Raw genomic sequence first — 54,679 nt, forward strand, 5'->3', positions numbered from 1 at the left:
ATCACCTCGCGCAGCGTGGCCTCGAAATCCGGCGCCTTCTCGTTGAGGACATGCGCCGCGCCAAGCTCTTTAAGCATGGCGATCTGCTCGTCGCGGCGCACGGTGACAACAGGCCGGAACCCTTCCTCGCTGGCAAGGCCGATGATCAGCTTGCAGAGCTGGCTGGCGCCGGCGGTCATGACGAAGGCCTTCTCGCCTTCCTGTTTGACGATGTCGAACATGGCGATCGCGGTCAGCGGATTGACGATCATCGCGGCGCCGTCCTCGTCGCGCACCGTATCGAGCAGCGGAATGCAGGCCGCCGCCTCGGCGAGCGCATATTCGGCCCACGAGCCCCAATTGCTGAGACCGGTGGCGAAAGCGACACGCTTGCCGACGAGGCTTTTGGGATAGGGCTCCTCGCCGCCCGCGACGACCGTGCCGACGCCCTCGAAGCCGGCCGGCTGACCCTTGGCGCGCGGCTGGCCATACTGGCCCTTGATGAAGGCGACATCCGATGGATTGATCGAAGCCAGGCTGACCTTGATCAGCACCTGGCTCGGTCCGGGCGCAGGCACGGCGATGCTGCCCGGCTCGAGATAGGGCTCCATCGCATCGAGCGCACTGCCGCTCGGCGTCCTGGTATAGCCGTCACCGACCAAGAGCAGCGCCTTCATTTCGGAGGGGATGGTCATCACTGACACTCCTTGGTTGCCGCAGGCAAACCCATATGTGGCCAGCCGAACTGCCGCTCAGAGCTTCTCCTGCGTGTATTTCTTCAGCTCCGTACGCGCCACCTGGCGGCGATGGACTGCGTCAGGCCCGTCGGCGAGGCGCAGCGTCCTCAGATGCGTCCACGAGCGCGCCAGTGGCGTATCCTGGCTGATGCCCTGGGCGCCGAACATCTGCACCGCCTCGTCGGTGACCTTGAGCGCCACGCGTGGCGCGACGACCTTGATCTGGCTGATCCAGGGAGCGGCGGCCCGCGCGTCGCCCTGGTCGATCATCCATGCCGCCTTGAGGCAGAGCAGGCGGGCCATCTCGATCTCCATGCGGCATTCGGCGATGATGTCGAAATTGGCGCCAAGCTTCGCCAGCTTCTGGCCGAAGGCCTCGCGGCGCACGGAACGCTGGCACAGCATCTCCAGCGCCATCTCGGCCTGGCCGATGGCGCGCATGCAGTGATGGATGCGGCCGGGGCCGAGCCGGCCTTGCGCGATCTCGAAGCCCCTGCCCTCGCCCAGGATCAGGTTCGAGGCCGGTACCCGGACATTGTCGAAGCGAAGATGCATATGGCCATGCGGCGCGTCATCGTCGCCATAGACCTGCATGGCGCGGACCTTGGTCACGCCTTTCGTGACCGAGGGTACCAGGACCATCGAGTGGCGGCGGTGCTGCGGCTCGTTATCGCCGCCGGTCCGCACCATGACGATGTAGATGGCGCAGCGCGGATCGCCGGCGCCCGACGCCCACCATTTCTCGCCGTTGAGCACGTAGTCGCCGCCCTGCCGCTCGCAGCGCATGGAAATGTTGGTGGCGTCGGAGGAGGCGACATCCGGCTCCGTCATCAGATAGGCCGAGCGGATTTTTCCGTCCAGCAACGGCTCGAGCCATTCCCGTTTGTGCTCGGCCGAGCCGTAGCGTTCCAGAACCTCCATATTGCCGGTGTCCGGTGCCGAGCAGTTGAATGTTTCGGCGCCGAGATGCGCCTTGCCCATCTCCTCGGCCAGATAGGCGTATTCGACAGTGGACAGGCCGTAGCCACGTTCCGAGCCGGTCGACCAGAAGTTCCACAGGCCGCGCTCCCGTGCGGTCTTCTTCAGCCCTTCGAGGATCTCGCTCTGGCGTTTGCTGTAGACCCAGCGGTCGCCGGCCTTGCCGACTTCGCCCAGGAACTCCTTGTCGAGCGGCATGATTTCGTCGCGCACCATGGCCGCGACGCGTGCGTGGATCGGCTTCAGCCGCTCGGTCATGCCGAGATTCATCTGCGTCATCGATCGCTAACCCTTCATGCAGGCCGGGCATTTTATCCGTGGCAAGGATGACCGTACTTCGGATAGCCTTGTCAACGCGAACTGTTTGCCCGCGGGCGAAGGCGCGGAGAATTTGGATGAGCTATCTGGATGAGCTGTTTTCGGTTGCCGGCAAGACCGCGCTGGTGACGGGAGCGGCGACCGGCATCGGCCGCATGGCGGCAACCGCGCTGGTCAAGGCCGGCGCTAGCGTCATGATCGCCTCGCGCAAGGGCGAGGACTGCATCAAGGTCGCCAGCGAGTTGAACGGACTTGGCGCCCCGGGCCGGGCGGAAGGCTTTGCCGCCGACGTTTCCAGCGAGGTTGGCATTGCCGCCCTGGTCGGTGAGGTCAAGGCACGGACCGAAAGACTGCATATTCTGGTCAACAATGCCGGCGTGTCCTGGGGCGCGCCGCTGGAGAGCTTTCCCTATCACGCCTGGGCCAAGGTGTTCGGCGTCAATGTCACCGCGGTCTTCCATCTGACACGCGAATTGCTGCCGCTGCTTGATGCTGCTGCAAGCGAAGCCGATCCGGCCCGGGTGATCAATCTGGGATCGGTGATGGGCACGCAGCCGCTGGCCGACGATGCCTATTCCTACACCGCCTCCAAGGCCGCCGTGCATCATCTGACACGCACGCTGGCGTTCGAATTCGCTGGCCGCCGCATCACCGTCAACGCCTTCGCACCAGGCCCATTCCAGAGCCGCATGACCGCATTCGCCACCGGCACGGACGAACAGGCCAGGCATGTCGGCGGCCATGTCCCAATCGGCCGCATCGGCACGCCGGATGACATTGCCGGCGCAACGCTCTATTTGTGCAGCCGTGCAGGCAGCTATGTGACCGGCGCCATCCTGCCGATCGACGGCGGGCAGTCGGTGCAGCATGGGTTGACCTTATTCAAGGAATGACATTTCCGGCCGCAGAAGCCGGGAGTGAAACAGGAGGACATGAGCGTGGAACCGATCAGTCTCGATGTGCTTCTGGCCAGTGTCGGCAAGGAGGTCGGCGTTTCGCCCTGGCGCGTGGTCACGCAACGCATGATCGATCAGTTCGCGGACGCCACCGACGATCACCAGTTCATCCACTGCGATCCGGAGCGGGCCAAGCGCGAAACGCCGTTCGGTGGCACCATCGCGCACGGCTTCCTGTCGCTGTCGCTGTTGTCGGCGATGACGTTCGAGACCATGCCGCCGCTGGAAAACGGCAAGATGGGCGTCAACCATGGCTTCGATTCGCTGCGCTTCCTGGCGCCGGTGAAGACTGGCGCGCGCATCCGCACCCATTTCGTGCTGGCCGACGTCAAGGTCAGGCCATCGGGCTGGGTGCAGACGGCGCATGACGTGACCATCGAGATCGAAGGTTCCAAAAAGCCGGCGCTGACCGCCCGCTGGCTGACGCTGACCTTACTTGAACGTCAGCCCGAGACGGTATGAGCGACCCGAACGCGCTCGACCAGGCGGCGCTTGCGCCTTACCTCGAGGCGCACATCCCGGGCTTTTCCGGGCTCGCGGCAATCGAAAAATTCAAATCCGGCCAATCCAACCCGACCTATCTCCTGACGGCGGCAAGCGGCCGTTACGTGCTGCGCGCCAAGCCGCCAGGCCAACTCTTGAAATCGGCGCACCAGGTCGACCGCGAATTTCGGGTGATGGAGGCGCTTTCGGGCACCGCCGTGCCGGTGCCCAAAATGCTGCATCTGTCGGCCGAGGGCTCGCCGATCGGTCGCATGTTCTACATCATGGGTTTCCTCGATGGCCGCATCTTCTGGGATCCGGCACTGCCTGAGGCCCGCGACAACGATGAGCGCGCCGCGACGTACGATGCCATGAACGGCACGCTTGCGGCCCTGCACGATGTCGATGTCGAGGCCGTGGGTCTCAGCGCTTTCGGCCGCCCCGGCAATTACTTCGAGCGGCAGCTGGCACGCTGGACCAGCCAGTACCGTGCCTCCGAAACCGGTACCATTGCCGACATGGACCAACTGATTACCTGGCTGGAGATGCATAAGCCGGCCGATGACGTCAGGGCCTCGCTTGTGCATGGCGACTATCGGCTGGACAATCTGATCTTCGCGCCGGACCAGCCGAAGGTACTGGCGGTGCTCGACTGGGAATTGTCGACATCAGGCCACCCCTTCGCCGACATCGCCTATCAATGCATGCAATGGCGCCTGCCGCATGCATCCGGCTTTCGCGGCCTGGGCGGCATCGATCGCTCGGCACTCGGCCTGCCTTCCGAGGAAGACTATGTCGCCGCCTATTGCCGGCGACGTGGGCTGACCGGCATCGGCAATTGGACATTCTTCCTCGCCTTCTCCTTCTTCCGGCTGGCTGCAATCTGCCAGGGTGTCTACAAGCGGGCGCTCGACGGCAACGCTTCCAACCCGGAGAAGGCCAAAACCTATGGCGAGGCGGTGAAATTGCTCTCGCACCTCGCCGTCCAACTGATCAACAAGCAGGCGTAACGGGAGACGGGATGGGTCGCTTCTGACGCCTGCCGCTTGGGAACCCGCGGCGCCCTTGTTCGTTTCCGTACAGCGTATATAATTTAGCCAGGGCACCAACCAGACAAGGGCAACGGACTTGCCGCTGAGCCTCCAGAAACGCCGCGAGAAACAAAAGGCCGAACTGCGCTCGGAGCTTGTCGCGGCCGCACACAAGCTCGTCCAGGAAGAAGGCTATGAAGGCCTGACCATCCGCAAGCTGGCCAAGCGGGTCGGCTACGCGCCGATGTCGGTCTATTCCTACTTCGCTGACAAGCAGGACATCCTCTTCGCGCTGGCCGAGGACGCGTTTGAAACGCTCGCCCGGCGCATCGAGGAGCACCCGTCCGACGATCCGATCGAGGCCTTGCAGGCGGTGATGACCGAATATGCCGCCTTCGGGCTCGGCAATCCCAACGAATACCGCACTGTCTTCATGACCGAAAAGACCAAGCTGCCGGAAGGCAAGAGCTACGAGGACATGGAGGAAGGCAACCCGGCGATGAAGGTGCTGATCAGCAGGGTCGAGGCCTGCGTCGCCGCCGGTAAATTGCGTGGCGATCCGCGCGCCATCGCCACCATGCTGTGGGCGGTCGGCCATGGCACGATCTCGCTGCTGATCACATTCCCCTTCTATCCCTTCGGCGACGCGCAGGCTTTCGTGAAGCGGATGTGCGATTTCACCCTTGCCACGCTCAGCACGCAAGATGTGCCGCCGTTGACCGAAACACCGGTAAACTGCTGAGCGCGACCTCTTCGTTTTTCCAGATTTCCTCACCGCCTCTCCCAGCCAGAATGGGGCGGATTTCTTGGTTAACAAAAAGTCTACCGTACGTGTACAATTTCTCTTGAACTTCGCGATCGACGGACGTATTTGTACAAAACAACGTACATGTACGGAACAAATTCACCCCGTCGAACACGGAGACTAACCATGAAAAAGACACTCCTCACCCTCGCCGCCGTCCTGGCGCTTTCGGGTTCGGCCTTTGCCGCCAACAACACCCCCCACGCGGTCAAGCATTCGACTGCAGCGACCTGCGTCGACACCAAGACCAATGTGAAGCTCGATTGCGCTTCGACCGGATCGGTCGATAAGAAGGCTTCCACGGAAGCCACAACCGACGGCAAGGGTCCTAGGCTCGGGATCACGGTGAACCCGTGGATCATGCCGAGCGCCTACTGAGATTTTCCGAAAGTCTGGCCGGCTCAGCCGGCCAGATGGTGATTTCAGGCGATCGAGACCGGCAGCTTGGCCGCTGAACTTTCGAAGGCCGCGTCGATCAGCTTCTGCATGTCGGCGGCGCGCCGGAACGACGGATCGCCGTTCCGTCCCGTGTCCAGCGCATCGGCGAAGCGCCGGGCATTGTGCTTGACGTCAGGCGGCGTCAGCATCCGCCAACGGTGCTGATCGACGTCGTCACCCAGGCAGGCCGACAGCCGCGAAACCTTGCCGTCGGTCTCGACCTTGATCGCGCCCTTGGTGCCGTGCAGGGCCAGCGACAAATCATTGCCATGGCCCGTCGTGTAGCGGCTGGCCATGATCGTGGCCAGCGCGCCTGAGCTGAGCCGCGCCGTTACCGCCAAACTGTCATTGACGTCGAGCACATAGTCACCGATGCGGTCGCCCTCCGCCTTCGGAAACGTCACCAGATCGGCATGCAGCGAGACGATATCCTGGGCCGCGCCATAGGTCGCGAAATCGAGGATATGGATGCCGACATCACCCAGAACACCCGTCGAACCGTGCCGGCTCGACAGGCGCCACAGCCATTTGTCGTCGACCCGCCAGTCACCCCAGAACTTGCTGACCAGCCAGCTTTGCCGGTAGTTCGCCTCGACATGGCGCAGCTCGCCGATCTCGCCGGCCTCCACCATGCGCCGCGCCTCGTGGATCACCGGCGTGTTGCGATAGGTCAGGTTGACCATGTTGACGAGCCCGGCCGTCTCGGCGGCTTCGCTCATCGCAAGCGCATCGGCATGGTTCGGCGCCAGTGGCTTCTCGCAGAACACATGTTTCCCGGCGGCCAGCAGGGCGAGCGTCGTCGCCTTGTGGACCTGGTCCGGCGTCGCGTTGATGGCGGCATCGAACTCGCCCCAAGCGATCGCAGCTTCGAGGCTTTCGAAGAAATTGCCTATTTTGTTGGCGGCGGCGAACGCCGCCGCGCGGCCCGGCAGATGATCGACGCAAGCGACGATGGTACAGCTCGGAACCTGACCGAACTCCTCGATATGATGTGCCGCGATCCAGCCGGTGCCGAGCAAAAGCAGGCGATGCATCAGCTCAGCCCCCTCTCGCCGTCGGCATGCAGACGCAGGCCTTTCTGGACGATCTTCTCCTTGGCCTTGTCCGTCGGCACATTCGGCGCGTTGGTGATGCCGGACCATGCCGGGGCGGGGTTGTGCGCCCAGTGCACGGCGTTGCGCAGCACCTGCTGCACGCCTTCATTGTGATAGATCGGATAGGTCTCGTGGCCCGGTGAGAAATAGAAGATTTTTCCCGCTCCCCGCTGATAGGTCAGGCCGGAGCGGAACACCTCGCCGCCCTCGTACCAGGAGATAAACACCGTCTCCAGCGGCTCCGGCACCGCGAACGGCTCGCCATACATTTCCGTCTCGCCGATCTCCAGGCATTCGCCGATGCCTTGCGCTATCGGGTGGCCGCGATTGATCGCCCAGACACGCTCGCGCTCGCCCGCCTCGCGCCATTTCAGCGAACAGGGCGTGCCCATCAGCCGCTTGAAAATCTTCGAGTAGTGGCCGGAATGAAGCACGATCAGCCCCATGCCTTCCCAGACCCGCTTCTGGACGCGCTCGACGATCTCGTCCTTGACCTCGCCATGGGCGGCATGGCCCCACCATAGAAGCACGTCGGTGGCCGCCAGGCGCGTGTCGCTCAGGCCGTGCTCGGGTTCCTGCAAGGTGGCGGTGGTCGCTTCGATCCGCTTGTCCTGGTTGAGCGCGGCGGCGATGGTACCGTGCATGCCCAAGGGATAGAGGACGCGCACGGCGGCATTGGTCTGTTCATGGACGTTCTCGCCCCAGACAACGGCTTTAACAGGCATTTTTCCTCTCCAAAGCGCTTTGAGTACCGCATCCGATGAGGTCTTGGAAAGATGTCGTCGATCAAAATTTGTGAAATCAGGGCTTGCGGGCCTTGCGGCCAGGGACTGTCTTGGCCTTGCCAGGCTTGGCCGGTGCGCCGGGAATGGACGACCCCGTAATCGACACGGGATCGCTGGCTGGAAATGTGTCCTCGAGGCCTTCCTCGAGTTCATCTTCGGCGTCGGCCTCGTGATGCCGCTCATGTTCAAGCGAACGGACCGCCGCGGTTTTCGGCGATTTCGGCGCGGACCTCGACGGCATCGGCAGTTCTCCCTCGATTTGTCGCCGCACAACGGACGCGGGCGGCAAACGTTCCGGGGTCAGCCGGCGGCGTCGCGGGCTCCCTCGGACAGGAAAGTAAAGACATAGTCCGAGAAAGAACGCCAGCACTCGACCCTGAAGGCCTCGTCGGCCGTGCGCAACAGCACGATCTCGGCCTTGCCCAAAATGGTGCGCGAAGCGGCGCCCACCGGGAAGGCGTCGAGCGACAGATCCTGCGGGCAGCCCGAATTGATCGCGGCTTCCGCCGCCGGGCCGGTGACGGAAATCGCGATGTTGCGATGCGAGATGCCGACCGACGAGTGCAAGGTTGAAACCTTCGCGCAATCGGCGAGCGGGTCCTTGCCGGCCTCGTCGATGACAAGCCACTCGTCCGGCCCAAGCCACAGCGCCGTACGGCCGCTCTTCGACGCCGAGGTTTTCGGCTGCTTCGGCAGGGTCACACCGAGCGCCTTCGACAGAGCGGCGACCGAAGCTTCCGGCGCGCGCAGCGAAATGCGCAGGGCCGGCGGCAGCACTTCGACCTTGACACCCGTTGCGGAGACAGTGCGCCCGGCCAATGCCGGACGCCGCTCCGCCGAGGGCGAAGCCGTCGCGGCCGTCTTTGCAGCAGCTTTAGCCATTGAGGCGCCCTCCCGTCTCGTCGAAGAACACCATGCCGGCAACCTCCACTTCAATCACCCCGTCCGGCATCGGCACGTAGAGCGTGTCGCCCATCCGGTCACGCCCGCCGGCGACCAGCGCCAGGGCGATGGAACGGCCGCAATTCTGCGACCAGTAGCTCGAGGTAACGTGGCCGATCATCTTCATCGGGATTGCCTGCTTCGGGTCCTCGACGATCTGCGCGCCTTCTTCCAGCACCACCTTGGGGTCCTTGGTCTTCAAGCCGACCAGTTGCTTGCGGCCCTTGGCGACCAGGTCCGGCCGCGCCATGCCCCTGATGCCGACGAAGTCGGCCTTCTTCTTGCCGACCGCCCAGTCGAGGCCGGCGTCGTTTGGCGTCACCGTGCCGTCCGTATCCTGGCCGACGATGATGTAGCCCTTCTCGGCGCGCAGCACGTGCATCGCCTCGGTGCCGTAAGCGGTGGCGCCATGCTTCTGGCCCTCGGCCCACAACGCTTCCCAGACGGCCTGGCCATAGTCGGCCGGGACATTGACTTCGAAACCGCGCTCGCCGGTGAACGACATGCGGAACAGCCGTGTCGGCACGCCACAGATCTTGCCTTCGCGCACCGACATATGCGGCAGCGCTTCATCAGACATGTCGATGCCTTCGACCAGCGGCGCGATGATGTCGCGGGATTTCGGACCCTGCACGGCAATGACCGCCCACTGCTCGGTGATCGAGGTCAGCCAGACATTGAGATGCGGGAACTCGGTCTGGAGGTAATCCTCCATGTGGTTCATGACGCGCGGCGCGCCGCCCGTCGTCGTCGTGACATGGAAGCGGTCCGGCGCCAGCCTGCCCACGACACCGTCATCATAGATGAAGCCATCCTCGCGCAGCATGATGCCATAGCGGCAGCGGCCTGGCTCCAGCTTCTCCCACGGATTGGTGTAGAGCAGTTCCATGAACTTGGCCGCGTCCGGGCCGACCACTTCGATCTTGCCCAGCGTCGAGGCATCGAACAGGCCGGCTTGATTGCGGACCCCAACGCATTCGCGGTCGACCGCCGCATGCATGTCCTCGCCGGCTTTCGGGAAATACCAGGCGCGCTTCCACTGGCCGACATCCTCGAACACCGCGCCTTGCGCCTCGGCCCACGGATGGATCGCGGTTCTGCGTGTCGGGTCGAACAGCGGCCCACGCGCATGGCTGACAATCGCGCCGAAGGTGACGGGCGTGTAGGGCGCGCGGAACGTGGTCAGGCCGACCTCCGGGATCGGCTTGCCCAGCGTTTCGGCGGCAATCGCCAGGCCGTGCATGTTGGAGGTCTTGCCCTGGTCGGTCGCCATGCCGTTGGTGGTGAAGCGCTTGACATGCTCGATCGAGCGCATGCCTTCATGCACCGCCTGGCGGATGTCCTTGGCGGTCACGTCGTTCTGGAAATCGACGAAGGCTTTAACCGTCGTGTCCGGTCCGGCGCCGGGCGCCGCACCCAGCATGCCGCGCGACCAGCTCTCCGAGGCGTCCACCTTCGGTTTGGTCTCCTTGGCGGCTTTCGCGCCGGCATCCTTGGCCGCCTTGGCGCCCGCCGCATAGGCCTCGTCGACCGTCGCCGCCAGTCCGTCGGTGCCGTTGCAGGCGCCGACCGAGACGCAGTCCTGCGCGTAGGTGCCGGGCACGAACCGCTTGGTCTCGTCGTTGAAGGCGACCTTGCCGCGCGACTGCGAGAACAGATGCACCGACGGTGTCCAGCCGGCCGACATCAGGATCGCATCGACCGGAATTGTGCGTTCGCCGCCGCCATTCTTCGGCTGCACCGTCATCGACGACACCCGCAACTTGCCGCCGGCGCGGATCACAGCACGGCCGAAATTGATCTCGATGCCGAGCGCCCTCGCCTCGTCGATCACCGGGCCGGTCGGGTTGTCGCGCAAATCGACGATCGCCGCCACGTTGACGCCGGCCTTCTTCAGGTCGATCGCGGCGCCGTAGGCCGAGTCATTGGCGGTGTAGACACCGACATTTTTTCCGACCGCGACACCATAATGGTTGAGGAAGGTGCGCGCCGCGCCCGCCAGCATGACGCCTGGCCGGTCGTTATTGGCGAACACCATGTGGCGCTCGATGGCGCCGGAGGCCAGCACCACGCGCTTGGCGCGGACCTGCCATAGCCGTTCGCGCGGCAGGTCGTGGCCGGGGGCCTTCAGGTGATCGCTGACGCGCTCGACCAGGCCGACGAAATTCTGCGCGTAATAGCCGAACGCCGTGGTGCGCGGCAGCACGCGGACATTGTCCATCGCACCCAGCCTGGCGATCGCCGCTTGCGCCCAGGCAAAGCCGTCCTTGCCGTCGATCTTCGCGCCAGACTCGAAGCGCAGGCTGCCGCCGAACTCGGCCTGCTCGTCGGCCAGGATGACGCGCACGCCGGTCTCCGCCGCGGCAAGCGCCGCCGCGATACCAGCCGCGCCGCCGCCCAGCACCAGCACGTCGCAATGGGCGTAGCGCGAGGAATAATGGTCGGGATCGGGTTTGTCGGGCGAAACGCCGAGGCCGGCGGCTTCGCGGATCTTGGGTTCGTAAAGGCTCTTCCAGGCCGCCTTCGGCCACATGAAGGTCTTGTAGTAGAAACCGGCCGAGAACAGCGGTGATGCCAAATCGTTGACCGCGCCGACGTCGAAGGATAGCGACGGCCAGCGGTTCTGCGAATTGGCGGCAAGCCCGTCATAGAGTTCCTGTACGGTGGCGCGCACGTTGGGCGTCTTGCGCGCGTCATCACGCACGATCTGCACCAGGGCGTTGGGCTCTTCCGCGCCGGCCGAGAGGATGCCGCGCGGGCGGTGGTACTTGAACGAACGGCCGACCAGATGCACGCCGTTGGCAAGCAGCGCCGAAGCCAATGTGTCGCCCTCGATGCCGGCATAGGACTGGCCATCGAAGCTGAAGCGGGCGGTCTTGGCCTGGCTGAGGCGTCCGGCGCCGGGAATGCGCAACGCGCCGCTCATTTGGCAAGCCCTTCGTTGGAGTTTTTGGGCAGCTTGGAAGGTTTTGGCTCGCCGGCCTTGTAGGTCATGACGAACTTGTCGGTGACGGTGTCGCGCACCGCGTTGAAGAAGCGCGCGCAGCCATGCATGTGCCGCCAGCGCTCATAAATGATGCCCTTGGGATTCGAGCGGATGAAAAAGAACTTCTCGAAATCGTCGTCGCTCTCGCCGGCCATGTTGGCCGAACGCGCGATATGCGCCTCGCCGGCGTTGCGGAATTCGAGTTCCGGGCGCTCTTCCTCGCAATAGGGGCAGCGGATGAGAAGCATCGTGTTTGTTCCTACAATTCGCCGTGGCCGACGCGCGCGCCCGCCGGTTGATCGCAAAGCTTCTGGCCCATGGTCATGAAGGGAGCGACGAGTCGCAGCCGCTCCTCGACGCTCGTCGCCGCACTGAAGAGATCGCGGTTGGCCATGTTGCCGAGCGTCAGCTGCATCGGATCTGTCGTAACGATGACGCCACGCGGTTGGAAATCCTCGTCCTCATCCAGCCCATGCGGTCTGCCCTCGTAGAACATCACCACTTTCTGGCCGACGCTCCAGACGCAGGCGAGCATTCCCTCGTCGACCGAAAACGGCCAGCCGGTCTCGTTTCCGGCACGGCTGATCGGCTGCAGCCGCACCTCCTGCGCCGTCGGAACATGGAACATGCCCTGTTCCCCCGCCAGCATCAGCGGCATCGCGACAGCGATATCAGTCATCATCATCAGTGCGCCACCGCTGCGGCCGCCGCCTCGTCGATGAGGCGACCGGTGCGGAAGCGTTCGATGGTGAAAGGCGCATTGATCGGATGCGGATCGTCCTTGGCGATGGTGTGGGCAAAGACATGGCCCGAGCCCGGTGTGGCCTTGAAGCCGCCCGTGCCCCAGCCGCAATTGACGTAGAGGCCGGGCACCGGCGTCTTGGCCAGGATCGGCGAGCGGTCGGGCGTCACGTCGACGATGCCGCCCCACGAACGCAGCATCTTCATGCGCGTGAAGATCGGGAACATCTCGCAGATGGCGTCCAGCGTATGCTGAAGAATGTGAAGTCCGCCGGTCTGCGAATAGGAGACATACTGGTCGGTGCCGGCGCCGATCACCAGTTCGCCCTTGTCGGACTGCGAGATATAGGCGTGCACCGTGTTCGACATCACAACGCAAGGCACAACCGGCTTGACCGGCTCCGACACCAGCGCCTGCAGCGGGTAGCTCTCCAGCGGCATGCGCACGCCGGCCATGTTCATGATGACCGAGGAATGGCCGGCCGCAACGACGCCGACCTTCTTGGCGCCGATGAAACCGCGCGTCGTATCGACGCCTGTGACCGCGCCGTTGGCAGCCCGCTTGACGCCGGTGACCTCGCAGTTCTGGATGATGTGGACGCCGCGCGCCGAAGCGCCGCGCGCATAGCCCCAGGCGACCGCGTCATGGCGCGCCGTGCCGCCGCGGCGCTGCAGGGCAGCCCCGACGACCGGATAGCGCGCGTCTTTCGAGGTATTGAGCGGCGGACAGAATTCCTTGGCCTGCTCCGGCGTCAGCCATTCATTGTCGATGCCGTTCAGCCGGTTGGCATGGACATGGCGCTTCAGCACCTGGATGTCGTGCACATTGTGGGCGAGCATCATGACGCCGCGCGCCGAATACATGACGTTGTAGTTGAGCTCCTGGGAGAGCCCGTCCCACAGCTTCAGCGCATGGTCGTAAATCCCTGCGCTCTCGTCATAGAGATAGTTGGATCGGATGATGGTGGTGTTGCGGCCGGTATTGCCGCCGCCCAGCCAGCCCTTTTCCAGCACCGCGACATTGGTGATGCCGTGCACGGTGGCGAGATAATAGGCGGTGGCCAATCCATGACCGCCGGCGCCGACGATGATGACGTCGTATTCCTTCCTGGGCTCCGGCGAGGACCATTGTTCCTCCCAGCCCTTGTGGCCGCGCATGGCCTCGCGGGCGATGGCGAATACAGAGTATTTCTTCACGGTCCAGCCTCGCGCCAAAAGGTCTCGCGGAGTGCAGCCGGGTCTTCCTTCGGCCCAGCGCGCGAGGTGTATCACTAGCGAAACAGCGCTGCCATCCTTGCGCTGTTTGCGACGGCGCTTGCCGTTTTGCGCCGCGCTGAAAAAGAGGTATCCGGTCTGGCCCCGATGATTGCCTTCAGTCACACTTCCCGGCGTCGGGGATTCGGAGGATGGATGGTGGGCAACGCTTGGTGGAATCTCACATTGCGCTTCCTGCTGGAGCTGGCAGCCTTGCTTGGCCTCGGCATGGCAGGCTGGAGCCTTTTCGAGGGCTGGTGGCACTGGGTCCTGGCCCTTGCCTTGCCACTCATCGCTGCAGCGTTGTGGGGGATTTTTGCCGTGCCCGGCGATCCAAGCCGTTCAGGGAGTGCACCGGTACAGGTGCCGGGCGCTGTCAGGCTGGCGCTGGAATTCGTCGTCATGTTCGGCGGCGCGGCCGGTTTCCATGTGGCAGGCCATGCCGCCACGGGCACCATCATGGCCGTGCTGATCGTCATCAGCTACGTGTTCTCGCTGGACCGATTGGCTTGGCTGCTCCGGCAATAGTTGACGCGAGCCTCTGCGGTTTTCGGGTGGCTGCTGTCCTGCCGATTTGCGATGAAGCATCCGATCGCCGGCAAAGCTGGCGCGAAGGACAAGGATGCCAAACATGCTCGCACTTTCCAACAAGATCGCCATCGTCACCGGCGCCAGTTCCGGCATCGGCCATGCCACCGCCAAACTGTTCGCGGAGGAAGGCGCCAAGCTGGTCATTTCCGCTCGCCGCCAGACCGAGCTTGATGCACTCGCCGCTGAAATCGAGGACGCCGGAGGCACGGCTGTCGCTCTCGCGGGGGATGTTACCGACGAGACCTACGCGAAAGCTCTCGTCGAGCTGGCGGTCGGCAGCTTCGGTGGACTCGACATCGCGTTGAACAATGCCGGCTCCGTCGGACCGATGGGTCCTGTCCCCGACATGTCGGCACAGACATGGCACGGAACGATGGACACCAATCTGACCAGCGCCTTTCTCGGTGCGAAGTATCAGATACCGGCCATGCTCGAGCACGGCGGCGGCTCGCTGATCTTCACGTCGAGCTTTGTCGGTTACACCGCCGGCATGCCGGGCATGGCCGCCTACGCCGCGGCCAAGGCCGGCCTGATCGGATTGACGCAGGTGTTGGCCGCCGAATACGGACCGAAGGGGCTGCGCGTCAACGCGCTGCTGCCCGGCGGGACCGACACGCCAGGCGCGACGACGACCACGCCTGAGGCCCGCGCCTTCGTCGAGGGCCTCCACGCCCTGAAGCGCATGGCGCAGCCGCAAGAGATCGCCCGCTCCGCGCTTTACCTTGCCTCCGACGCCTCGAGCTTCACCACGGGAACCGCGCTGTTTGCGGATGGCGGAGTGTCGATCAACCGGACGTGAAGGATTTTTTGCCGGGACAGGCCTGTTCGTCGTTGTGACGCAGGCCGCCGGTCTTGCTTTTTCGGCGCGATTTGGCGATTCCGTTTCTATCTAAACGGGTCTTCTTGCCAAGACGGGTCCTGGAACCATGATGCTGATCCGAACCTATGTCGCCCAGAGTGCAATCGAAGGCGTCGGCATGTTCGCTGCCGAGCCCATCCGGAAGGGCGCCTCGATCTGGCGCCTGGATCCGGATTTCGATCGGCTGATCCCGATGGACAAATACGAGACGGCGCCGCAGCCCCTGAAGGAATTGCTCGACCGTTATGCCTATCCGAGCCCGGACAAGCCCGGGTTCATCGTCTATGAGGTCGACAATGGCCGCTTCATGAACCATTCGGCGACCCCGAACACCGATTTTTCGCAATATGGCGGCGCCACCGCGACCCGGGATATCGCCGTCGGCGAGGAGATCACCTGCGATTACGGTGAGTTCTTCGAGGATTTCGAGCGGCTGCACCTGGCCACGGCGTAACAGGCACCCTATCTCCAGGCGACCGTGGCAATTGGCTGTCGTCCGTCATTTCGACTGTGGACAGCGAGGCTTGATTCTGCTATCAGCCGCCACAATTCGTGGTGTCGAGCGCCGCGGAGGCTTGTGGCTATGGCTGCTTGCCTGTTGATATCAAACCCGAAAGACAGGATTGCCCGTGCAGGTACTCGTCCGCGACAATAACGTTGATCAGGCGCTTCGCGCGCTGAAGAAGAAGATGCAGCGCGAGGGCATTTTCCGCGAAATGAAGATGCGCGGCCACTACGAGAAGCCTTCCGAGAAGCGCGCCCGTGAAAAGGCCGAAGCCGTTCGCCGCGCCCGCAAGCTGGCCCGCAAGCGCGCACAGCGCGAAGGCCTGCTGCCGATGACCCCGCGTCCGGTTGCTGCTGGCGGTGCCGCCGGTGCAGCGCGTCCGCCGCGCTGATTATCGCCAATATTTCGTCCTTTTCGAAGGATACCAGGGTGGCGCGATGCGGAATCGCCGCCACCCTTTTATTTTGATTGTGACCCGGCCCGGAGGGGGGAACCGGACCTGAACGACGGCGCAAGTGAGGACAGGGCAGACATGAACGCAACAAGCGTGGAGCGCGGGACCGCATTGCGTGGTTTCGCCCTGACAGCGGCCCTGCTTTCCGGACTGGTGCTTGCCGGCTGCCAGACGTCGGGCCCGGCCGGCGAGTTCAACAACATCGACAAGGCGCAAGGCTCGAGCGAGAACATCTCCTCGCTGTCGGCGGTCATCCAGCGCAATCCCCAGGATCCTGAAGGCTACAATGTGCGCGGTTCGGCCTATGGCCGCGGCGGCCAGTACCAGCAGGCGCTCAAGGACTTCAACCAGGCCATCCAGCTCAACCCGAATTTCTACCAGGCCTATTCGAACCGGGCCCTCATCCAGCGCTTCCTCGGCAACCAGGAAGCCGCACTCGCGGACTACAATCGCTCGATCCAGATCAACGGCAATTACGACGCCGCCTATATCGGCCGCGGCAATCTCTACCGCAAGGCGGGCCGCACCCAGGATGCCTTCACCGACTTCCAGAAGGCGATCCAGCTCGACACGACGGATGCCCGCGCATACCACAATCGCGGCCTGATCTATCAGAGCCAGGGCCAACACAAATTCGCCATCGAGGACTTCTCGACCGCCATCTCGCTGGCCCCTGACGCCGCCGAGCCCTACAACGGCCGTGGCCTCTCCTATCTTGCGACCGGCGACGAGGACAACGCCTTCTCCGACTTCAACATGGCCATCAAGCTCGACGGCCAGAACGCCGAGGCCTGGGCCAACCAGGCGCTGATCTACGAACGGCGCGGCGACAAGGCAAAGGCGGCGAAGGCCTATCGCGAGGCCGTGCGCCTCAACCCCACCTACCAGCCGGCCAAGGACGGCCTCGCCCGCGTCAGCTGACATCGGCTTCCGCAAGCCCGCGCCAAGCGCCCCATTGCATCGTGCGTGTGCGAAAGGACACGCGGCGCGGCGGATCGCCGCCAATCCGGCAGCCGTGTGTTAACCCCCGCGACAAGCCGTTAACCCCTGCCTTGTTCGCGCCAAGTTTTCGGCGGAACGGTCGCGGCGCTCGAGACGTTACTGAAGACTGATTGCGAAAGGACCCTCCCCATGATCAAGAAACTCGTCTGCGCCGCTGCTCTTGCAACGACCGTTTTCGCTGCCGCTCCGGCCAGCGCCGGCAGGCTGCAACTCGGCACGCTCGACTGCACCATCGATGGCGGCACCGGCTATATCGTGACGTCCAACAAGGGCGTGTCCTGCGTCTTCCGGCCCCATCATCACGGGCCGTCGGAAATCTATACAGGCGTCATCTCGAAGCTCGGTGTCGATGTCGGCAAGACGCATCAGGGCCAGCTCATCTGGGCGGTTTTTGCCGCGACGCGCGACCGTGACGCGGGCGACCTTGCCGGCAGCTACTACGGCGTCAACGCCGAGGCGAGCGTTGTGACCGGTGGCGGCGCCAACCTGCTCGTCGGTGGCTTCGACAGCGCCTTCATGCTGGAGCCGCTCAGCGTCCAGGCGCAGACCGGCGTCAATCTCGCCGTGGCGGTGACTTCGCTGGAGCTGATCCACTCGCTCAAATAAGCGGTTTAGGGCCTCGGCTCCAGACCCTCCACTCTGCGGCGCGGAACCGAATAGGATGGTTCCGCGCCGTTTGTTTTTTGGGGGACGCCATGCCGAGGACAGCTATCGCCGCTGCCAGGATTGCAAATCATGCTTGCCGGCAAGCGGTGCATCCAGGACGACGCTGGTCCAAACATATCTCGAAAAAATCGCTTGAGCTCAATCGCGGTTGAGGTTCTACAAACCCGTCCCGAGCAAAACAGCGTCTCGACGCGGCGCGCATGGTCCTGCCGGAAGCCTCGCGTTGGCTTCTGGTGCCGTGCGGCTGCATCGAGATAGGCAAAGCAGGGATGGACATGACCGAGATCAGCACAAACAGGGTCGACTGGCGCGCATTGTGGGCAAGCGGCGACCTGGCGCGCTTCTGCTTCATCAGCCTCGGCATCCTGCTTCATGCCACCAATGAGACGATGGTGGCGACCGTCATGCCGGCCATGGTCGGCGAACTGGCCGGCGTGCAGCTCGTCGGCTGGTCGCTGGCGATCTACGAACTCGGCGCCATCGTCGCCGGTGCGGCGGCGGGACGGCTGGTGAGCTATGTGGCGCTGCGCACCAACATGGTGGTCGCGGCCCTGCTTTACGCGGCCGGGGCGCTGATCTGCGCCACCTCGCCTTCGATGCAATTGTTCCTGGCCGGCCGTCTGATCGAGGGGCTGGGCGGCGGCGCGCTGGTGTCGCTGGCCTTCGTCTCGGTCGAACGGCTGTTTTCGCGTGCCATCTGGCCGCAGCTTTTCGGCATCATGTCGGCGATCTGGGGCGTCGCGGCGTTCAGCGGTCCGCTCCTCGGCGCTGTTATGACCGAATTGCTGTCGTGGCGCTGGGCCTTCGGCGTCTTCACTCTCGGCGGCACCGCCATGGCGCTGGCAAGCTTCCTCGTGCTCGACACGCCGGAAGCGACAAGACCCAGCACGAGCGCCGGCAAGGCGCCGCCTTTTCCGTTCATGGCGCTTGGCTGCCTTGCCATTGCCGTGGTGCTGATCGCCTCAGCCGGCGTCGACATCACCCTGCCGCGTTCCTCGCTGCTGATCGTGCTGGGGCTGGCAGGTCTCGCGCTGTTCTTCTACATCGATGCGCTGAAGCCGCGCTCCCGACTTTTCCCGGCGCGGCTGTTCTCATGGCGCACGCCGGTCGGCGCCGGCATGACCATGGTCGCCGCCTTTTCCATCGCGACCTGCTCCTTCGGCGTCTACGGGCCGCTGCTGCTGACCAGCCTGCACGACATTCCGTTGCTGACCACCGGCTACATCATCGCCGCCGAATCGATCGCCTGGTCGATCCTGTCGATCCTGGTCGCCAACGCGCCGCCACGGCGCGAAAGGCTGATCATCGTCTGCGGCGCACTGATGATCGCGGCGGGCATCGCCGGCTTCGCCTACACGATACCACTGGGCTCGATCGCGCTGATCCTGGTCTGCGCCCTGTTGCAGGGCGGCGGCTTCGGCATTGCCTGGCCGTTCCTGACCCGCGTCATCGTCGCCTCCGCCCCGGACGACGAACAGACCATCGCCTCGGCCGCGGTGCCGACCATGCAGCGCATCGGCTATGCCGTGGGTGCCGCCCTTGCCGGCATTGTCGCCAATGCCAGCGGTTTTTCGCAAGGCCTGAACCATGACGCGGCCGCTGGTGTCGCGAGCTGGCTGTTCCTTGCCTTCGTGCCGCTCGGCGTTCTCGGCTGCCTCGCCGCCTTGCGGATATCGGCGGCGGCAAATCGGCCGCTCGCAGCCATCGGCTGACGCAGGTTCTATCGGACAGGTTATTCACTCGACACGCAGGCGGTAGCCGACCCCGGTCTCGGTGGTGATGTAGCGCGGCTGGTCGGGGGTTTTTTCGATCTTCTGCCTGAGCTGGCGCACATAGACCCTGAGATACTGCACATCTGTCGAATCGTCCCAAATCTGCTTCAGGATGAAGTGGTGGGTCAGCACCTTGCCGGCATGCTGCACCAGGATGCGCAGTATGTCGTACTCCTTCGGCGAGAGCTTCACCTCCCTGTCCTCGACCTTGACGATGCGCTTGACCAGATCGACGCTGAGGTCGCCGCTCTGGAAAAGCGGCTTTTCGCCCTGTTGCTGGAACTTGTGGCGCAGCGCAACGCGGATGCGCGCCACCAGTTCGTTCATTCCGAACGGCTTGGTGACATAATCGTCGGCGCCGAGTTCGAGCGCGCTGACGATGCCGGCCTCGTCGGTGCGGCTGGAGAGGATGACGACGGGAATGTCGACGCCCTCGTCACGCCATTTGCGCAGCAGGTCGTGGCCCCCTATGCCGGGCAGGCCGAGATCGAGCAACACCAGATCCGGCTTTTCCTGTTCCATCAGCTCGATCGCCACCTTGGCGTTCGGCGCCTCGCTGACCCCGTAGCCCTGGCTGGCAAGGCCGACCCGCAGCAGCTTGCGGATCGGCGGCTCGTCATCGACAACCAGTATCCTGACATTCGAATTGGTCATCGAGGCTGGTCCACGCCGGGTTCGTCGCCGCGGTTGCCGACACCGCGCGCTTGCGCCGGCACCGGCATCCTGATGGTGAAGGCGGCACCAGGGCGGTCGGTCCGGTTGGCGGCCGCGATCGTGCCGCCCATCGCCTCGACGAAGCCACGGCAGATCGACAGGCCGAGCCCGGTGCCGGCGCGCACCTGATCACCCTTGCGCACCCGGTAAAAGGTGTCGAACACGCGTTCGAGGTCCTGCGCCGGAATGCCCGGCCCCTCATCCATGATCTGCACGATGACAGAGCCATTGTCGACCCAGGCCTGGACGCGGATCGCCGAGCCCGGCGGCGAATATTTCGACGCATTGTCGAGAAGGTTGAACAGGACCTGCTCGAACAGCACCGGATCGAGCCTCAGCATCGGCAGGTCGGGCGGAATATCGACCTCGATCTTGTGTTCGCTGGCGATCTTGCGGGCACGGTCGAGTGCCGTACCGACGATATCTCCCAGATAGTGAAGGGCGTAATTCGGCTCGATCGCACCGGACTCGATCTTGGTCATGTCGAGCAGATTGGCGATGAAGCGGTTCAGCCGTTCCGATTCGTCGATCACCGTCGACAGAAGCTCCGCCCTGTCCTGCTCGGGCAGGTCGGGCGCGAACTCCTTGAGTGTGCCTGCCGCCCCCATGATGGCCGCGAGCGGCGTCTTCAGGTCATGCGAAATCGATGTCAGCAGCGCCGAGCGCAGCCGGTCGGCTTCGGCGGCCAGCTTGGCGCGGTCGACATCGGCGACGAGCTGGACGCGTTCGATCGCCACCGCCGCCTGGTCTGCCAGCGCGTCGAGCAGCCGCTGTTGCTCGGGCGTCAAAAGGGGGCCCTGCTTGTCATTGTCGAGACCGACGACGCCGATTGCCGTGCGTCCCGTACGCAAGGGAAGATAGAGGCGCTTGGCGCCGGGCAGTGTGTCGGCGCCGCGTCCGGCGGCACGGTTGTGCTCCCAGGCCCAGCGGGCGGCGGCGATGTCGGCCTCGGCCAGCGTGTCGTCGGGCGGATAGCCTGCCTTGACGGTGATGGTGCCGTCTTCCGGCAGCAGCAGCACCACGCGCAGCTTCAGCATCGAGGCTATCTGGAAGGCGGTGGCCCAGAGCACGTCATCGAGCGTGCCGGCGCCGGCGAGCTTCTTCGAGAACAGATAGATGTCCTCGGTCGCCCGCGCCCGTGAGCGGGCGGCGGCGGCCTGACGCTGGACGCGCGCCGTCAGGTTGCTGGCGATGACGGCAACGGCGACGAAGACGGCAATCGCGACGATGCTCTCGGGATCCCGGATCGTCAGAGTGTAGCGCGGCTCGAGGAAAAAATAGTTGAAGGCAAGGACACTGAGGAAACAGGCGTAAAGCGCCGGCCAGAGACCACCGGCCACCGCCGATGTCAGCACGGAGAGCAGGAAGACGATCGCCAGGTTGCGAACGTCGAGGAACTGGTCGAGAACAGTGCTGAGGGCCAATGATCCGGCAACGTAAGCCGTGGCGAGCAAATACGGCTTGGCCTGAAACTGCCTCTGCTCGGCTGCCGCGCTCACTCTCCTGGAAGGCGTCTCGGTGTCCCGCTCCGTTCCGGAGATGACATGGACGCTGATGTCGCCGGCATTGCGGATCAGATCATAAGTGAGCGATCCCTCGATCAGTTCCCGCCAGCGCGACCGGGTCGGCCTGCCGACCACGATGTGGGTGAAATTGTTCGCCGTCGCATGGCGAACGATGTCCTGCGCGACGCTCTGGCCCGGAATGGTCGTCACCTCGGCGCCGAGCTGCTCGGCCAGGCGCAGGAGTGTGGCGAGCCTGTCCTTGTCGTCCTCGGACATGCCGGCCGAGCGAGGCGTGTCGACATGAAGTGCCGTCCATGGCGCACGAAGCCTGTCGGCCAGCCTGCGTGCGTAGCGAATGCGGGCCGCCCCGCCCGGACGCGCATCGACGCAGACGAGAACCCGTTCCCCGGCAGCCCACGGCCCCTGGATGGCGTGGGACTGCATGTGGTTGAGCAACTGCTCGTCGACGCGCTGGGCGGTACGCCGCAGCGCCAATTCCCGCAACGCGGTCAGATTGCCCGGCGAAAAATAGTTCTCGACGGCACGCTGCGCCGTATTGGGGAAATAGACCTTCCCCTCCCCCAGCCGCTTGATCAGGTCGTCGGGCGTCAGATCGATGATTTCGACATCGTCGGCCTGGTCGATGATGGAATCGGGCACCGTCTCGCGCACCCTGACCCGCGTGATCTGGGCGACGACGTCGTTCAGGCTTTCGACATGCTGGATGTTGAGCGTCGTATAGACGTCGATGCCCCGCGCCAGGATTTCCTGGACGTCAAGATAACGCTTGGGGTGGCGGCTGCCGGGCGCGTTGGTGTGGGCGAGTTCGTCGACCAGGACCAGCGCCGGACGCCGGGCAAGGATGGCATCGATATCCATCTCGTCGAGGACACGCCCCCTGTAATCGACCTTGCGGCGGGCAATGACTTCATACCCCTCGACCAGGGCCCGGGTTTCCTTGCGGCCATGCGTCTCGACCACGCCGATCACCACGTCGACACCGTCGGCCAGCCTGGCACGGCCCGACATCAACATCTCGTAAGTCTTGCCGACACCCGGTGCCGCACCCAGGAATATGCGCAGACGGCCGCGCCCTTCCCGCCCGGCATGCTCTAGCAGCGCGTCGGGAGATGGTCTGTTTTCGACGTAGCTTCTGTTGTCCGGCATCGGGTCCGATCATGAATGGCGCCGGGGACCGTGTCGATCCCCGGCGCCGGCCATCACCTATTTCGCGGCATCCAGCGCTAGATTGAGAGCCAGCACATTGACCGTCGGCTCGCCGAGCACGCCCAACTCCCGGTCCACGACCTGGCTGTCGACGAGCGCCTTGACCTTGGCTTCGTCGATGCCCCTTGCCTTGGCCACGCACGGAACCTGGAAATAAGCGGCCTCGGGGCTGATCTGCGGATCAAGGCCGCTGCCGGATGTGGTCACCAGGTCCATCGGCACCGGCGCATTCGGATTTTCCACCTTCAGCTTCCCGGCACCGTCCTTGATGCGCTCGATCAACTTCGGATTGGTCGGGCCAAGATTGGAGCCGCCCGAGGCGCCGGCATCATAGCCATTGCCCGCCGCCGAAGGTCGTCCGTGGAAATACTTGTCGCTGGCGAAGGCCTGGCCGATCAGTTCGGAGCCGACCACCTTGCCGTCCTTCTCGATCAGGCTGCCATTGGCCTGGCGCGGGAACAGCGCCTGGGCGATGCTGGTCATGCCGATGGGATAGACGAGCCCGGTCAGCACGGTGAAGAAGATGATCATGATGATCGCGGGTCTGATTTGCTTGAGCATCGGAATGATCCTTATGCAAGGCCGAGGGCCGTGATGGCCATGTCGATTATCTTGATGCCGACGAACGGCACGACGATGCCGCCGAGGCCGTAGACGAGAAGGTTGCGGCTGAGCAGCGCACCGGCGCCGATCGCCCGGTATTTCACGCCGCGCAGCGACAGCGGGATCAGCGCGATGATGATCAGCGCGTTGAAAATGATGGCCGACAGGATGGCGCTCTGCGGTGTCGCAAGGTGCATGATGTTGAGCGCCTGCAACGGGCCCGTCGTTTGGCCTGGCGCGATGTAGAAGACGGCGAACATGGCCGGAATGATGGCGAAGTACTTGGCGACGTCATTGGCGATCGAGAAGGTGGTCAGCGATCCGCGCGTCATCAACAGCGCTTTGCCGATCTCGACGATCTCGATGAGCTTGGTCGGATCACTGTCGAGGTCGACCATGTTGCCGGCCTCGCGGGCGGCGACCGTGCCGGTGTTCATGGCCACGCCGACATCGGCCTGCGCAAGGGCTGGCGCGTCGTTGGTGCCGTCGCCGCACATGGCGACCAGCTTGCCCTTGGCCTGTTCGTCGCGGATCAGCTTCAGCTTGTCCTCGGGCGTTGCCTGGGCAAGGAAGTCGTCGACGCCGGCTTCCGCCGCGATGGCTGCCGCCGTCATCGGATTGTCGCCCGTGATCATCACCGTGCGGATGCCCATGCTGCGCAGTTCGGCGAAGCGCTCGCGGATACCCCCCTTGACGATGTCCTTGAGGTGGACGACGCCGAGCAGCCGCCCGTCCCTCTCGACCGCCAGCGGCGTGCCGCCCGATTTGGCGATCTCGTCGGCGATCGCCTGCAGGTCGCGCACGGTATCGCTTCCCGGCCGTGTGCCGTGTGTGGCTGATGTCGGCTGGCTGACATAGGTCAGAATCGAATCGACCGCGCCCTTGCGCACCGAAGAGCCGTCTACGTCGACGCCGCTCATGCGGGTCTGTGCCGTGAAGGGCACGAACGTGGCGTATAATGTCGCCATGTCGCGGGCACGGATGGCATATTTCTCCTTGGCCAGCACCACGATCGAGCGGCCTTCCGGCGTCTCGTCGGCGAGCGAGGCAAGCTGTGCCGCGTCGGCCAGTTCCTGCTCGCTGACACCCCTGACCGGGCGGAACTCGGTCGCCTGGCGATTGCCGAGCGTGATGGTGCCGGTCTTGTCGAGCAGCAGCGTGTCGACGTCGCCGGCGGCTTCGACGGCGCGGCCCGACATGGCCAGCACATTGAAGCGCACCAGGCGGTCCATGCCGGCAATGCCGATGGCCGACAGCAGCGCGCCGATCGTGGTCGGGATAAGGGTCACGAACAGCGCGACGAGCACGGTCACCGAGATATAGCCGCCTGAGTAGGAGGCAAAGCTCGGGATGGTCGCGGTGGCCAGCACGAAGATCAGCGTCATGCCGACGAGCAGGATGTTGAGCGCGATTTCGTTCGGCGTCTTCTGGCGCTCGGCGCCTTCGACCAGCGAGATCATGCGATCGAGGAAAGTATGGCCGGCGGCGGCGGTGATGCGCACGCGGATCCAGTCGGAGAGCACCTGCGTGCCGCCGGTGACCGCCGAGCGGTCGCCGCCGGATTCGCGGATGACCGGCGCGGACTCGCCCGTTATCGCCGCCTCGTTGACCGAGGCGACGCCTTCCACCACCTCGCCGTCGGACGGGATAATGTCGCCGGCCTCGACGAGGACGATGTCGCCGACCTTCAAACCGGTGCCGGGCACCAGCTTGAACTTGGTGCGATCCTCGCCCGTCAAAAGCTTGGCCTGGGTTTCGGTGCGCGCCTTGCGCAGGGAATCCGCCTGCGCCTTGCCGCGCCCCTCGGCGACGGCTTCGGCGAAATTGGCAAACAGCACCGTGAACCACAGCCAGATGATGATCTGCAGCGTGAAGCGCAGATCGCCGCCACCGGTGACGAGGTCCTTGACGAACAGCACCGATGTCAGCGCCGACACGACGGCGACGACGAACATGACCGGATTGCGGGCCAGCGTGCGCGGATCGAGTTTGCGGAAGGCACCGCCGATGGCGGGCCACAGGATGCCGGCATCCATGATGCTGGCCGATTTTGACTGGCTCATTTTGAAGCTCCGGCTTCAGTATTGATGTGCGGCACCGATTGGTCGGACGCCGGAAAGAGATGAGGAAGCCCGTAGGCCAGCAGCCAGAGCGCGATCATGGCGGCGGCAAGCCCAAGAAATGTCGACAGGGTCGGGAAAGGAGGCGGCATTCCCTCCTTCCCCGGATCGGCCCGATGCCTGACATTGCGGCGCTTGTTGCTGAACCAGGACATGTCTGCCTCAGAATGTTTGTCCATGAATCGTTGCCAGGTGCTCGACGACAGGTCCGACGGCGAGCGCCGGGAAGAAGGTCAGGCCGCCGACGATGACGATGACGCCGACCAGCAGCCCGACGAACAGCGGGCCGTCGGTCGGGAAGGTGCCGGCCGAGGCGGGCACGGTCTTCTTCGCCGCCAGCGCGCCGGCGATGGCGAGCGCCGGTATGACGACCAGGAAACGGCCCATCAGCATGCCGATGCCGAGCGTGATGTTGTACCAGGGCGTGTTGCCGCTGAGGCCGCCGAAGGCCGAACCATTGTTGGCCGCCGCCGAGGTGTAGGCGTAGAGGATTTCGGAGAAGCCGTGCGGCCCTCCATTGGCGATCGACGCGACGGCGCTCGGCAGCACCACCGCGATGGCGGTGAAAACCAGCATCGCCAGCGGCAGGCACAGGATGGCCAGCATCGCCATCTTGACCTCCTTGGCCTCGATCTTCTTGCCGAGATATTCGGGCGTTCGGCCGACCATCAGGCCGGCGACGAAGACGGCGATCAGGATGAACATCAGCATGCCGTAGAAGCCGGCGCCGGCGCCGCCGACGATGACCTCGCCGAGCTGCATGTTGATGAGAGGGATCATGCCGCCGAGCGCGCTGAACGAGTCATGCATGGCGTTGACCGCGCCGCAGGAGGCAGCCGTGGTGATGACCGCGAACAGCGCCGAGAGCGCGATGCCGAAACGGGTCTCCTTGCCTTCCATGTTACCGCCGTCGATGCCGAGCGCATGCACCAGCGGATTGCCCGCGGCCTCCGCCCAATAGCAGACGGCGACGCCGGCGATGAACAGCACGCCCATGGCGGCCAGGATCGCCCAGCCCTGACGCTGGTTGCCGACCATGCGGCCGAAGACGTTGGTCAAGGCAGCGCCGACGACGAAGATCGACAGCATCTGGATCAGGTTGGAGATGGCATCGGGGTTTTCGAATGGATGTGCCGCGTTGGCATTGAAGAACCCGCCGCCATTGGTGCCGAGCATCTTGATGGCGACCTGCGAGGCGACCGGGCCGAGCGCGATCGTCTGCCTGGCTCCCTCCAGCGTGGTGGCGTTGACGTAAGGCCCGAGCGTCTGGGGCATGCCGAGCCAGACATAGACCAAGGTGAGCACGACGCAGAGCGGCAAAAGCACATAGAGCGTGGCGCGCGTCATATCGACCCAGAAATTGCCGATCGATCTTCCGGAAGCGCGGGCGAAGCCGCGGATCAGCGCGATCGCAATGGCAATGCCTGTGGCGGCCGAAACGAAATTCTGGACAGTCAGGCCAGCCATCTGCACGAGGTAGGACATCGTGCTTTCGCCGCCGTAGTTCTGCCAGTTGGTGTTGGTCATGAAGCTGGCGGCAGTGTTGAAGGCGAGCGCCGGGTCGACCGCGCTCATGCCTGCCGGATTGTAAGGCAGGCCGCCCTGCAGGCGCTGCAGCATATAGAGCACCAGGAAGCCTGCCAGGTTGAACAGCAGCAGCGCCACCGCATAGCTGGCCCAGTGCTGTTCCTCGCGCTCGCTGGTTCCGCAAATGCGGTAGAGCCCCTGTTCGACCGGGCGGAAGATCGGCGAAAGCGGCGTGCGATCACCTTTGAAGACGCGGTGCATGTAGAAGCCGAGCGGCTTCACCAGCAAAACGAGGATCCCGCAATAGAGGAGGATCTGTATCCATCCGTTCATGGTCATGATGTAGCTTCCGTGCGCCGGTGGATTAGAAACGCTCTGGACGAATGAGGGCATAGGTGAGGTAGGCGAGCAGGAACAAGGTCACGCCACCACCGAGGATGTAATCGAAAAGCATGATTCGACCCTTCCGCTCAGATTCTGTCGCAGGCTTTGACGTAGACGATGGACAGGGCGAAGAACAAAACCCCGATCCCGAGAACAATGACGTCCATGATTGCCTTCCTTGCTTTCACTGTCTTTCGGCCACAATCGAAGAGGCCAAAAACCGCTCGCGCTTGTTCGTCGCCTCGATGGCGATGGCATTCAAAGCTTCTGTCGGCGTGTTATATGGACCCGATCGCCATAAAGGTTCGAGACGGGACGGAGGGCAAAGAAATAGGAATCTTATAAAGGTTTCGGGGTAGGCGGCGGGCCACCGGCGATAGAGGGTCGCCTTCGACGACTACCAGCGAGCCACGGTTTGGAGGTGGCACCGACTATCAGGCGGCGTATTGTGAAAGCGGCAAAGGACCATCCCAAGCCAACGCCAGGCGGGAATTGCGGCCTAACGCAGTGACGCGCTGTAGGATGCTGTTGCACGCAGTCGCATCCAATGGCATTTCCGATGACAGGGCTTCTTGGCGGGCAAGGTTTGAAAAATTTTCAAATTACTCAGGAAAATCAAGTGGTTATGGCGGAGAGAGCGGGATTCGAACCCGCGTTACGGTCTCCCGTAAACACACTTTCCAGGCGTGCGCCTTCAACCACTCGGCCACCTCTCCGTCCTTGCATTTTTCGCGTTGGCCGGTTTCGCCGCGCGGGTTGGGGACAATGCAGTCCCTTCAGGGAGGCCGGCACGCGATATCAGCGCCGTGGGTGCCGCCAACCCGCGAACACCTTCCCTTCGCACCTGAGCCGTCAAAGCAACAGGCGCGGGGCTCATCTAGTCGATCCCGCGCCGAATGCCAAGCCATAACGGCGGTCTATTCGCTTTGCCGGCCACACACAGCTTCGTCAAGCTGCGTCGCACCCGTTTTTCAAGCCGCCACCGCCCGAATGGTGTGCACAGCCATGGCCGTAGGGCCGGCCGCGCTTGACTTCGCCGCGGCCCAGCTGTCGAGTGAAGCGGAGGCTTTGCGGGGGGGGCATCGTCCGGAGATGTCTTCAAGCAGTGAAAAACCGGGCGGAACGCCGGACAGTGGACAGGCGCCGACAGGGCACCCGGACAGCGGGCTGTCCTACGTGCCGGTGGGCTGGCTCATCTTCGTCATGGCTTGGTCGGTCTACGGCCTGGCCTCGGCCTGGTGGCTGACCGGCAATTCCGGCCTGCCGGACAGGATCTTCTATTTCCTCCTCGGCGGGCTTGCCGTCGACATCATCACCATTCTGTGGGGACTCTACCTTCTCGGCCTTGCCTTTGGCCGCTCGGCGCGTTTCCCGCGCCACTTCATCATCTGGCAGGTGACGACCATCGTCTGGGTGCTGGCGAGGCTGGCTTATGTGCTTGCCGTGCCCGATTTCGTCTTCTCCGCCAGGAGCTTGCTCATAGGCGGCGCCGAAATCGCCATCGGCCTGCTCTGCATCTATCTGCTGCGCCGCGGCTCCGGCGTCGAAGGCGTCTATGCCAGGCAGCAAGCCGAAGCGCCATCGGTCTTCGTTTCCATCGTCGCTGCCTTGCTCGGCATCATCCTGGGCGCGGTCATCGGCGCCGTTGGCGGCTTCCTGGCTGGCTCGGTGATCGCCGATGTCGCCGAGGTCAGTTGCTTCGAGGGCGGCTGCGGCTACTTTGCCGCCTTCATCGGCTTGGCCGGGCTGGTGGTCGGCGCCATTGCCGGGGGCATTCTTGCCGTCTTGCTCGTTCACCGCCGCCGGCGCGAGCCGGCCGCATAGGGTTCAGCAAGCGCGGGGCTTCAAATTCGCGTATCCCGATTGCGGACAAGCCGCACGCATTCTATTTCTGGTTTCGGGACATGTGCCGGAGGTCTCCTGGTTGGCGTCCAGGAGGGACCGGGGGAGAGCCTTGATGTTTCGCTTCGTCTTTCGTCTTGCAGCCATGGTCGCGCTGTCGGTTTCCGTCATCATGGCGGTGCTCGACACGACGCGCACGGTGGCGGCTTCTGCCCTTGTGCTGACCCCCCTCAACGCGAGCTGGCTGGCCGTCTCGCCGGACACGCGGGCCGCCTTCGAAGGCTTCGTCCGCACCAAGGCCAGTCCGCTGCTGTGGGATGGCGTCATCGCCTGGGTGCTCAACCAGCCGGGCTTTGCCGTATTCGCGGTGCTGGCCTTCCTGCTTTACGCCATCGGCTACCGGCGGCAGCGGCGCACGGGACAGTTCGCGGCGAACTGACCCATCGCCTGCACCATTCCGGCCGCCTCCTCACGGCTTGCACACAAGGTCAGATCGCTGTGTGGCTTGCCCGCGGCAGCTTTTCCAAAAGGTCAAAATTCCGCGTGAATTTTGTTTCGGGCCGTGCCAGATTGCCCGGGAGCGGGAGGGGAATACACTCCTGGCTGACGTCGTTTGCCGGCCGGAGAACCGGGCAGGCAGGCGGTGCGTAACGGAAAAAATAACCGACAGGGTGTGGATCACATGAAACGTATCGTTCTCGGCCTCCTGGCCGCAACCGCAATGGTTCTTCCGGCTTTCGCCGCGGATGTCCAGCCGGCCATCCTTTACGATCTGGGCGGCAAATTCGACAAATCCTTCAACGAGGCTGCCTATCACGGCGCCGAGAAGTTCAAGACCGAGACCGGCACCCCTTATGTCGAGTTCGAAGTGTCGAACGCCTCGCAGCGCGAGCAGGCGCTGCGCCGCTTCGCCGAGGACGGCCACAACCCGATCGTCATGGCCGGCTTTGCCTGGGAGGATGCGCTGAAGAAGGTCGCGGCCGAATACCCGGACCTCAACTTCGCCATCATCGACGATGCCGTCGACCTGCCCAATGTCCGCTCGCTGGTGTTCAAGGAGAATGAAGGTTCCTATCTCGTCGGCATCATGGCGGCGATGGCGTCGAAGTCGAAGAAGGTTGCCTTCGTCGGCGGCATGGACATCCCGCTGATCCGCAAGTTCGAATGCGGCTATGTCGGCGGCGCCAAGTCGGCCGGCGCGACCGACGTCATCCAGAACATGACTGGTGACACGCCGGCGGCGTGGAACGATCCGGCCAAGGGCGGCGAGATCGCCAAGACGCAGATCGACCAGGGCGCCGACGTTGTATACGCGGCCGCCGGTGGCACCGGCGTCGGCGTGCTGCAGGCAGCGGCCGATGCCGGCAAGCTCGGCATTGGTGTCGATTCCAACCAGAACGGCCTGCAGCCCGGCAAGGTGCTGACCTCGATGCTGAAGCGCGTTGACGTTGCCGTCTACACCGCCTTCATGGACGGCAAGAACGGCACCTTCAAGGGTGGCGTCGAGAATCTCGGCCTCAAGGAAGGTGGCGTCGACTACGCCATGGACGACAACAACAAGGCGCTGGTAACGGCCGAGATGAAGGCGGCGGTCGAAAAGGCCAAGGCCGACATCATCGCCGGCACGGTCAAGGTCCACGACTACACCGCCGACAACGCCTGCCCCTATTGATCGGCGGCGCCATACGGCAATGACTGGAACCGCCGGGCAATGCCCGGCGGTTTTGCATCGGCCTATAGCTTGCCGGCCAAGTAACCGAGCGCGAAGACCACTATCAGCCCGATGGCAATGACGTACCCACGCCGGCCGCCAGGCGCGTGCACGCCGACGCCGTGTGGTGGCCGGGACAGGCTTCGGATCACTGTCGGTGACCTGGCATCGTTGCCGCCCAGGCCAACGCTGCGCATTTGCGGCAATTCGGCGAGGCGTTGCGCAACCAGCGCCCAATGATTGGCGCCTGCTGGTTTTTCGGTGCGATCGAAAACATGCATGCGTTCGGCGAGCTGCACCACCGCGTCGCGGAAGGCAGGATCGATCTCGAGATCGCGCTCGGCCCGCTCGCGCTCGGCATCGTTCATCAGGCCGAGCACATAGTCGTCGGCCCTTGCGATGCGATCGCTTTCACCGGCCATGGCCAGGATCCTCCCCTTTTCCTCACCAGTGTGGCGGTTTGGTCACTGGCACGTCCGGTGCCACCTGCTCTTCGAGCGCCAGGAAGCGGTCGGTCAGCGCATCGAGCTTGCGCTGCATGCGTTCGATCACCTTCCACTGCTCGGCGATCTGGCCCGACAGTTCCTCGATGGTCTTTTCCTGCTCGGCGGCGCGGATTTCCAGTGTCGTCAGCCGGTCGGTGGGCATGATCATGCAAAGTCCTCAGTTTTGTACCGCGACACCTTGCGCCGCAATGTCAAATCGACCTCTGCATATTAGCGAATGCGAGAGCTTCGGCCACGTTCGAAATTGACAAGCGCGCGGGGATTTGTCGAGAGTGGAGGCTGCTCCGGACAATTGGCACGGGCGGAGCGTCATGCTAGGCGTCTTGACCAAGCGATAAAAAATAAGAGTGGGACGGGCTGCATGGCGCAAGCCGCAATCGAACTGATCGGCATCAACAAGAGTTTTGGCGCGGTGCGCGCCAACCGCGACATCAATCTGGAGATCGCGCGCGGCACCATCCACGGCATCGTCGGCGAGAACGGCGCCGGCAAGTCGACGCTGATGTCGATCCTCTATGGTTTCTACCAGGCCGATAGCGGGGAGATTCGTGTCGGCGGCCAGCCGGCGTCGATCAAGACACCCAACGACGCGATCGCGCTCGGCATCGGCATGGTGCACCAGCATTTCATGCTGGTCGACAATTTCTCGGTGCTGGAGAACATCATCCTCGGCGCCGAAACCGATGCGCTTCTGAAGAGCAGCATCGCCAAGGCGCGCTCCGAGCTTGACCGGCTGGAGCGCGAATACGGGCTGGAAGTCGATCCCGATGCGATCATCGAGGAACTGCCGGTCGGCCTGCAGCAGCGTGTCGAAATCCTGAAGGCGCTTTATCGCGGCGCCGAAATCCTGATCCTCGACGAACCGACGGGCGTTTTGACGCCGGCCGAGGCCGACCACCTGTTCCGCATCCTCCGGCAATTGAAGGAACAGGGAAAGACGGTGGTGCTGATCACCCACAAGCTGCGCGAGATCATGGCCATCACCGACACCGTGTCGGTGATGCGTCAGGGCACGATGGTGGCGACCCGGGAGACCAGGAAAACCACTGTCGAGGAACTGGCGGAACTGATGGTCGGGCGGCGCGTGCTGCTGAGGGTCGAAAAGGGCGAGGCCGAGGCCGGTGCCGTCAAGCTCGTGGTCAAGAACCTGACGGTCAGGGATTCCCGCGGCGTCACCATGGTCGACGACGTCTCCTTCGATTTGCGCGCCGGCGAGATCGTCGGCATCGCCGGCGTCGCCGGCAACGGCCAATCCGAACTGCTCGAGGCGATTTCCGGCATCAGGCATGCCGTTTCCGGTTCCGTGATGCTCGAGGGCAAGCCGATCGATCTCACCGGCAAGGCCGATCCCGGCGAATTGCGCGACCGCGGCCTCGCCCACGTGCCGGAAGACCGCCATCATGTCGGGCTGGTGCTGGCCTTCGAGGAGAACGAGAATTCCATTCTCGGCTACCATGACGATCCCCGCTACCTCAAAGGACCGTTCCTCAACATCGATGCCATCATGGCCGATGCCAGGGACAAGATCGAGAAATACGACATCCGTCCCGGCAATCCGCGCCTGAAGACCGCCAATTTCTCCGGCGGCAACCAACAGAAGATCGTGCTCGCACGGGAAATCGAACAGGACCCGGGCGTGCTGATCGTCGGCCAGCCGACGCGCGGCGTCGATGTCGGCGCCATCGAATTCATCCACAAGCGCCTAATCGCGATGCGCGACCAGGGCAAGGCGGTGCTGGTGGTCTCGGTCGAGCTCGACGAGATCCGTTCGCTTTCCGACCGCATCCTGGTGATGTTTGCCGGCCGCATCGTCGGCGAGCGCGGCCCCGAGGCGACCGAAGGCGAGCTTGGCTTGCTGATGGCCGGTGTCGAACATCAGGAGGCCGCGCAATGAGCACCCCTTACGCCAAATTGCCAGCCTGGGCCGATTATGGGCTGATCCCGCTGATCAACCTGTCGGTCGCCTTCATCGTCGCCGGTTTCGTCGTCATGCTGGTCGGCGAAAACCCGCTCCGCGCCGCCGTCATCTTGGTCGAAGGCGCCTTCGGCAAGGGCACAGGCATCGCCTTCACCCTGTTCTATGCCACGACCTTCATATTCACCGGGCTTTCGGTGGCGGTGGCGGCGCATTGCGGCCTGTTCAACATCGGCACCGAGGGACAGGCCTACATCGCCGGCCTCGGCATCGCCATTGTCTGTCTTTCCTTCGATAGCACGCTGCCCTGGTGGCTGACATTTCCGCTGGCCATCGTCGCTTCGGCGCTTGTGGGCGCATTGTGGGCGCTGATCCCCGCCTACCTGCAGGCCAGGCGAGGCTCGCACATCGTCATCACGACGATCATGTTCAACTTCATCGCCGCATCGATCATGGTCTACCTGCTGGTCGGTCCGTTGAAGCCGGCGGGCTCGCAGGCGCCACAGACGCGCAACTTCCTCGCCGGCGCGGAACTGCCGAAGCTAAACTGGATCATCGAACTGTTCGGCGCCAAGATCCGCTCGGCGCCGCTCAATGTCTGCTTCCTGCTGGCGCTGGTGATGGCCTTGCTGGTCTGGCTGCTGATCTGGCGCACCAGGCTCGGCTACGAGATGCGCACCTATGGCCACAGCCCGAAGGCGGCTCGCTATGCCGGCATTTCGGAAACCCGCATCATCATTACCGCGATGATGATCTCGGGCGCGCTGGCCGGCATGATGGCGCTCAATCCGGTGATGGGCGACCAGCACAATGTCGCGATCGACTTTGTTTCGGGCGCCGGTTTCGTCGGTATCGCCGTGGCGCTGATGGGCCGCCTGCATCCGGTCGGCATCGTGCTGGCGGCGATCCTGTTCGGCATGCTCTACCAGGGCGGTGCCGAACTCGCCTTCGAGATGCCGGCGATCAGCCGCGACATGATCGTCATCATTCAAGGGTTGGTCATCCTCTTCGCCGGCGCCCTGGAGCACATGTTCAGGCCCTATATCCAGGCTCTGTTCGCTTCGTTCAGCCCGAAATCGGTGGGCATGCAGGCGGTCACCGGGAAGGGTGCCTGAAATGGATATCTTCAACGCAATCATCCAGGTGCTGGATTCGACCATCCGCCTGTCGGTGCCGCTGCTGCTTGCCTGCCTCGCCGGCCTCTACTCGGAGCGGGCCGGCATTTTCGACATCGGCCTCGAAGGCAAGATGCTGGTCGGCGCCTTCGCGGGTGCTGCCGCGGCTTCCGTGTTCCATTCGGCGCTCATCGGTCTCGGCATGGCGATCCTGATCTCTGTCGCCTTCGCATTGGTGCACGGCTTTGCCTCGATCACCCATCGCGGCAACCAGATCGTTTCAGGCGTGGCGATCAACTTCGTCGCCGCCGGATCGACCATCATCCTTGGCCAGGCCTGGTTCCAGCAGGGCGGCCGCACGCCGGCGCTGCAACCGGGCGAGCGGTTCGAGGCGATCATCTGGCCTGGCGCCGACGCGGCCAGGGACGTGCCTGTCATCGGTCCGATCTATGCCGAACTGATCTCCGGCCATTCGATCCTCGTCTATTTCGCCTTTGCGATGGTGCCGTTCACCTGGTGGGTGCTGTTTCGCACGCGCTTCGGTCTCCGGCTGCGCGCGGTCGGCGAAAATCCGGCCGCGGTCGACACCGCCGGCATCTCGGTCGCGTGGCTGCGCTACCGCGCGCTGATCTGCACCGGCATCCTCACCGGCGTCGCCGGCGCCTATCTGTCGATGGTGCAGAATGGTGGCTTCGTGAAGGACATGACCGCCGGCAAGGGCTACATCGCGCTGGCCGCGCTGATCTTCGCCAAATGGAAGCCGGTCAACGCCATGTTCGCCTGCTTGCTGTTCGGTTTCCTCGACGCGGCGTCGATCCGCCTGCAGGGGACACCGCTGCCCATTGTCGGCAAGGTGTCGGTGCAGTTCATGCAGGCCCTGCCTTATGTGCTGACCGTCATCCTGCTCGCCGGCTTCATTGGCAAGGCCATACCGCCGCGCGCCGGCGGCGTGCCCTACGTCAAGGAACGCTAAGGGTCGACAGTTCGGCGGACGAAGCACCGGGTTTGGACACGATCATCGGAGAGAACAACTGAATGTCGCATGATCTGTTCGAAGCGGCCAAGTCCGCCATGGCCAAGGCCTATGCGCCCTACTCGAAATTCCCGGTGGGTGCCGCCTTGCGCACCGAGGACGGACGCATCTTCACCGGCGCCAATATCGAGGTCGCCTCCTATCCGGAAGGCTGGTGCGCCGAGACCACTGCGCTTGGCCACTACATAATGGGCGGCGGTGGCAAGATCGTGGAAATCGCCGTCCTCGCCGAACGCATGGCCAAATGCTCGCCTTGTGGCGGCTGCCGCCAGCGGCTGGCCGAATTCTGCCGTCCGGAAACGAAGCTCTATCTGTGCGATGCTACGGGCGTCGCAGAAACAGTCACGATGGGCGACATGCTGCCCTATGGTTTTCGCGGCGATATTCTCAAATGAAAAGCTGGCTCAAAAGACAAGCTGGCTCAAATGATAAGCTGGCTCAAAATGAAAAGGCTGGCTGAAATGAAACGTAGGCTGACATGACGGAAAAGGCGCTGGACCATCTTATCGAAAGGCTCGACGGCCTGGCGCCGTCGACCGCGCTGGTGCTGGGTTCGGGCCTGGGCGGCCTGGTCGACCGGATCGAGAATCCCCTCCGCGTCTCCTATGCCGACCTGCCCGGCTTTCCCCGGAGCGGTGTCAGCGGCCATGCCGGCGAAGTGGTGGCCGGGCTGTTTGCCGGCGTTCCGGTGCTGATGCTGTCCGGCCGTGCCCACTACTACGAGCATGGCGTTGCGGCGGCGATGCGGCCGGTGCTGGAAGTGCTTGCCGGCATCGGCATCACGAAACTGATCCTCACCAACGCAGCCGGCTCGGTCGATCCGGATATGCCGCCGGGCTCGGTGATGCTGCTCACCGACCACATCAACTTCTCCGGCACCAATCCGCTGATCGGCGAGCCGAGCGACCGCCGTTTCGTCGGCCTCACCGAAGCTTATGATGCCGGCATGCGCGACGCGATCGAACGCGCGGCGAAGGCGACCGGCACAGCGCTGCACAAGGGCGTCTATATGTGGTTCTCAGGCCCCTGCTTCGAGACGCCAGCCGAAATCCGCATGGCGCGCATCATGGGCGCCAACGCCGTCGGCATGTCGACCGTGCCGGAAGTCATTCTCGCCCGCTTCCTCGGCCTGCGCGTCGCCGCCTGCTCGGTCATTACCAACCTGGCCGCCGGCATGACCGGCGCCGAGCTTTCGCACCAGGAAACCAAGGACATGGCGCCGGTTGGCGGTTCGCGGCTGGCAACGGTGCTGCAGCGCGTGTTCCGTGACGGGCTGCTGGAGAGCTGATGCTTCCGCAGGAAATCATCCGTCACAAGCGCGACGGCCATAGGCTGGCGCCTCACGAAATCGCCGCCTTCATCGACGGCGTGACGTCGGGCACCGTAACCGACGGCCAGGTCGCGGCCTTCGCCATGGCGGTATTCTTTAACGGTATGAGCCGCGACGAGGCCGTGGCGATGACGCTTGCCATGCGCGATTCCGGCGACGTGCTCGACTGGTCGGATTTGCCGGGCCCCGTCACCGACAAACATTCGACGGGCGGTGTCGGCGATAATGTCTCGCTGATGCTGGCGCCGATCGTCGCCGCCTGCGGTGCCTATGTGCCGATGATCTCGGGCCGAGGTCTCGGCCATACCGGCGGCACGCTGGACAAGATGGATGCCATTCCCGGCTACATCAGCCAGCCCGACATCGCGCTGTTCCGCAAGGCGGTGCTGGAAACAGGCTGCGCCATCATCGGCCAGACCGCCGATCTGGCACCTGCCGATCGCCGGCTTTACGCCATCCGCGACGTCACCGGAACCGTGGAATCGGTGCCGCTGATCACCGCATCGATCCTGTCGAAGAAGCTCGCGGCAGGCCTGCAATCGCTGGTGCTAGACATCAAGGTCGGCAATGGCGCCTTCATGGAGAAATCCCGCGATGCGACCGCGCTCGCCAACAGTCTGGTCGAGGTCGCCAGCGGCGCCGGGCTGAAGGTCTCGGCGCTGATCACCGGCATGAACGAACCGCTGGCCTCGGCCGCCGGCAATGCCGTCGAGGTGCGCAACGCCGTCGATTTCCTGACCGGCCGCTTGCGCGACCGGCGGCTGGAGAACGTGACGCTTGCGCTTGCCGCTGAAATGCTGCAGTCGGCAGGGTTGGTATCGTCCAACCAGGACGGGATGCGCCGCGCCACCGAGACGCTCGCCAGCGGCCGCGCCGCCGTCACCTTCGCGCGCATGGTGACCGTGCTTGGCGGCCCTGCGGATTTCATCGAAAAGCCGGAAAAATACCTGCCCGGGGCGGCAACGGAATTCGCGGTCAAGGCGACGACGGACGGTTTCGTTACCGGCATAGCCACCCGCGACATCGGCCTCGCGGTGGTCGGGCTGGGCGGCGGGCGCACACGGCCCGACGACAAGGTCGACCCGGCGGTCGGCATCACCAGGCTGCTGCCCATAGGCGCGGAAGTAAACGCCGGAGATGCGCTGGCGCTAATCCACGCCCGCTCGCCGTCCGATGCCGAGGCGGCTGCCGCGGCCGTGCTTTCAGCCTATGCGATCGGTGCTTCGAAGCCGGTCGCCGACAAGTCGGTCATTCGGCGGATTCTGCCGCGCGACTGAGTGGACCCTACTGAACCAGCAGCAATGTGCCGTTCTCGGCCTGATACTTGCCGAGCCGGTTGAGAAAACTCATGCCGATCAGGTTGGTGCGCAGTGCCTTGTCGTCGAGCACGATCGCCTGCACACCGTCGACGCTGATGCTGCCGATCTGCAGGCGGTCGATCATCACCACCGCGGCCTTGATAACGCCGTTGGCGGTGCTGACCTCATGACTGAAATCGGAAGGATTGAGCGACAGCCCGATCCTGCGCGCCGTCGACGTATTGACCGCCACCAGCGTCGCGCCGGTGTCGATCATGCCGTCGACCTGACGGCCGTTGAGCTTGAAGGTGGACGAGAAGTGTCCACGCCCGTCAGCCGCAACCACGACCTTGCGGCCGGTTGGCAGCGGCGCCACCGGCTTGTCGGGAACAGACGCCAGACTGGCCTCGGGTTGCGTCTCGGCCCCAGGCTTGGCCGTCACCGCCGATTTCAGCAGGTCTTCGAATACTCGCGGATTTGACTGGTAGACAACCGGGATCGATGCCGACGCACCGGCAAAGACGCTGAGAATGAGAAGCTTGCGCAGCATGGATCGGCCTTGGTGAAGTCGACACTTACCACGTTATGGTGTTTGCTTTTTTAACGCGGGCCGAAACCGCAGGTTTTCGTAAACGAACCGTATCGGGCAGGGGAATCGCCAGCCTGTATCAGTAGTGTTGCTCCTGGCCTATGCGAATTTATGGATCAATGACGGCTTCGCTATTCGTGAAAACGCCTGCTGAAACATGGATTCGCTAACGCCTGGCATTAGAGACGACAGTTTGCCAAATAGGTATTGGGGATCCGTTGCGCTACGTGGGAAGGAGATTAGCGTCATCGGAATGTCGTTTCTTGACAATGATTCAATCAGATTTGCGAACTTACGATACAAAACGCCAATCTGTTCATCCGCATGGTCCGTCTCCCACAGTCCTCCCGCAACCGAGGAGCCGTCTGGCGAGCCAGTTGTTATTTCCTGCACGTAAGCTCGACTGGCCGCGGCATCCTCAAACCGTCGGACCGGAATGACGACGTGATCTATCTTAATGCCAGCAGCCAAGACCGCGTCCACATTCTCACATAGAAATGGACTCTTGATTATTCTCGGGCCACACGGATCAAAGATCCCTCTTTCCAGGCCGGCTCGGGCTTTCGGAGAATAATCTGTCGCCGACCATTCGCCGGTATCCAGACCAAGCTCTGTTAGCAGCTCGACAAGATAAGTGGTTCCAGCCCTCCCCGTCCCACTGATGAAGATCCGCCTTGTGTCTTTCGTGGGGCGCCTTAATCGAGGCAAGAATCCGAGTATGGGTAACACGCGAAAATACCTTGGATGCCAGAGAACTACTGCTCAATTCGCCGGTACGGGGACGTTCTATAGACCTGAGACGATCAGACAGCCTATTTCGTCCCGTACATGCGGTCGCCGGCGTCGCCGAGCCCAGGCATGATGTAGCCCTTCTCGTTGAGCTGGCGATCGATGGACGCGGTGAAGACCGGAACATCCGGGTGCGCCTTGGTAAAGCGCTCGATGCCTTCGGGCGCCGCCAGCAGGCACAGGAAGCGGATATTGGTGGCGCCGCGCTCTTTCAACTTGTCGATCGCCGCGATCGCCGAATTGGCTGTCGCCAGCATCGGGTCGACGACGATGACCAGCCGGTCGGCGAGGTCGCTCGGCGCCTTGAAGAAATACTCGACAGCCTCCAGCGTCTCGTGATCGCGGTAGAGGCCGACATGGGCGACGCGGGCCGCCGGCACCAGGTCGAGTAGGCCTTCGAGCAAGCCGTTGCCGGCGCGCAGGACCGAGGCGAAGACCAGTTTCTTGCCCTCCAGCGTTGGGGCTTCCATCGTCTCCATGGGCGTTTCGATCGTTGTCGTCGTCAGTTCGAGATTGCGGGTGACCTCATAGCCGAGCAGCAGCGAAATCTCGCGCAGCAGCCGCCGGAAGCCGGCCGTCGAGGTCTCCTTCTTGCGCATGATGGTCAGCTTGTGCTGGACAAGCGGATGGTCGACGACGGTGACGCCCTTCATGATGTTCTCCTGATGCGGTGTCGCCCGAAACCGCGCGCATGGACCCTTTCGGACGTGTCGCGCTTCAAGCTGCTTGGGCGAACCCTAGCGGTATTGGACCGGCCAAGGAACCGCTTGGCCACATCGACCACAGCTTTGTCGGAAGAAATCAGCGAGCGGCACTGTTCAGCCGGGCAAGAAGCGCCGCTTTGGTCTTGCGGTCGACGAAAGCCGCCTCGATGGCCGTCCTGGTGACCGCGGCGAGCGCTTTCTCATTCATCGCGAAATGCTCCGCCGCAATGTCGTATTCGCGCTTCAGCGAGGTCCAGAAATAGGGTGGGTCGTCAGAGTTGAGCGTCACCTTGCAGCCCGCCGCCTGCAGGGCCGGAAACGGATGGTCGGCGAAACTGTCGAAGACCTTGAGCGCGATGTTGGAACCGGGGCAGCACTCCAGCACGACGCCCTCGTCAGCGATGCGCCGGACAAGGTCGGGATTTTCGATGGCGCGCACGCCATGGCCGATGCGCGACGGGCGGATATGGTCGAGTGCCGCCTGGACAGTCTCCCAGCCCGTCAGTTCGCCGGCATGGACGGTGATGCCGAGCCCGGCCTCCCGCGCGATCTCGAAAGCCCTGACATAGTCTTCCATGTCGCCCGTGCGCTCGTCGCCGGCGACGCCGAAACCGGTGACCAGCGGATGGCCGCAGCGCGCCGCGAAGCGTGCCGCCCGCTCGATCGATTCGACGCCGACATGGCGCACGCCGGTGACGATCATACGGCCCTCTATGCCGGTCTTGGCCTTGGCGCGCAGCATGCCTTCGCCGAGCGCATCGGTGTAGGCCTTGGGTGACAGTCCGGCTTTCGTCGCGTGGTCCGGCGAGGTGAACACCTCGGAGTAGACTGCCCCGTCGCGGGCCAGGCTGGTCAGATAATGGTCGGCCAGCCGCGCGTAATCCTCCTCGGTCCGGAACAGGTCGGCGGAAAAATCGTAAGCCGCGAGAAAGGAGGTGAAATCCTGCCAGACGAAGGACCCGTTCTGGATATAGGGCGAGGTATCCTTGCCGTATTTCTGCGCCTGGCGGATGACGAGATCTGGCGCCGCTGCCCCTTCGATGTGGCAGTGCAGTTCCGCTTTCAAAGGCATTCAAACATCCCGTCGGTCAGTCCAGGTCTTGAAAACCCACCACCTGGAAGCGCGGCTGAACACCGCGCCTTAAACAATAGCGCCCGCATCACCGATCGGCTATGGTCCCGCCGGTTTTATGACGGATCAAAAAAATGTCAGTTGAGAGAACCACGGCCACCGGCGGCATGGAAACCTCCTATGGTTTCAAGCGTGTAGGGGAAGGCGAGAAGCAGTCCCTGGTCAACGATGTTTTCCACAAGGTCGCCAATCGCTACGACCTGATGAACGACCTGATGTCAGGCGGCCTGCACCGGCTGTGGAAGGATGCCATGGTCGCCTGGCTCAATCCGCCCAAGCGCTCGGGCTGGCGTGTGCTCGATGTTGCCGGCGGCACCGGCGACATCGCCTTCCGCATCGTCGATGCCAGCCATGGCCATGCCCATGCCACCGTGCTCGACATCAACGGCTCGATGCTCGCTGTCGGCCGTGACAGGGCCGAAAAGAAAGGCCTGTCCGGCAACACCGATTTCGTCGAGGCCAACGCCGAGGAACTGCCCTTGCCTGATGCCAGTTTCGACGCGTACACCATCGCGTTCGGCATTCGCAACGTCCCGCATATCAACGTGGCCCTGGACGAGGCGTTCCGCGTGCTGAAGCCCGGCGGCCGCTTCCTGTGCCTGGAGTTTTCCGAGGTCGAGATGCCGTTGCTCGACAAGGTCTACGAAGCCTGGTCGTTCAATGCCATTCCCAGGATCGGCAAGTTGGTCACCGGCGACGGCGAGCCCTATTCCTATCTGGTCGAATCGATCGCGAAATTCCCCAATCAGCAAAACTTCGCGGCGATGATTTCCCGCGCCGGCTTCGATCGCGTCTCCTTCCGCAACTATTCAGGCGGCATAGCGGCCCTGCATTCGGGCTGGAAGCTTTGACGTCGTCGCCCACCTCCAACACGCGACGTGTCTTGCGCCAGTTCAATGAACCGGTGGGGCGGACGCGGCCATGAGCACCGTCAGCGCGGGGTTCCGGCTCGTACGGGCCGGTTGGGTGCTGGTGCGCGAGGGCGTCGTCGCTGCCTTGCCCGGCGAGGAACTGTCCGGCCTGCCGAAATTCGGCTGGCGGCTGGCGCGGCTGTTCACCCGCCGCCGCGCGCTTGCCTATGAGCGTAGCGATCGGCTGGCCAAGGCAGTGGTCCGGCTCGGGCCTTCCTATGTCAAGCTTGGCCAGTTCCTGGCGACGCGGCCCGATGTCGTCGGCAACGACATGGCGCTCGATCTCGCCATGCTGCAGGACAAGATGCACACCTTCCCGACGGCCGAGGCGGTCGCGGCGATCGAAGCCTCGCTCGGACGCAAGCTCGGCGATCTCTACAAGCAATTCGGCGACCCGGTCGCCGCCGCCTCCATCGCTCAGGTCCATGCCGCTGAAACCGTCGATGGCGGCGTCGCCAGGAAGGTAGCGGTCAAGGTCATCCGGCCGGGCGTGCGCCGCCGCTTCTTCCACGACCTCGAAAGCTATTTCCTCGCCGCCCGCCTGCAGGAAAAATACATACGGTCGTCGCGCCGGCTGAGGCCGGTCGAAGTAACCGAGACGCTGGCGCAGACTACCAGGATCGAGATGGACCTGCGCCTCGAGGCGGCCGCCCTCTCGGAACTTGGCCAAAGCACCAGGGAAGACCCTGGCTTTCGCGTCCCTTCGGTGGACTGGGAACGCACCGGTCGCGACGTGCTGACCATGGAATGGGTCGACGGCGTCAAGATGAACGACCTCGCCGGCCTTGAAGCCGCCGGCCATGACCTGAAGGCGATCGCCGCCAATCTCATCCAGTCCTTCCTGCGCCATACGCTGCGCGACGGCTTCTTCCACGCCGACATGCATCCGGGCAATTTGTTCGTCGAGGCAAACGGCACCATCGTCGCCGTCGATCTCGGTATTGCCGGACGCCTCGGCAAGAAGGAGCGCCGCTTCCTCGCCGAGATCCTCTACGGCTTCATCACACGCGACTATCTGCGCGTCGCCGAGGTGCATTTCGAGGCCGGCTATGTGCCGCGCCAGCACAACGTCTCCGCCTTCGCGCAGGCGATCCGTGCGATCGGCGAGCCGATCCACGGCCAGCCGGCCGAAACCATTTCTATGGCCAAGCTTTTGACGCTGCTGTTCGAGGTGACCGAACTCTTCGACATGGCGACACGGCCTGAATTGATCCTGCTGCAGAAAACGATGGTGGTGGTCGAGGGCGTGGCGCGCACGCTCGATCCGGCTTTCAACATGTGGAGGACCGCCGAGCCGGTAGTCAGCGGCTGGATAGCCGGCAACCTCGGGCCGCGCGGCTTGCTGACCGACGCGCGCGACGGCGGCAAGGCGATGCTGGCGCTAATCCGCCAGGCACCGGAACTCGCGGCCCGTACGGAACGGCTGTCGCGAGAGATCGACCTGATGGCCGAGCACGGCCTGCGCTTCGATGAGGCGACCGCCCGCGCCATCGGCAAGGCCGAGGCACGCTACAGCCGTTCTGGCCGTGTGGCGCTGTGGGTGATCGCGCTGACGCTGGTCTATATCGCCTGGAAGCTTCTTTAGGCCCCGGTCGCTCCGAGGCCTGCGGCTTGCGGCAATTTGACTGCATTGCTATCATCGCTATCGGGCAAGATGAGTAGAGTGCAATCATATGGCCAGCATCACGATCCGCAACCTTGATGATGAGGTCAAGGAACTGCTGCGCCGGCTGGCGGCGGAAAACGATCGCTCCATGGAAGAACAGGCGCGGGTGATGATGCGGGCCGCTGTCGACGGCCAGATCGGCCCGGTTGGCCGTCTCGATCAGATCGAGAAAGCCCTCCTTGAACTGGCCAATTCGCAAGACGCCCCGACCGTGGCGTCGGCCTTGGCAGTCAAGAGCTTGCCGCGAGGCACACTTTCCAACAAGCGCATCCTGCTCATCATCGGCGGCGGCATCGCAGTCTACAAGGCGCTCGATCTGATCCGCCGGCTGCGCGAGCGTGGTGCGGCGGTGCGGGTGGTCATGACGTCGGCGGCGCAGGAATTCGTGACGACGCTGTCGGTCGGGGCGCTCTCCGCCGACCATGTCTTCACCGACATGTTCGACCGCAACGATGAACACGATGTCGGCCACATCAGGCTGTCGCGCGAGGCGGACCTCCTGGTGGTGGCGCCCGCAACCGCCGACCTGATGGCCAAGCTCGCCAATGGCCATGCCAACGATCTGGCCTCGACCGTGCTCATCGCCACCGACAAGCCGGTGCTGATGGCCCCGGCCATGAACCCGAAGATGTGGTCGCATCCCGCCACCCGCCGCAACCGCGCCACCTTAGGCAAGGACGGCATCACCTTCGTCGGCCCCGCCAAGGGTGAGATGGCCGAGAGCAACGAGGCCGGCGAAGGCCGCATGTCCGAACCGTTGGAGATCGTCGCCGCGGTCGAGGCGCTGCTCGATGCCGGGCCCAAACCGCTGGCGGGGCGCAAGATCATCGTCACGTCAGGCCCGACGCACGAGCCGATCGATCCCGTGCGCTATATCGCCAACCGGTCGTCCGGCAAGCAGGGCCATGCCATCGCCGCGGCATTGGCAAGGCTTGGCGCCGATGTCCGACTTGTCTCCGGTCCCGTAAGCATTGCCGACCCAGCCGGCGTGAAAACCATCCATGTCGAGCGAGCGCAGGAAATGCGCGACGTGGTGGAACAGCTTCTGCCTGCCGACGCCGCGGTATTCGTCGCCGCCGTTGCCGACTGGCGCACCGAGAATTCGGCCGGTGAGAAGATCAAGAAGGTCGCGGGCGAAGGCCCGCCGGTGCTGCGCATGGTCGAGAACCCCGACATCCTGGCTGGTGTCGGTCACCACGAGCAGCGACCCGGCCTGGTCGTCGGCTTTGCCGCCGAGACGCAGGATCTCTTGCGCAACGCCGAGGCCAAGCTCAGCAAGAAAGGTGCCGATCTCATCGTCGCCAACGATGTGTCGCAGACCAGCGGCATCGGTCCTTCAGGCGTGATGGGCGGCGATCGCAACCGGGTCCGGATCGTGTCTAGGACCGGCATCGAGGAATGGCCTGAAATGACCAAGGACGAGGTGGCGGCGCGGCTCGCCGCGCTCATCGCCGAGCGGTTGAAAACGATCGTCGTCTGACAAGTGTTGACGGAAGCCGCCAACATCCTGTCGCGTGCTGTGCGCTAAGCCGTCAGTTGGCCAAAAGCTCAGCCGTGCGGGCAAGCGCCCCGCCGAAGCCATTGAGCGGAATTGAAAAGCTTACGACTTGCCCGGTATCGGCCGCGAACGCGTCGATCTTGAGTGTGGTGCCGTTCTTCAGCAGCGGCGTGACATTGGCATCGAACGCCACCGGCACAAGGCAGCCGACCACCTGGCAGGTGTTGAACGGCAGGCTGCCATCGAGCTTCTGGTCGTCTATGGTCAGCGCGACACCCTTGGCAAGCGCCAGGCCGAACGGCAGGGCAAGGGTTCCGGTCGCATCCTCGCCGGTCTTGCTCGACAGCTCGATCGCCAGCAGCCGCTGGTTGCTTTGCTTGTTGAACTGCTGATGCGACAGGCTGCAGACCTTGTTCGTGCCCGATATCTGGCAATTGACCGTCCAGTCACCGTGAGTTTCGGACAAGGCCGATGCACCGCCGGGCAGCTGCGGCGCGTCAACTGCGGCGGGCGGTGTTGCCGTCACCTTGTCGCTCTTGGCTTGCGCCGCCATGGCCGGCAGGCCGGCGATACAGGCGGCACCCAGCACTGCTGCGAAATACGCGTATTTCCTCATCAAGACCTCTCCCGGCTCCGCCTCGAGCCAGTCTAGAAACTGGCCTTGAGAGACGCGCTGACTGCATTCTGTTTGACCGTTTCCCCGAAGGCGCCATTATACCTGACGGACATGCCGACGCATTGACGCCTTTCGGCTCGAGGCCGGCGCCGACCCGATAGAGCGGCGAATCGATCGCTTCCGTCAAGTGCAATGCCGGATAGCCGGGCAGATTCTCCGCAGCCGCAAAGCGGCCACTGCGCCATCTGGAACACGCCCGGATCGGTGAGTGCCGGAACCCGGATCCTGCGCCAGTTCGAGGAAGGTCGGATCGTCGGCGTAGAGAACGAGATCGGTGCCGTTATCCACCTTGAACTGGACGTTGAAGTCCACTGCCGGATGCAAGGTCTTCGCCTCGATGCCGGAATCGGCCGTCGCCGAACCCTTGGCCACCGCATATTCGGTGAACAGCTTGTCGATCGACAGGAAGTTCAGCGGAGCTTCGCCGTCGAGGTTGTTGAGGTCCACGTCGTATTCCCGCCATGGCATCGCAGGACATACACCCTATATATCTGGTGCGATGAGGTTTTCTTGCAGGAATGAGCGGATGTACATGCGTCGTACACCTATGAGTTTCGTGCTGGCGGTGCTGGCCGGGGTGGCTTTCGTCGGCTTTGCATCGCCTGCTTCCGCGCAGGTGCTCGATCCTGCGGCCAGAAACAATGTGCTCATCCAGCAGGATGACCTGCAGGCCTTGCAGAGCCGGATTCAGCGGCAGCAATTTCAGCAAGAGCAACAGCAGTATCGTGCCCAGGATCGCGTTATCGTCCAGCAGCCGCCGCCTGTCGTTCCGCAGGTCAGGCCGAGCTGCCAGACGCAGATAATCGGCAACACCGCCGTCAGCACCTGCCGCTGATCGACGGGCATCTTCTTTTATTTAGCCGACTTACATGGTAGGGCACTTTAGGTGCCCCTGCGGCAGTTTGGATTTTGCAAAGGCGTCGCATCACGCTAAGGGGCATTGGAGCGACTGGATTATCAAGATGGCAGCCACCAAGAAAAAGGCCGTGCGCCAGGCCAAGAAAGGCGAAAGGATCCGCCAGGTGGCGGCCATTCCCTTTCGGCTGAACCCGCGCGGCGGTATCGAGGTGATGCTGGTCACATCGAGAACGACGAGACGCTTCATCGTGCCCAAGGGGTGGCCGATGAAAGGCAAGAGCGGGCACAAGGCAGCCACCATCGAGGCATTGGAGGAAGCCGGGGTGCTTGGCAAAACGCTGAAGCAGCCGGTGGGCACCTATTCCTACTGGAAACGCTTGGCCAACCGCTTTGTCCGCGTTGACGTCATCGTGTTTCTGCTGGAAGTGACGGAAGAGCTTGCCGACTGGCAGGAGGCCAAGCGGCGGCAGCGGGCTTGGCTGGCGCCGGCCGAGGCCGCGATGCTCATCGACGAGCCCGATCTCTCGACGCTGGTGAACACCTTGGCGCTGCCCAAGCCCGCGCCGCTCGAGCAGGCATAAGCCTCAACTGTCCGTGCTCTCATCTTCAGGAAGCGGCCGTGCCGCCGGGCCGCTATAGGCCCACAGCCATTCGCGCGGAAAAGTGTGGGTGGTTTCCTGTCCGTATTGCGTCGCAACAAAGAGTTTGAAGCGCTCGAAAGCGCTTAGTTCAACTTGACCAAAACCACCCGACGGTTCTTGGCGCGGCCGGTCTCCTCGTCATTGCTGGCGACGGGCGCCATCATGCCGGCTCCGGCCGCCGTAAGCCGCGACGCATCGATCCCGTATTTCGCCACGAGCGCCGCCTTGACCGCCTGCGCCCGCCGGGACGACAGATCGAGATTGTAATCGAAGACGCCCTGATTGTCGGTATGGCCGACGACGATGACGGTCATCTCGGGCTCATTGGTCAAAAGCGTCGAAATCTCCTTCAGCGTCGGCTCGGACTCCGGCTTGATGTCAGCTTTGTCGGTGTCGAAGAAGATGCCGTAGAGGGAGATGCTGCCGGTGGCGGAGAGCGAGTCCGCCATCTTGGCAGCTTCGACGACCACCATTTTCCTGTCGCGCGCCTTGGGTTCCAGCACCTGCACAACGGCGACGGTGCGACCGTTGAGTTTCTTGCAGTAGAGATCGTCGGTCAACGAATAGGTCTGCACGGTGACATAGGCGTCGCCGCCGTCCTGCGGCACCTTGGCCGAGAAATAGCGCTGGTCGCTGATGCCGGTAGCCAACGCGCAAGCGCCATTGGAGAATGCCGCGTCCTTGAGATCGCTTTCATGGAAGGAATACATCGTCAGGCTCATGTCGCCGCCGCCGCCGCTCGACGAGCGGTCGGCGGCGCCGCCACATTCCTCCTTCTTGCACTCGAACAGGACTTCGCCTCCTGCTGCCTTGATCACATCCTGATAATTGCGCAGTACCTCGAGCGGCGACCGCTCGGCCGGCAGCACATAGGCGATACGGGTCAGGGCACCCTCCACCTCGGCCTTCTTGTCCGGCGCGAAAACGCGATTGTTCATGGCGTCGCGCGCGTTGGGATCTGCACTTGGCTTCAGGGGCGACAGCGGTATGCTGAAGTCGGTAAAGGCAAGCTTTGCGTAGGACACGATGAAAGAGCCTTCGTAGCGCTTGGCCAATTGATTGTCGGCGGCGCCCGCGATATCGGCGGTCGGCACCGTCGCGTCGGCTGCCGCGAGCCGCACTGTCAGCGCGAGAACAAGCCCCGCCCAGAAAAACCTCATGATTGTCGACTTTAATGCATGCATCGATCGATCCCCTCGCTTGATGATCGATGCTAGCAGAGCGGGTATGTCCAGTCGATGACGCCGCTCAGGGCAGCCGCTCCAGCAGGATGGTAGGCGCGTCGTGATAGAGGGTCTGCGTCAGCTCGGTATAGCCGCACTTCCTGGCGACGTTCAACGAAGCCGTATTCTCGGGATCGATGATGCAGACGGTTCTGGCACGTCCGAACGTCTCGTCGCCCCAGCCATGCACGCGGCTGACGATCTCCGTGGCAAGGCCGGCGCCGTGCGCGGCCGGAGCGAGCGCCCACCCCGCCTCGGGGATACCTTCGATCGACGGCTCCATGTCGCGCTTCAGATCGTGGAACCCGGCCTCACCGACGAAGCGGCCAGTCGCTTTCTCCTCGATGGCCCAGAAGCCGTAGCCAAGCAGCGACCACAGGCCGGCATGGCGCAGGAAGCGCATCCAGCTTTCCTCACGCGTGCGCGGCTTGCCGCCGATGAAACGGGTGACAACGGGGTCGGCCCACATCGTGGCATAGGCATCGAAATCGCCGAGCCGGTGTGCCCGCAGGATGGTTCGCGGGGTCTCGATGACCGGGGCGATGGTCGCTTGCGTCGTGTTCATTGGATTTGTCTCGCGTTACGGCCTGCGGTTAACAAATCGCCGGCGCGGTGCAAGAGCCAGGAACCAGGAACCATCATCCAAGGCGCAACGTCCGGCAGCCTTCACGACATCCGGGCGCTATGGGATTTTCGCGCGGCGGTGTTATTTTCGACGCCGGCTGTTTCAGCACGTCCCAATTTTTCACGCCCCGGCCACTGCCGCCGATCCAAGGAAATCCGCATGGACACCACCGACCTCGTGCTCGCCATCATCCACCATCTGCTGGTGTTCTCGCTAGCCGGGATCATCGGCGCCGAATTCGTGCTGATCCGTGGGGATCTGCCGGTCGCGACGCTCAAGCGGCTCGCCGGCATCGACCGCCACTACGGCATCATCGCCGCGCTCATCATCATCGTCGGCATCGGCCGTGTCGCCTGGGGGCTCAAGGGTTGGGAGTTCTACGTCTACAACTGAGTGTTCTGGGCCAAGATGGCGGCATTCGGCACCGTCGGCCTGCTGTCGATCATCCCGACCGTGCGTTTCATGTCCTGGAGCCGGCAGGCGAGCGCCAATCCTGCCTTCGCGGTGCCTGTCGGCGAACTGGCCTCGGTGAAGACCTATATCCGCGCCGAGGCGTTCGTTTTCCTGCTGATCCCGGTTTTCGCCGCGGCGATGGCGCGTGGCTACGGCTACTGATCGTCGGCGGCAATCGTTTCAAGCGGAGCGATCGGCACCAGCGGTGCCGGAATGCTGGTCGTCTTCACCTCTGCCTTGCAGATATCTGCGATAACGCAGGCCGGACAATCCGGCTTGCGCGCCTTGCAGACATAGCGGCCGTGCAGGATCAGCCAGTGATGCGCATGGCGCATATATTCGTCCGGGATGATCTTTAGAAGTCCCTGCTCGACCTGTTCCGGGGTCTTGCCGGGCGCCAGGCCAAGCCGGTTGCCGATGCGCAAGATGTGGGTGTCGACCGCCATCGTATGCTGGCCGAAGGCCATGTTGAGCACGACATTGGCGGTCTTGCGCCCGACACCGGGCAGCTTGACCAACTCGTCGCGGTCATCGGGCACCTCGCCGCCATGGTCGCGGATCAACGCCTCCGATAGTGCGATGACGTTCTTGGCCTTGTTGCGCCAGAGACCGATGGTCCTGATATAGTCGCCGACCCTGGCTTCACCCAATGCCAGCATCTTTTGCGGCGTATCGGCGGCTTTGAACAAAGCCCGCGTCGCCTTGTTGACGCCGGCATCGGTCGCTTGCGCCGACAGCACCACCGCCACAAGCAGCGTGAAGGGGTTGACATGTTCAAGCTCGCCCTTCGGCTCTGGCCGCTGCACCGAAAAGCGTCGGAATATCTCGTGCACTTCGGCCGGGCTGTAGCGCGAAGTCCGCCGCGCGGGCCGTGAACGCGGCTTGGCATTGGAGCCGTCGCGCCGTCCGGACGGCGGCTCTTTTTCGGGCATGGAAGATTCTTTGGACTTGGGGCTGGCCATTTTCCTCCTATAGTATCCTGTCATGAGCGACACAAACGCCTCGTTTCAGGCTGATGAGCCCTTCTTTCACGCATTGCTGACCCCACACCGGTCGCTGGGCCGGACGGGCTTCCTGATCCTGATGGGCGCACTGATGTTCGGCTGGCTGGTCACGGGTGCGTTTTTCCTGTCGCGCGGCGCCTGGCCGGTGTTCGGCTTCTTCGGCATCGACGTGATTGCCGTCTACATCGCCTTCCGCGTCAATTATCGGGCCGCACGCGCCCGCGAGGAAGTGTCGGTCTCGCGCACCAGCCTCGACATCCGCAAGACGGCCCCCTCGGGAAAATCGGAAGCGCATCGCTTCAACCCTTTCTGGGCGCGTTTTTCGGTCGCCCGTCACGCCGAGATCGGCATCACCAGAATGATCGTGGAAGCACAGGGCCAGAACGTGCCGATCGGCGGCTTCCTCGACCCCGATTCCCGCGAGAGCTTCGCCACCGCCTTCGCGCGCGCGCTGGCGACCGCCAAGGCGCGCTAAAGCAATTCCAGGAAAAGAAGCGGTTTTCCGTCCGGGCTCGAACCCGGAGTCTATCTGGGCAAGTGCTGCAAGAAGGCAAGTTTCGGGTGGCGATCGGCGCCCCAAGAGGCGATATTCCGGCCCAAGGAGACAGGTCCATGAGCACACACACGGCAGTCCTCAAGAAGGACATCACGCCCGAGGGCAGCGACTACGAGATCGTGCGCCGCGCCATCGAGAAGATCAGCCTCGACTATCGCGACCAGCCATCGCTGGAAGAACTGGCCGAGGAGGTCGGCGAGACGCCGACCGGTTTGCAAAAACTCTTCACTCGCTGGGCCGGCCTGTCGCCCAAGGCCTTCCTGCAGGCGGTGACGCTGGACCATGCGCGCAGGCTGCTCGATTCCGGCATGCCTCTGCTCGAAACCTCCTTCGAACTGGGCATGTCCGGCCCCGGCCGGCTGCACGACCTGTTCGTCACCCATGAGGCGATGTCACCGGGCGACTACAAGACGCGCGGCGCTGGCCTCACCATCCGCTACGGCTATCACACCTCCCCGTTCGGCACTGCCCTGATCATGGCCACCGACCGCGGGCTTGCCGGCCTCGCCTTCTGCGACCCCGGCGAGGAACGCACCGCTTTTGCGGACATGTCCGGCCGCTGGCCGAACGCGCTCTATGTCGAGGACAGGGAAGCGACAGGGCCCTATGCCGCGCGCATCTTCGAGCCGACGCTGTGGCGCGCCGATCAGCCGCTTCATGTCGTCATGATCGGGACCGACTTTCAGGTCCGCGTCTGGGAGGCGCTGCTCCAGATCCCTATGGGCAAGGCCCGTACCTATTCCGCGATCGCGGCCAGCATCGGTGCGCCGAGCGCCAGCCGCGCGGTCGGCGCCGCCAACGGCGCCAACCCGCTCTCCTTCGTGGTGCCGTGCCACCGCGCCATCGGCAAATCAGGCGATCTCACCGGCTATCACTGGGGCCTGACCCGCAAGCGCGCCATCCTGGGCTGGGAGGCGGGGCAGATTTCGTCGTGAAATGTCGATTTTTGCTTTCTGCTGCGGAGAATATATACGAACATTTGAAAATGCGCAGTATTATTGCGCGTGATTTTGGAATTTCTGGATACAACCGTGGACAACCGCCGGTTTCTTCAAGAGCTTTATTTCGGCCTCTTATTTAAGTTTACGCTAAATTAACCACGATAAAGCGATGATGACCCGTATTAATTCGGGCGATCCGACTTAATAGGAGGATCTCGATGAAGTTGTTCCGCACCGTGTTTGGTGCAGCCTTGCTGGTCGCGTGCCTGGACCGCGCGGCGATGGCCACAACGCAGAATGTTATCTTTAATGGCACGGTCACCGCGACCTGTACGCTCGTTGTCGGCACCAACGGCACGATGACGGTGAGCGCCGACCTTCAGTCGCTGAGCTCCCACAACAGCGGCGGTTCGGCTGGAACAGTCACGCTCACCACCACCGGGGGTGTTTCGCTCAGCGTCGATCCGGTGACCCTCACCACCGTGCCGGCCGCCGACAGCACGGCCATCACCTGGACACCGACCTATTCTGCCAGCGGCGCCCACACGATCGCGGAAACGGCGTCCTCCACCGCCCTGACTGTCCCCGGCGCCGACCTTGTCTCGGTCCATCTCGCCGGCACCAAGGGCGGCAGCAACCGCTTTGCCACCGGAAACTATCAGGCAACGGTAACACTGCGCTGCGAATAGGCCGTCGCGAAGGAGAGGTCCTTGAAACATGCACGAATCCTGGCGACGGCGGTGGCCGTCTGCCTGCCGGCCATTGCGGCCAACGCCCAGTCGATGTCGCCGATGCGGGGCGAGGTCAACAGTTTCACCGACGCCTTCGCGGTCCGCGTCTTCCCCGCCAATCCCTACGGCCAGAAGATAAGGGTCGAAATCCACGTCTACGATCAGAATTTTCAGCCAGTGGACGCCAAGATCTCTCCGAGCGTCTTTCAGCTGGGCTCGCAGGCTTCCCGCCCCGTCCTTGTGGTCGTGCCCTTCGGCGGCGCTGCCGAGCGTAAAGTGCGTATCTGTACCGAGAGCATCCCCTTTCCCAATCAACAGACGCAGATAAAGGCACAGATATGCGGAAAGTTTTTTGGGCACCGCAAGTCCTGACAGTCGCGTGTGCGGCAATGTGGGCGGGGATCTCGCCGGTGCTGGCCGAGGATGTCTACAACCTCAATCAGAACGAGAGCGGCTTCAATTTGCCCGGCGTGACGTTGCCTCAGGGCCAGGACGAGGTCCACGCTTCCGACGGCACCACCTGCCGTTCGGCGGTGTCGGGCACCGGCGCCTATTTCGACCTCGGCGTTATCAGAGGCAACAGCCAGTCGAACAACGACGTCGCCACCTACGGCCGCGTGGTGATCCCGATCGGTCGTGCGCCGAAACGTGTCGATTGCAGCCGCCTCTATGAACTCGAGGTCGAGCGCCTGCAACTGGAGCTGAAACTGCTCAAGATGGGCCTCGGCGGCGACGGCCCGACGGCGAGCGTGGCCGCCAGCGCTCCCACGCCCGTGGCCGCATCACCCGGATGGGCCAACGAAGGCTGGAGCATCAGGACCGGAAGCGGCGATGGCAAGAAAAAGAAGAAGAAATAACCGAGCGCTGCTTGCGATGGCCGCGCTCGCCGGCTTCTGCCTTCCGGCGCAGGCGGCGATCATCGGCACCTGCACCATCATGGTCGGGGCATCGGGAACGATGACCGCAAATCCGGCCATCGGCATACTCGGATCCAAGCAGGCAGGCGGATCGAGCGCCAGCGCCACCGTGGTGGCAAGCTCCACGCTGTGCTCGCTGTTCAACCTGCTGGACTGTTATTCGGTTTCAGCGCCGGCGCCTGCGGCATTCTCGTCCGCGCCGAGCGGCGGTGGCACCAACGTGACCTTCGTCTCGGTCTTCCGCCTCGATGGCTCGGGCGTCGACAACAATGGGGGCGTGCCGCAAAGGGTCGTCAACGGCACCCACGCCATGCAGGTCGACCTCACCGCCACCAAATCGAGCGGCATCTTCCCGGCCGGCAGCTATCAGGGCATCGTCACAGTGCTGTGTGAGTGAGGCGGCAAATCGCGCTGGACCATTCGCGTGGTCTGGCATCGAGCGGCCTGGCAGGATAGCTTCCCCTGCATTCAGCAGGAGGCATTTCTTGATTATCGTAGTCGGCTCGATCAACCTCGACCTTATCGCCAATGTCGACCGCTTGCCGAGCCCCGGTGAGAC

60 protein-coding genes, 1 tRNA gene and 1 pseudogene (2 of these 62 only partly in view) are annotated in these 54,679 nt (G+C 63.6%); 34 read left to right on the forward strand and 28 right to left on the reverse strand.

What is annotated here, in order from left to right:
* Positions 1–674: the 5' portion of a zinc-binding dehydrogenase gene (locus FJ960_RS03660; RefSeq protein WP_140711960.1), read on the reverse strand. 364 nt of this gene lie to the left of the window's left edge; 674 of the gene's 1,038 nt are visible here — the first part of the coding sequence; the start codon lies at positions 672–674; the stop codon falls past the left edge of the window.
* A 57-nt stretch (positions 675–731) separates the two neighbouring features.
* The gene (locus tag FJ960_RS03665; RefSeq protein WP_140711962.1) at positions 732–1,973 is read right to left on the reverse strand and encodes an acyl-CoA dehydrogenase family protein; all 1,242 of its coding nucleotides are present in this window, start codon (positions 1,971–1,973) and stop codon (positions 732–734) included.
* A gap of 116 nt (positions 1,974–2,089) precedes the next feature.
* Here FJ960_RS03665 and FJ960_RS03670 point away from each other — a divergent pair, with 116 nt between their 5' ends.
* The 5 genes from FJ960_RS03670 to FJ960_RS03690 all read left to right on the forward strand — a co-directional run bounded on the left by FJ960_RS03670 (position 2,090) and on the right by FJ960_RS03690 (position 5,665).
* Positions 2,090–2,905, forward strand: a complete 816-nt coding sequence (locus FJ960_RS03670) for an SDR family oxidoreductase (RefSeq protein ID WP_140504323.1) — start codon at positions 2,090–2,092, stop codon at positions 2,903–2,905.
* A 39-nt stretch (positions 2,906–2,944) separates the two neighbouring features.
* Positions 2,945–3,430: a MaoC family dehydratase gene (locus FJ960_RS03675; protein ID WP_281405562.1), complete on the forward strand. Its 486-nt coding sequence runs from the start codon at positions 2,945–2,947 to the stop codon at positions 3,428–3,430.
* Complete coding sequence (locus FJ960_RS03680) at positions 3,427–4,461, forward strand: phosphotransferase (RefSeq protein WP_140711964.1); 1,035 nt, start codon at positions 3,427–3,429, stop codon at positions 4,459–4,461. The genes FJ960_RS03675 and FJ960_RS03680 overlap by 4 nt, the downstream gene beginning before the upstream one ends.
* Before the next feature lie 118 nt (positions 4,462–4,579).
* The gene (locus FJ960_RS03685; protein WP_140711966.1) at positions 4,580–5,224 is read left to right on the forward strand and encodes a TetR/AcrR family transcriptional regulator; all 645 of its coding nucleotides are present in this window, start codon (positions 4,580–4,582) and stop codon (positions 5,222–5,224) included.
* Between the two features lie 189 nt (positions 5,225–5,413).
* The gene (locus tag FJ960_RS03690; RefSeq protein WP_140504331.1) at positions 5,414–5,665 is read left to right on the forward strand and encodes a DUF680 domain-containing protein; all 252 of its coding nucleotides are present in this window, start codon (positions 5,414–5,416) and stop codon (positions 5,663–5,665) included.
* A 44-nt stretch (positions 5,666–5,709) separates the two neighbouring features.
* Here the strand turns inward: FJ960_RS03690 and FJ960_RS03695 are convergent, their stop codons facing one another.
* The 8 genes from FJ960_RS03695 to FJ960_RS03730 form a co-directional block, all read right to left on the reverse strand.
* The gene (locus FJ960_RS03695) at positions 5,710–6,759 is read right to left on the reverse strand and encodes a Gfo/Idh/MocA family oxidoreductase (protein WP_140711968.1); all 1,050 of its coding nucleotides are present in this window, start codon (positions 6,757–6,759) and stop codon (positions 5,710–5,712) included.
* Positions 6,759–7,544 (reverse strand): ThuA domain-containing protein, encoded by a 786-nt coding sequence (locus tag FJ960_RS03700; protein ID WP_140504335.1) that lies wholly within the window; start codon positions 7,542–7,544, stop codon positions 6,759–6,761. Before FJ960_RS03700 ends, FJ960_RS03695 begins: the two co-directional genes overlap by 1 nt.
* Before the next feature lie 76 nt (positions 7,545–7,620).
* Positions 7,621–7,845 carry a hypothetical protein gene (locus tag FJ960_RS03705; protein WP_140711970.1) on the reverse strand — a complete coding sequence of 75 codons (225 nt, stop codon included), beginning with the start codon at positions 7,843–7,845 and terminating at the stop codon, positions 7,621–7,623.
* 59 nt (positions 7,846–7,904) lie between these two features.
* The gene (locus FJ960_RS03710) at positions 7,905–8,486 is read right to left on the reverse strand and encodes a sarcosine oxidase subunit gamma (protein ID WP_140711972.1); all 582 of its coding nucleotides are present in this window, start codon (positions 8,484–8,486) and stop codon (positions 7,905–7,907) included.
* On the reverse strand, positions 8,479–11,472 hold the full coding sequence (locus FJ960_RS03715) for a sarcosine oxidase subunit alpha (RefSeq protein ID WP_140711974.1): 2,994 nt from the start codon (positions 11,470–11,472) through the stop codon (positions 8,479–8,481). Before FJ960_RS03715 ends, FJ960_RS03710 begins: the two co-directional genes overlap by 8 nt.
* Entirely contained in the window at positions 11,469–11,780 is a 312-nt protein-coding gene (locus FJ960_RS03720) for a sarcosine oxidase subunit delta (protein WP_140711976.1), read from the reverse strand. The genes FJ960_RS03715 and FJ960_RS03720 overlap by 4 nt, the downstream gene beginning before the upstream one ends.
* Before the next feature lie 11 nt (positions 11,781–11,791).
* Positions 11,792–12,214 (reverse strand): hypothetical protein, encoded by a 423-nt coding sequence (locus FJ960_RS03725; protein ID WP_140712334.1) that lies wholly within the window; start codon positions 12,212–12,214, stop codon positions 11,792–11,794.
* 2 nt (positions 12,215–12,216) lie between these two features.
* Positions 12,217–13,470, reverse strand: a complete 1,254-nt coding sequence (locus tag FJ960_RS03730) for a sarcosine oxidase subunit beta (protein ID WP_140504341.1) — start codon at positions 13,468–13,470, stop codon at positions 12,217–12,219.
* Between the two features lie 213 nt (positions 13,471–13,683).
* Between FJ960_RS03730 and FJ960_RS03735 the strand changes: the two genes are divergently transcribed.
* The 7 genes from FJ960_RS03735 (at position 13,684) to FJ960_RS03765 (ending at position 19,316) form a co-directional block, all read left to right on the forward strand.
* On the forward strand, positions 13,684–14,055 hold the full coding sequence (locus FJ960_RS03735; protein WP_246672606.1) for a DUF2568 domain-containing protein: 372 nt from the start codon (positions 13,684–13,686) through the stop codon (positions 14,053–14,055).
* A 103-nt stretch (positions 14,056–14,158) separates the two neighbouring features.
* Positions 14,159–14,917, forward strand: coding sequence for an SDR family oxidoreductase (locus FJ960_RS03740; protein WP_140504343.1), 759 nt, complete (start codon positions 14,159–14,161; stop codon positions 14,915–14,917).
* A 127-nt stretch (positions 14,918–15,044) separates the two neighbouring features.
* On the forward strand, positions 15,045–15,431 hold the full coding sequence (locus FJ960_RS03745) for an SET domain-containing protein-lysine N-methyltransferase (protein ID WP_027142987.1): 387 nt from the start codon (positions 15,045–15,047) through the stop codon (positions 15,429–15,431).
* 175 nt (positions 15,432–15,606) lie between these two features.
* Positions 15,607–15,873, forward strand: coding sequence for a 30S ribosomal protein S21 (rpsU, locus tag FJ960_RS03750; RefSeq protein WP_010911429.1), 267 nt, complete (start codon positions 15,607–15,609; stop codon positions 15,871–15,873).
* Positions 15,874–16,014: 141 nt separating this feature from the next.
* Positions 16,015–16,857: a tetratricopeptide repeat protein gene (locus tag FJ960_RS03755; protein WP_027142988.1), complete on the forward strand. Its 843-nt coding sequence runs from the start codon at positions 16,015–16,017 to the stop codon at positions 16,855–16,857.
* 210 nt (positions 16,858–17,067) lie between these two features.
* Positions 17,068–17,544 (forward strand): DUF992 domain-containing protein, encoded by a 477-nt coding sequence (locus FJ960_RS03760; protein WP_027142989.1) that lies wholly within the window; start codon positions 17,068–17,070, stop codon positions 17,542–17,544.
* Positions 17,545–17,879: 335 nt separating this feature from the next.
* The gene (locus FJ960_RS03765; RefSeq protein WP_140711978.1) at positions 17,880–19,316 is read left to right on the forward strand and encodes an MFS transporter; all 1,437 of its coding nucleotides are present in this window, start codon (positions 17,880–17,882) and stop codon (positions 19,314–19,316) included.
* A 24-nt stretch (positions 19,317–19,340) separates the two neighbouring features.
* Here FJ960_RS03765 and FJ960_RS03770 read toward each other — a convergent pair whose 3' ends face one another.
* The 8 genes from FJ960_RS03770 to FJ960_RS03805 all read right to left on the reverse strand — a co-directional run bounded on the left by FJ960_RS03770 (position 19,341) and on the right by FJ960_RS03805 (position 28,172).
* Positions 19,341–20,030 carry a response regulator transcription factor gene (locus FJ960_RS03770; RefSeq protein ID WP_140711980.1) on the reverse strand — a complete coding sequence of 230 codons (690 nt, stop codon included), beginning with the start codon at positions 20,028–20,030 and terminating at the stop codon, positions 19,341–19,343.
* Positions 20,027–22,762 carry a sensor histidine kinase KdpD gene (locus FJ960_RS03775; protein ID WP_140711982.1) on the reverse strand — a complete coding sequence of 912 codons (2,736 nt, stop codon included), beginning with the start codon at positions 22,760–22,762 and terminating at the stop codon, positions 20,027–20,029. The genes FJ960_RS03770 and FJ960_RS03775 overlap by 4 nt, the downstream gene beginning before the upstream one ends.
* A 57-nt stretch (positions 22,763–22,819) precedes the next feature.
* Entirely contained in the window at positions 22,820–23,383 is a 564-nt protein-coding gene (gene kdpC, locus FJ960_RS03780) for a potassium-transporting ATPase subunit KdpC (protein WP_140711984.1), read from the reverse strand.
* Positions 23,384–23,394: 11 nt separating this feature from the next.
* Positions 23,395–25,488: a potassium-transporting ATPase subunit KdpB gene (gene kdpB / locus FJ960_RS03785; RefSeq protein ID WP_140711986.1), complete on the reverse strand. Its 2,094-nt coding sequence runs from the start codon at positions 25,486–25,488 to the stop codon at positions 23,395–23,397.
* Positions 25,485–25,724: a hypothetical protein gene (locus FJ960_RS03790; RefSeq protein WP_246672608.1), complete on the reverse strand. Its 240-nt coding sequence runs from the start codon at positions 25,722–25,724 to the stop codon at positions 25,485–25,487. Before FJ960_RS03790 ends, kdpB begins: the two co-directional genes overlap by 4 nt.
* Positions 25,708–27,411, reverse strand: coding sequence for a potassium-transporting ATPase subunit KdpA (kdpA, locus tag FJ960_RS03795; RefSeq protein WP_140711988.1), 1,704 nt, complete (start codon positions 27,409–27,411; stop codon positions 25,708–25,710). Before kdpA ends, FJ960_RS03790 begins: the two co-directional genes overlap by 17 nt.
* Before the next feature lie 25 nt (positions 27,412–27,436).
* Positions 27,437–27,526 (reverse strand): K(+)-transporting ATPase subunit F, encoded by a 90-nt coding sequence (kdpF, locus tag FJ960_RS03800; protein WP_032919213.1) that lies wholly within the window; start codon positions 27,524–27,526, stop codon positions 27,437–27,439.
* A gap of 556 nt (positions 27,527–28,082) precedes the next feature.
* Positions 28,083–28,172, reverse strand: a tRNA-Ser gene (locus tag FJ960_RS03805).
* A gap of 376 nt (positions 28,173–28,548) precedes the next feature.
* Between FJ960_RS03805 and FJ960_RS03810 the strand changes: the two genes are divergently transcribed.
* The 3 genes from FJ960_RS03810 (at position 28,549) to FJ960_RS03820 (ending at position 30,970) form a co-directional block, all read left to right on the forward strand.
* Positions 28,549–29,280, forward strand: coding sequence for a DUF2569 domain-containing protein (locus FJ960_RS03810; protein ID WP_246672609.1), 732 nt, complete (start codon positions 28,549–28,551; stop codon positions 29,278–29,280).
* A 133-nt stretch (positions 29,281–29,413) separates the two neighbouring features.
* Positions 29,414–29,737 carry a hypothetical protein gene (locus FJ960_RS03815; RefSeq protein ID WP_140502918.1) on the forward strand — a complete coding sequence of 108 codons (324 nt, stop codon included), beginning with the start codon at positions 29,414–29,416 and terminating at the stop codon, positions 29,735–29,737.
* Positions 29,738–29,980: 243 nt separating this feature from the next.
* A complete protein-coding gene (locus tag FJ960_RS03820; protein ID WP_140502920.1) occupies positions 29,981–30,970 on the forward strand; it encodes a BMP family ABC transporter substrate-binding protein in 990 nt (329 codons plus the stop codon).
* A gap of 62 nt (positions 30,971–31,032) precedes the next feature.
* On the opposite strand, the gene FJ960_RS03825 is transcribed toward FJ960_RS03820, so the two are convergent.
* Together FJ960_RS03825 and FJ960_RS03830 are read right to left on the reverse strand one after the other, a co-directional pair.
* Positions 31,033–31,431: a hypothetical protein gene (locus FJ960_RS03825; protein ID WP_140711992.1), complete on the reverse strand. Its 399-nt coding sequence runs from the start codon at positions 31,429–31,431 to the stop codon at positions 31,033–31,035.
* A gap of 22 nt (positions 31,432–31,453) precedes the next feature.
* Positions 31,454–31,660 (reverse strand): SlyX family protein, encoded by a 207-nt coding sequence (locus FJ960_RS03830; RefSeq protein WP_181174153.1) that lies wholly within the window; start codon positions 31,658–31,660, stop codon positions 31,454–31,456.
* 216 nt (positions 31,661–31,876) lie between these two features.
* Between FJ960_RS03830 and FJ960_RS03835 the strand changes: the two genes are divergently transcribed.
* The 6 genes from FJ960_RS03835 (at position 31,877) to deoA (ending at position 38,185) form a co-directional block, all read left to right on the forward strand.
* The gene (locus FJ960_RS03835; protein WP_140711996.1) at positions 31,877–33,409 is read left to right on the forward strand and encodes an ABC transporter ATP-binding protein; all 1,533 of its coding nucleotides are present in this window, start codon (positions 31,877–31,879) and stop codon (positions 33,407–33,409) included.
* The gene (locus tag FJ960_RS03840; protein WP_140711998.1) at positions 33,406–34,545 is read left to right on the forward strand and encodes an ABC transporter permease; all 1,140 of its coding nucleotides are present in this window, start codon (positions 33,406–33,408) and stop codon (positions 34,543–34,545) included. Before FJ960_RS03835 ends, FJ960_RS03840 begins: the two co-directional genes overlap by 4 nt.
* Before the next feature lies 1 nt (position 34,546).
* A complete protein-coding gene (locus FJ960_RS03845; protein WP_140502929.1) occupies positions 34,547–35,518 on the forward strand; it encodes an ABC transporter permease in 972 nt (323 codons plus the stop codon).
* 62 nt (positions 35,519–35,580) lie between these two features.
* Entirely contained in the window at positions 35,581–35,973 is a 393-nt protein-coding gene (gene cdd, locus FJ960_RS03850) for a cytidine deaminase (protein ID WP_140712000.1), read from the forward strand.
* Between the two features lie 83 nt (positions 35,974–36,056).
* Positions 36,057–36,866, forward strand: coding sequence for a purine-nucleoside phosphorylase (locus FJ960_RS03855; protein WP_140712002.1), 810 nt, complete (start codon positions 36,057–36,059; stop codon positions 36,864–36,866).
* Positions 36,866–38,185: a thymidine phosphorylase gene (gene deoA / locus FJ960_RS03860; RefSeq protein WP_140712004.1), complete on the forward strand. Its 1,320-nt coding sequence runs from the start codon at positions 36,866–36,868 to the stop codon at positions 38,183–38,185. Before FJ960_RS03855 ends, deoA begins: the two co-directional genes overlap by 1 nt.
* A gap of 7 nt (positions 38,186–38,192) precedes the next feature.
* Here deoA and FJ960_RS03865 read toward each other — a convergent pair whose 3' ends face one another.
* From FJ960_RS03865 to FJ960_RS03875, 3 genes are all read right to left on the reverse strand, one after another.
* Positions 38,193–38,756: a TIGR02281 family clan AA aspartic protease gene (locus tag FJ960_RS03865; protein ID WP_140502937.1), complete on the reverse strand. Its 564-nt coding sequence runs from the start codon at positions 38,754–38,756 to the stop codon at positions 38,193–38,195.
* 851 nt (positions 38,757–39,607) lie between these two features.
* Positions 39,608–40,237, reverse strand: coding sequence for a uracil phosphoribosyltransferase (gene upp / locus FJ960_RS03870; protein ID WP_015315749.1), 630 nt, complete (start codon positions 40,235–40,237; stop codon positions 39,608–39,610).
* Between the two features lie 148 nt (positions 40,238–40,385).
* Positions 40,386–41,360: an adenosine deaminase gene (locus FJ960_RS03875; protein ID WP_140712006.1), complete on the reverse strand. Its 975-nt coding sequence runs from the start codon at positions 41,358–41,360 to the stop codon at positions 40,386–40,388.
* A gap of 134 nt (positions 41,361–41,494) precedes the next feature.
* On the opposite strand from FJ960_RS03875, the gene ubiE reads away from it, so the two are divergent.
* From ubiE to coaBC, 3 genes are all read left to right on the forward strand, one after another.
* Positions 41,495–42,271 carry a bifunctional demethylmenaquinone methyltransferase/2-methoxy-6-polyprenyl-1,4-benzoquinol methylase UbiE gene (gene ubiE / locus FJ960_RS03880; protein WP_140712008.1) on the forward strand — a complete coding sequence of 259 codons (777 nt, stop codon included), beginning with the start codon at positions 41,495–41,497 and terminating at the stop codon, positions 42,269–42,271.
* A gap of 70 nt (positions 42,272–42,341) precedes the next feature.
* Positions 42,342–43,916 carry a 2-polyprenylphenol 6-hydroxylase gene (ubiB, locus tag FJ960_RS03885; RefSeq protein WP_027143013.1) on the forward strand — a complete coding sequence of 525 codons (1,575 nt, stop codon included), beginning with the start codon at positions 42,342–42,344 and terminating at the stop codon, positions 43,914–43,916.
* Between the two features lie 88 nt (positions 43,917–44,004).
* On the forward strand, positions 44,005–45,477 hold the full coding sequence (gene coaBC, locus FJ960_RS03890) for a bifunctional phosphopantothenoylcysteine decarboxylase/phosphopantothenate--cysteine ligase CoaBC (protein ID WP_210243274.1): 1,473 nt from the start codon (positions 44,005–44,007) through the stop codon (positions 45,475–45,477).
* 52 nt (positions 45,478–45,529) lie between these two features.
* Here coaBC and FJ960_RS03895 read toward each other — a convergent pair whose 3' ends face one another.
* Together FJ960_RS03895 and FJ960_RS03900 are read right to left on the reverse strand one after the other, a co-directional pair.
* A complete protein-coding gene (locus FJ960_RS03895) occupies positions 45,530–46,111 on the reverse strand; it encodes an invasion associated locus B family protein (protein ID WP_140712010.1) in 582 nt (193 codons plus the stop codon).
* A gap of 183 nt (positions 46,112–46,294) precedes the next feature.
* The gene (locus FJ960_RS03900; protein WP_246672610.1) at positions 46,295–46,618 is read right to left on the reverse strand and encodes a hypothetical protein; all 324 of its coding nucleotides are present in this window, start codon (positions 46,616–46,618) and stop codon (positions 46,295–46,297) included.
* A gap of 85 nt (positions 46,619–46,703) precedes the next feature.
* Between FJ960_RS03900 and FJ960_RS03905 the strand changes: the two genes are divergently transcribed.
* Entirely contained in the window at positions 46,704–47,006 is a 303-nt protein-coding gene (locus FJ960_RS03905; protein WP_246672622.1) for a hypothetical protein, read from the forward strand.
* A gap of 127 nt (positions 47,007–47,133) precedes the next feature.
* Positions 47,134–47,610, forward strand: coding sequence for an NUDIX hydrolase (locus tag FJ960_RS03910; RefSeq protein ID WP_140502948.1), 477 nt, complete (start codon positions 47,134–47,136; stop codon positions 47,608–47,610).
* A gap of 143 nt (positions 47,611–47,753) precedes the next feature.
* Here FJ960_RS03910 and FJ960_RS03915 read toward each other — a convergent pair whose 3' ends face one another.
* Positions 47,754–48,830 (reverse strand): OmpA family protein, encoded by a 1,077-nt coding sequence (locus FJ960_RS03915; RefSeq protein WP_140712340.1) that lies wholly within the window; start codon positions 48,828–48,830, stop codon positions 47,754–47,756.
* Between the two features lie 88 nt (positions 48,831–48,918).
* The gene (locus tag FJ960_RS03920) at positions 48,919–49,458 is read right to left on the reverse strand and encodes a GNAT family N-acetyltransferase (RefSeq protein WP_140502952.1); all 540 of its coding nucleotides are present in this window, start codon (positions 49,456–49,458) and stop codon (positions 48,919–48,921) included.
* Positions 49,459–49,677: 219 nt separating this feature from the next.
* Between FJ960_RS03920 and FJ960_RS03925 the strand changes: the two are divergent.
* Positions 49,678–50,133: pseudogene (locus FJ960_RS03925) on the forward strand (DUF2214 family protein).
* On the opposite strand, the gene nth reads toward FJ960_RS03925, so the two are convergent.
* Entirely contained in the window at positions 50,127–50,933 is an 807-nt protein-coding gene (gene nth / locus FJ960_RS03930; protein ID WP_140502955.1) for an endonuclease III, read from the reverse strand. The pseudogene FJ960_RS03925 and the gene nth sit on opposite strands and share 7 nt — an antisense overlap.
* A 22-nt stretch (positions 50,934–50,955) precedes the next feature.
* Here nth and FJ960_RS03935 point away from each other — a divergent pair, with 22 nt between their 5' ends.
* The 7 genes from FJ960_RS03935 to FJ960_RS03965 form a co-directional block, all read left to right on the forward strand.
* The gene (locus FJ960_RS03935) at positions 50,956–51,450 is read left to right on the forward strand and encodes a DUF2244 domain-containing protein (RefSeq protein ID WP_140502957.1); all 495 of its coding nucleotides are present in this window, start codon (positions 50,956–50,958) and stop codon (positions 51,448–51,450) included.
* 137 nt (positions 51,451–51,587) lie between these two features.
* On the forward strand, positions 51,588–52,466 hold the full coding sequence (locus tag FJ960_RS03940; RefSeq protein WP_140712014.1) for a bifunctional helix-turn-helix domain-containing protein/methylated-DNA--[protein]-cysteine S-methyltransferase: 879 nt from the start codon (positions 51,588–51,590) through the stop codon (positions 52,464–52,466).
* A 224-nt stretch (positions 52,467–52,690) separates the two neighbouring features.
* Positions 52,691–53,161, forward strand: coding sequence for a hypothetical protein (locus FJ960_RS03945; protein WP_140502960.1), 471 nt, complete (start codon positions 52,691–52,693; stop codon positions 53,159–53,161).
* 21 nt (positions 53,162–53,182) lie between these two features.
* Positions 53,183–53,575, forward strand: a complete 393-nt coding sequence (locus tag FJ960_RS03950) for a hypothetical protein (protein ID WP_140712016.1) — start codon at positions 53,183–53,185, stop codon at positions 53,573–53,575.
* Positions 53,542–54,060: a hypothetical protein gene (locus FJ960_RS03955; RefSeq protein WP_140502964.1), complete on the forward strand. Its 519-nt coding sequence runs from the start codon at positions 53,542–53,544 to the stop codon at positions 54,058–54,060. The genes FJ960_RS03950 and FJ960_RS03955 overlap by 34 nt, the downstream gene beginning before the upstream one ends.
* The gene (locus FJ960_RS03960; RefSeq protein ID WP_140712018.1) at positions 54,035–54,517 is read left to right on the forward strand and encodes a hypothetical protein; all 483 of its coding nucleotides are present in this window, start codon (positions 54,035–54,037) and stop codon (positions 54,515–54,517) included. Before FJ960_RS03955 ends, FJ960_RS03960 begins: the two co-directional genes overlap by 26 nt.
* 88 nt (positions 54,518–54,605) lie before the next feature.
* Positions 54,606–54,679 carry the start of a ribokinase gene (locus tag FJ960_RS03965; RefSeq protein WP_140712020.1) on the forward strand. 832 nt of this gene lie beyond the right edge of the window, so the window shows 74 of its 906 coding nt (coding positions 1–74); the start codon lies at positions 54,606–54,608; its stop codon lies off the right edge, out of view.

Origin of the sequence: Mesorhizobium sp. B2-3-11 (assembly GCF_006442215.1) — a bacterium.
In the GTDB taxonomy this organism is placed as follows: domain Bacteria; phylum Pseudomonadota; class Alphaproteobacteria; order Rhizobiales; family Rhizobiaceae; genus Mesorhizobium; species Mesorhizobium salmacidum.

Coding starts and splice junctions, on each gene's coding strand:
- FJ960_RS03665 (WP_140711962.1), bottom strand. CDS start 1,973: ATGACGCAGATGAATCTCGGCATGACCGAGCGGCTGAAGCCGATCCAC.
- FJ960_RS03670 (WP_140504323.1), top strand. CDS start 2,090: ATGAGCTATCTGGATGAGCTGTTTTCGGTTGCCGGCAAGACCGCGCTG.
- FJ960_RS03675 (WP_281405562.1), top strand. CDS start 2,945: ATGAGCGTGGAACCGATCAGTCTCGATGTGCTTCTGGCCAGTGTCGGC.
- FJ960_RS03680 (WP_140711964.1), top strand. CDS start 3,427: ATGAGCGACCCGAACGCGCTCGACCAGGCGGCGCTTGCGCCTTACCTC.
- FJ960_RS03690 (WP_140504331.1), top strand. CDS start 5,414: ATGAAAAAGACACTCCTCACCCTCGCCGCCGTCCTGGCGCTTTCGGGT.
- FJ960_RS03695 (WP_140711968.1), bottom strand. CDS start 6,759: ATGCATCGCCTGCTTTTGCTCGGCACCGGCTGGATCGCGGCACATCAT.
- FJ960_RS03700 (WP_140504335.1), bottom strand. CDS start 7,544: ATGCCTGTTAAAGCCGTTGTCTGGGGCGAGAACGTCCATGAACAGACC.
- FJ960_RS03705 (WP_140711970.1), bottom strand. CDS start 7,845: ATGCCGTCGAGGTCCGCGCCGAAATCGCCGAAAACCGCGGCGGTCCGT.
- FJ960_RS03710 (WP_140711972.1), bottom strand. CDS start 8,486: ATGGCTAAAGCTGCTGCAAAGACGGCCGCGACGGCTTCGCCCTCGGCG.
- FJ960_RS03715 (WP_140711974.1), bottom strand. CDS start 11,472: ATGAGCGGCGCGTTGCGCATTCCCGGCGCCGGACGCCTCAGCCAGGCC.
- FJ960_RS03720 (WP_140711976.1), bottom strand. CDS start 11,780: ATGCTTCTCATCCGCTGCCCCTATTGCGAGGAAGAGCGCCCGGAACTC.
- FJ960_RS03725 (WP_140712334.1), bottom strand. CDS start 12,214: ATGATGACTGATATCGCTGTCGCGATGCCGCTGATGCTGGCGGGGGAA.
- FJ960_RS03735 (WP_246672606.1), top strand. CDS start 13,684: ATGGTGGGCAACGCTTGGTGGAATCTCACATTGCGCTTCCTGCTGGAG.
- FJ960_RS03740 (WP_140504343.1), top strand. CDS start 14,159: ATGCTCGCACTTTCCAACAAGATCGCCATCGTCACCGGCGCCAGTTCC.
- FJ960_RS03745 (WP_027142987.1), top strand. CDS start 15,045: ATGATGCTGATCCGAACCTATGTCGCCCAGAGTGCAATCGAAGGCGTC.
- FJ960_RS03755 (WP_027142988.1), top strand. CDS start 16,015: ATGAACGCAACAAGCGTGGAGCGCGGGACCGCATTGCGTGGTTTCGCC.
- FJ960_RS03760 (WP_027142989.1), top strand. CDS start 17,068: ATGATCAAGAAACTCGTCTGCGCCGCTGCTCTTGCAACGACCGTTTTC.
- FJ960_RS03765 (WP_140711978.1), top strand. CDS start 17,880: ATGACCGAGATCAGCACAAACAGGGTCGACTGGCGCGCATTGTGGGCA.
- FJ960_RS03770 (WP_140711980.1), bottom strand. CDS start 20,030: ATGACCAATTCGAATGTCAGGATACTGGTTGTCGATGACGAGCCGCCG.
- FJ960_RS03775 (WP_140711982.1), bottom strand. CDS start 22,762: ATGCCGGACAACAGAAGCTACGTCGAAAACAGACCATCTCCCGACGCG.
- kdpC (WP_140711984.1), bottom strand. CDS start 23,383: ATGCTCAAGCAAATCAGACCCGCGATCATCATGATCATCTTCTTCACC.
- kdpB (WP_140711986.1), bottom strand. CDS start 25,488: ATGAGCCAGTCAAAATCGGCCAGCATCATGGATGCCGGCATCCTGTGG.
- FJ960_RS03790 (WP_246672608.1), bottom strand. CDS start 25,724: ATGGACAAACATTCTGAGGCAGACATGTCCTGGTTCAGCAACAAGCGC.
- kdpA (WP_140711988.1), bottom strand. CDS start 27,411: ATGACCATGAACGGATGGATACAGATCCTCCTCTATTGCGGGATCCTC.
- kdpF (WP_032919213.1), bottom strand. CDS start 27,526: ATGCTTTTCGATTACATCCTCGGTGGTGGCGTGACCTTGTTCCTGCTC.
- FJ960_RS03810 (WP_246672609.1), top strand. CDS start 28,549: ATGTCTTCAAGCAGTGAAAAACCGGGCGGAACGCCGGACAGTGGACAG.
- FJ960_RS03815 (WP_140502918.1), top strand. CDS start 29,414: ATGTTTCGCTTCGTCTTTCGTCTTGCAGCCATGGTCGCGCTGTCGGTT.
- FJ960_RS03820 (WP_140502920.1), top strand. CDS start 29,981: ATGAAACGTATCGTTCTCGGCCTCCTGGCCGCAACCGCAATGGTTCTT.
- FJ960_RS03825 (WP_140711992.1), bottom strand. CDS start 31,431: ATGGCCGGTGAAAGCGATCGCATCGCAAGGGCCGACGACTATGTGCTC.
- FJ960_RS03835 (WP_140711996.1), top strand. CDS start 31,877: ATGGCGCAAGCCGCAATCGAACTGATCGGCATCAACAAGAGTTTTGGC.
- FJ960_RS03840 (WP_140711998.1), top strand. CDS start 33,406: ATGAGCACCCCTTACGCCAAATTGCCAGCCTGGGCCGATTATGGGCTG.
- FJ960_RS03845 (WP_140502929.1), top strand. CDS start 34,547: ATGGATATCTTCAACGCAATCATCCAGGTGCTGGATTCGACCATCCGC.
- cdd (WP_140712000.1), top strand. CDS start 35,581: ATGTCGCATGATCTGTTCGAAGCGGCCAAGTCCGCCATGGCCAAGGCC.
- FJ960_RS03855 (WP_140712002.1), top strand. CDS start 36,057: ATGACGGAAAAGGCGCTGGACCATCTTATCGAAAGGCTCGACGGCCTG.
- deoA (WP_140712004.1), top strand. CDS start 36,866: ATGCTTCCGCAGGAAATCATCCGTCACAAGCGCGACGGCCATAGGCTG.
- FJ960_RS03865 (WP_140502937.1), bottom strand. CDS start 38,756: ATGCTGCGCAAGCTTCTCATTCTCAGCGTCTTTGCCGGTGCGTCGGCA.
- upp (WP_015315749.1), bottom strand. CDS start 40,237: ATGAAGGGCGTCACCGTCGTCGACCATCCGCTTGTCCAGCACAAGCTG.
- FJ960_RS03875 (WP_140712006.1), bottom strand. CDS start 41,360: ATGCCTTTGAAAGCGGAACTGCACTGCCACATCGAAGGGGCAGCGGCG.
- ubiE (WP_140712008.1), top strand. CDS start 41,495: ATGTCAGTTGAGAGAACCACGGCCACCGGCGGCATGGAAACCTCCTAT.
- ubiB (WP_027143013.1), top strand. CDS start 42,342: ATGAGCACCGTCAGCGCGGGGTTCCGGCTCGTACGGGCCGGTTGGGTG.
- coaBC (WP_210243274.1), top strand. CDS start 44,005: ATGGCCAGCATCACGATCCGCAACCTTGATGATGAGGTCAAGGAACTG.
- FJ960_RS03895 (WP_140712010.1), bottom strand. CDS start 46,111: ATGAGGAAATACGCGTATTTCGCAGCAGTGCTGGGTGCCGCCTGTATC.
- FJ960_RS03905 (WP_246672622.1), top strand. CDS start 46,704: ATGCGTCGTACACCTATGAGTTTCGTGCTGGCGGTGCTGGCCGGGGTG.
- FJ960_RS03910 (WP_140502948.1), top strand. CDS start 47,134: ATGGCAGCCACCAAGAAAAAGGCCGTGCGCCAGGCCAAGAAAGGCGAA.
- FJ960_RS03915 (WP_140712340.1), bottom strand. CDS start 48,830: ATGAGGTTTTTCTGGGCGGGGCTTGTTCTCGCGCTGACAGTGCGGCTC.
- FJ960_RS03920 (WP_140502952.1), bottom strand. CDS start 49,458: ATGAACACGACGCAAGCGACCATCGCCCCGGTCATCGAGACCCCGCGA.
- nth (WP_140502955.1), bottom strand. CDS start 50,933: ATGGCCAGCCCCAAGTCCAAAGAATCTTCCATGCCCGAAAAAGAGCCG.
- FJ960_RS03935 (WP_140502957.1), top strand. CDS start 50,956: ATGAGCGACACAAACGCCTCGTTTCAGGCTGATGAGCCCTTCTTTCAC.
- FJ960_RS03940 (WP_140712014.1), top strand. CDS start 51,588: ATGAGCACACACACGGCAGTCCTCAAGAAGGACATCACGCCCGAGGGC.
- FJ960_RS03945 (WP_140502960.1), top strand. CDS start 52,691: ATGAAGTTGTTCCGCACCGTGTTTGGTGCAGCCTTGCTGGTCGCGTGC.
- FJ960_RS03955 (WP_140502964.1), top strand. CDS start 53,542: ATGCGGAAAGTTTTTTGGGCACCGCAAGTCCTGACAGTCGCGTGTGCG.
- FJ960_RS03960 (WP_140712018.1), top strand. CDS start 54,035: ATGGCAAGAAAAAGAAGAAGAAATAACCGAGCGCTGCTTGCGATGGCC.